Source organism: Pseudomonas saxonica (assembly GCF_007858365.1).
Taxonomy (GTDB): Bacteria; Pseudomonadota; Gammaproteobacteria; order Pseudomonadales; family Pseudomonadaceae; genus Aquipseudomonas; species Aquipseudomonas saxonica.
This window is the reverse complement of the sequence record NZ_VFIO01000012.1, coordinates 1-56,354: the sequence shown is the minus strand read 5'-3', so window position 1 is coordinate 56,354 and position 56,354 is coordinate 1. Positions and strand designations below refer to the sequence as shown.

At 56.2% G+C, this 56,354-nt stretch carries 58 protein-coding genes and 1 pseudogene (1 of these 59 running past the window's edge); 48 read left to right on the top strand and 11 right to left on the bottom strand.

Annotated elements, in window-relative coordinates:
* The 6 genes from tssM to FJD38_RS24875 all read right to left on the bottom strand — a co-directional run.
* Nucleotides 1-2,522, bottom strand: partial view of a type VI secretion system membrane subunit TssM gene (gene tssM / locus FJD38_RS21380; protein ID WP_146387369.1) — the 5' portion only. It extends 1,150 nt beyond the left edge of the window; 2,522 of the gene's 3,672 nt are visible here — the first part of the coding sequence; it begins with the start codon at nucleotides 2,520-2,522; its stop codon lies off the left edge, out of view.
* Nucleotides 2,523-2,534: 12 nt separating this feature from the next.
* Complete coding sequence (tssA, locus tag FJD38_RS21375; protein ID WP_146387367.1) at nucleotides 2,535-3,965, bottom strand: type VI secretion system protein TssA; 1,431 nt, start codon at nucleotides 3,963-3,965, stop codon at nucleotides 2,535-2,537.
* The gene (vasI, locus tag FJD38_RS21370) at nucleotides 3,953-4,624 is read right to left on the bottom strand and encodes a type VI secretion system-associated protein VasI (protein WP_244302784.1); all 672 of its coding nucleotides are present in this window, start codon (nucleotides 4,622-4,624) and stop codon (nucleotides 3,953-3,955) included. The genes tssA and vasI overlap by 13 nt, the downstream gene beginning before the upstream one ends.
* A 257-nt stretch (nucleotides 4,625-4,881) precedes the next feature.
* The gene (locus FJD38_RS21365) at nucleotides 4,882-5,649 is read right to left on the bottom strand and encodes a sulfite exporter TauE/SafE family protein (protein WP_146387365.1); all 768 of its coding nucleotides are present in this window, start codon (nucleotides 5,647-5,649) and stop codon (nucleotides 4,882-4,884) included.
* Nucleotides 5,650-5,720: 71 nt separating this feature from the next.
* A complete protein-coding gene (locus FJD38_RS21360) occupies nucleotides 5,721-6,335 on the bottom strand; it encodes a hypothetical protein (RefSeq protein WP_244302783.1) in 615 nt (204 codons plus the stop codon).
* The gene (locus FJD38_RS24875; protein WP_244302782.1) at nucleotides 6,332-6,691 is read right to left on the bottom strand and encodes a hypothetical protein; all 360 of its coding nucleotides are present in this window, start codon (nucleotides 6,689-6,691) and stop codon (nucleotides 6,332-6,334) included. Before FJD38_RS24875 ends, FJD38_RS21360 begins: the two co-directional genes overlap by 4 nt.
* A 490-nt stretch (nucleotides 6,692-7,181) precedes the next feature.
* Between FJD38_RS24875 and tssB the strand changes: the two genes are divergently transcribed.
* The 28 genes and pseudogenes from tssB (at nucleotide 7,182) to FJD38_RS21225 (ending at nucleotide 31,848) form a co-directional block, all read left to right on the top strand.
* Entirely contained in the window at nucleotides 7,182-7,700 is a 519-nt protein-coding gene (gene tssB / locus FJD38_RS21355) for a type VI secretion system contractile sheath small subunit (RefSeq protein ID WP_146387363.1), read from the top strand.
* A 62-nt stretch (nucleotides 7,701-7,762) separates the two neighbouring features.
* Entirely contained in the window at nucleotides 7,763-9,241 is a 1,479-nt protein-coding gene (gene tssC, locus FJD38_RS21350) for a type VI secretion system contractile sheath large subunit (RefSeq protein ID WP_122785560.1), read from the top strand.
* Nucleotides 9,242-9,658, top strand: a complete 417-nt coding sequence (gene tssE / locus FJD38_RS21345; RefSeq protein ID WP_122785561.1) for a type VI secretion system baseplate subunit TssE — start codon at nucleotides 9,242-9,244, stop codon at nucleotides 9,656-9,658.
* 14 nt (nucleotides 9,659-9,672) lie between these two features.
* On the top strand, nucleotides 9,673-11,439 hold the full coding sequence (gene tssF, locus FJD38_RS21340) for a type VI secretion system baseplate subunit TssF (RefSeq protein WP_146387361.1): 1,767 nt from the start codon (nucleotides 9,673-9,675) through the stop codon (nucleotides 11,437-11,439).
* Nucleotides 11,403-12,437: a type VI secretion system baseplate subunit TssG gene (tssG, locus tag FJD38_RS21335; RefSeq protein ID WP_146387360.1), complete on the top strand. Its 1,035-nt coding sequence runs from the start codon at nucleotides 11,403-11,405 to the stop codon at nucleotides 12,435-12,437. Before tssF ends, tssG begins: the two co-directional genes overlap by 37 nt.
* Entirely contained in the window at nucleotides 12,434-13,819 is a 1,386-nt protein-coding gene (gene tssJ / locus FJD38_RS21330; RefSeq protein WP_146387358.1) for a type VI secretion system lipoprotein TssJ, read from the top strand. The genes tssG and tssJ overlap by 4 nt, the downstream gene beginning before the upstream one ends.
* 37 nt (nucleotides 13,820-13,856) lie before the next feature.
* On the top strand, nucleotides 13,857-15,203 hold the full coding sequence (gene tssK / locus FJD38_RS21325; protein WP_146387356.1) for a type VI secretion system baseplate subunit TssK: 1,347 nt from the start codon (nucleotides 13,857-13,859) through the stop codon (nucleotides 15,201-15,203).
* Nucleotides 15,196-15,936, top strand: a complete 741-nt coding sequence (icmH, locus tag FJD38_RS21320) for a type IVB secretion system protein IcmH/DotU (protein ID WP_122785566.1) — start codon at nucleotides 15,196-15,198, stop codon at nucleotides 15,934-15,936. Before tssK ends, icmH begins: the two co-directional genes overlap by 8 nt.
* Nucleotides 15,937-16,062: 126 nt before the next feature.
* Nucleotides 16,063-16,575 (top strand): Hcp family type VI secretion system effector, encoded by a 513-nt coding sequence (locus FJD38_RS21315; protein ID WP_122785567.1) that lies wholly within the window; start codon nucleotides 16,063-16,065, stop codon nucleotides 16,573-16,575.
* A 103-nt stretch (nucleotides 16,576-16,678) separates the two neighbouring features.
* Complete coding sequence (locus tag FJD38_RS21310; RefSeq protein ID WP_146387354.1) at nucleotides 16,679-16,900, top strand: hypothetical protein; 222 nt, start codon at nucleotides 16,679-16,681, stop codon at nucleotides 16,898-16,900.
* Between the two features lies 1 nt (nucleotide 16,901).
* Complete coding sequence (locus FJD38_RS21305; RefSeq protein ID WP_146387352.1) at nucleotides 16,902-17,258, top strand: DUF4150 domain-containing protein; 357 nt, start codon at nucleotides 16,902-16,904, stop codon at nucleotides 17,256-17,258.
* Nucleotides 17,259-17,261: 3 nt separating this feature from the next.
* Nucleotides 17,262-18,557, top strand: a complete 1,296-nt coding sequence (locus FJD38_RS21300; RefSeq protein WP_146387350.1) for a polymorphic toxin type 15 domain-containing protein — start codon at nucleotides 17,262-17,264, stop codon at nucleotides 18,555-18,557.
* Between the two features lie 9 nt (nucleotides 18,558-18,566).
* Nucleotides 18,567-19,232 (top strand): GAD-like domain-containing protein, encoded by a 666-nt coding sequence (locus FJD38_RS21295; RefSeq protein WP_146387348.1) that lies wholly within the window; start codon nucleotides 18,567-18,569, stop codon nucleotides 19,230-19,232.
* A gap of 129 nt (nucleotides 19,233-19,361) precedes the next feature.
* Nucleotides 19,362-19,652 carry a DUF3396 domain-containing protein gene (locus FJD38_RS21290; RefSeq protein WP_146387346.1) on the top strand — a complete coding sequence of 97 codons (291 nt, stop codon included), beginning with the start codon at nucleotides 19,362-19,364 and terminating at the stop codon, nucleotides 19,650-19,652.
* A gap of 85 nt (nucleotides 19,653-19,737) precedes the next feature.
* Nucleotides 19,738-19,980 (top strand): PAAR domain-containing protein, encoded by a 243-nt coding sequence (locus tag FJD38_RS21285; RefSeq protein WP_240892289.1) that lies wholly within the window; start codon nucleotides 19,738-19,740, stop codon nucleotides 19,978-19,980.
* Between the two features lie 12 nt (nucleotides 19,981-19,992).
* Nucleotides 19,993-22,005 (top strand): type VI secretion system Vgr family protein, encoded by a 2,013-nt coding sequence (locus tag FJD38_RS21280; protein WP_146387344.1) that lies wholly within the window; start codon nucleotides 19,993-19,995, stop codon nucleotides 22,003-22,005.
* Nucleotides 22,006-22,014: 9 nt separating this feature from the next.
* Complete coding sequence (locus FJD38_RS21275; protein ID WP_146387342.1) at nucleotides 22,015-23,361, top strand: DUF2169 family type VI secretion system accessory protein; 1,347 nt, start codon at nucleotides 22,015-22,017, stop codon at nucleotides 23,359-23,361.
* A gap of 1 nt (nucleotide 23,362) precedes the next feature.
* Nucleotides 23,363-23,719, top strand: coding sequence for a DUF4150 domain-containing protein (locus FJD38_RS21270; protein WP_146387340.1), 357 nt, complete (start codon nucleotides 23,363-23,365; stop codon nucleotides 23,717-23,719).
* 3 nt (nucleotides 23,720-23,722) lie between these two features.
* Complete coding sequence (locus FJD38_RS21265; protein ID WP_146387338.1) at nucleotides 23,723-24,877, top strand: hypothetical protein; 1,155 nt, start codon at nucleotides 23,723-23,725, stop codon at nucleotides 24,875-24,877.
* Nucleotides 24,878-24,973: 96 nt separating this feature from the next.
* On the top strand, nucleotides 24,974-25,987 hold the full coding sequence (locus FJD38_RS21260) for a beta propeller repeat protein (RefSeq protein WP_146387336.1): 1,014 nt from the start codon (nucleotides 24,974-24,976) through the stop codon (nucleotides 25,985-25,987).
* Between the two features lie 420 nt (nucleotides 25,988-26,407).
* Nucleotides 26,408-26,650 (top strand): annotated as a pseudogene (locus FJD38_RS25245) (DUF7832 domain-containing protein); the annotation flags it as partial.
* 163 nt (nucleotides 26,651-26,813) lie between these two features.
* The gene (locus FJD38_RS21255; RefSeq protein WP_146387334.1) at nucleotides 26,814-27,476 is read left to right on the top strand and encodes a GAD-like domain-containing protein; all 663 of its coding nucleotides are present in this window, start codon (nucleotides 26,814-26,816) and stop codon (nucleotides 27,474-27,476) included.
* Between the two features lie 232 nt (nucleotides 27,477-27,708).
* Nucleotides 27,709-28,791, top strand: coding sequence for a type VI immunity family protein (locus tag FJD38_RS21250; RefSeq protein WP_146387332.1), 1,083 nt, complete (start codon nucleotides 27,709-27,711; stop codon nucleotides 28,789-28,791).
* A gap of 66 nt (nucleotides 28,792-28,857) precedes the next feature.
* Entirely contained in the window at nucleotides 28,858-29,115 is a 258-nt protein-coding gene (locus FJD38_RS21245; RefSeq protein WP_122785571.1) for a PAAR domain-containing protein, read from the top strand.
* A 25-nt stretch (nucleotides 29,116-29,140) separates the two neighbouring features.
* On the top strand, nucleotides 29,141-29,362 hold the full coding sequence (locus tag FJD38_RS21240) for a hypothetical protein (protein WP_146387330.1): 222 nt from the start codon (nucleotides 29,141-29,143) through the stop codon (nucleotides 29,360-29,362).
* A 42-nt stretch (nucleotides 29,363-29,404) separates the two neighbouring features.
* Nucleotides 29,405-29,719 carry a DUF4150 domain-containing protein gene (locus FJD38_RS21235; protein WP_240892280.1) on the top strand — a complete coding sequence of 105 codons (315 nt, stop codon included), beginning with the start codon at nucleotides 29,405-29,407 and terminating at the stop codon, nucleotides 29,717-29,719.
* 3 nt (nucleotides 29,720-29,722) lie between these two features.
* Nucleotides 29,723-30,919 carry a hypothetical protein gene (locus FJD38_RS21230; RefSeq protein ID WP_146387326.1) on the top strand — a complete coding sequence of 399 codons (1,197 nt, stop codon included), beginning with the start codon at nucleotides 29,723-29,725 and terminating at the stop codon, nucleotides 30,917-30,919.
* Nucleotides 30,920-30,924: 5 nt separating this feature from the next.
* Nucleotides 30,925-31,848, top strand: a complete 924-nt coding sequence (locus FJD38_RS21225; protein WP_146387324.1) for a hypothetical protein — start codon at nucleotides 30,925-30,927, stop codon at nucleotides 31,846-31,848.
* 306 nt (nucleotides 31,849-32,154) lie between these two features.
* On the opposite strand, the gene tnpB is transcribed toward FJD38_RS21225, so the two are convergent.
* Entirely contained in the window at nucleotides 32,155-32,439 is a 285-nt protein-coding gene (tnpB, locus tag FJD38_RS21220; protein ID WP_146387322.1) for an IS66 family insertion sequence element accessory protein TnpB, read from the bottom strand.
* A 612-nt stretch (nucleotides 32,440-33,051) separates the two neighbouring features.
* Here tnpB and FJD38_RS21215 point away from each other — a divergent pair.
* Entirely contained in the window at nucleotides 33,052-34,053 is a 1,002-nt protein-coding gene (locus FJD38_RS21215) for a hypothetical protein (protein WP_146387320.1), read from the top strand.
* Nucleotides 34,054-34,247: 194 nt separating this feature from the next.
* On the opposite strand, the gene FJD38_RS21210 is transcribed toward FJD38_RS21215, so the two are convergent.
* Entirely contained in the window at nucleotides 34,248-35,021 is a 774-nt protein-coding gene (locus tag FJD38_RS21210; RefSeq protein ID WP_146387318.1) for an L-iditol 2-dehydrogenase, read from the bottom strand.
* A gap of 241 nt (nucleotides 35,022-35,262) precedes the next feature.
* Between FJD38_RS21210 and FJD38_RS21205 the strand changes: the two genes are divergently transcribed.
* From FJD38_RS21205 to FJD38_RS21185, 5 genes are all read left to right on the top strand, one after another.
* Entirely contained in the window at nucleotides 35,263-36,204 is a 942-nt protein-coding gene (locus tag FJD38_RS21205; protein WP_146387316.1) for a helix-turn-helix domain-containing protein, read from the top strand.
* Nucleotides 36,205-36,444: 240 nt separating this feature from the next.
* Complete coding sequence (locus tag FJD38_RS21200; protein ID WP_146387315.1) at nucleotides 36,445-37,428, top strand: DUF1852 domain-containing protein; 984 nt, start codon at nucleotides 36,445-36,447, stop codon at nucleotides 37,426-37,428.
* Nucleotides 37,429-37,455: 27 nt separating this feature from the next.
* Entirely contained in the window at nucleotides 37,456-38,496 is a 1,041-nt protein-coding gene (locus tag FJD38_RS21195; protein ID WP_146387313.1) for a methionine synthase, read from the top strand.
* Between the two features lie 9 nt (nucleotides 38,497-38,505).
* A complete protein-coding gene (locus FJD38_RS21190; RefSeq protein ID WP_146387311.1) occupies nucleotides 38,506-39,015 on the top strand; it encodes a flavin reductase family protein in 510 nt (169 codons plus the stop codon).
* A 236-nt stretch (nucleotides 39,016-39,251) separates the two neighbouring features.
* Nucleotides 39,252-39,878: a TetR/AcrR family transcriptional regulator gene (locus tag FJD38_RS21185; protein ID WP_146387309.1), complete on the top strand. Its 627-nt coding sequence runs from the start codon at nucleotides 39,252-39,254 to the stop codon at nucleotides 39,876-39,878.
* A gap of 102 nt (nucleotides 39,879-39,980) precedes the next feature.
* Here the strand turns inward: FJD38_RS21185 and FJD38_RS21180 are convergent, their stop codons facing one another.
* Nucleotides 39,981-42,719 (bottom strand): beta-glucosidase, encoded by a 2,739-nt coding sequence (locus FJD38_RS21180; protein WP_146387307.1) that lies wholly within the window; start codon nucleotides 42,717-42,719, stop codon nucleotides 39,981-39,983.
* A gap of 463 nt (nucleotides 42,720-43,182) precedes the next feature.
* Between FJD38_RS21180 and FJD38_RS21175 the strand changes: the two genes are divergently transcribed.
* The 12 genes from FJD38_RS21175 (at nucleotide 43,183) to gspD (ending at nucleotide 53,408) form a co-directional block, all read left to right on the top strand.
* Nucleotides 43,183-43,410, top strand: coding sequence for a hypothetical protein (locus FJD38_RS21175; protein WP_122785600.1), 228 nt, complete (start codon nucleotides 43,183-43,185; stop codon nucleotides 43,408-43,410).
* Nucleotides 43,411-43,494: 84 nt separating this feature from the next.
* Nucleotides 43,495-45,219, top strand: coding sequence for a type II secretion system ATPase GspE (gene gspE, locus FJD38_RS21170; protein ID WP_146387305.1), 1,725 nt, complete (start codon nucleotides 43,495-43,497; stop codon nucleotides 45,217-45,219).
* 2 nt (nucleotides 45,220-45,221) lie between these two features.
* Nucleotides 45,222-46,424, top strand: a complete 1,203-nt coding sequence (gspF, locus tag FJD38_RS21165; RefSeq protein ID WP_146387303.1) for a type II secretion system inner membrane protein GspF — start codon at nucleotides 45,222-45,224, stop codon at nucleotides 46,422-46,424.
* Nucleotides 46,425-46,434: 10 nt separating this feature from the next.
* Nucleotides 46,435-46,860, top strand: coding sequence for a type II secretion system major pseudopilin GspG (gene gspG / locus FJD38_RS21160; protein WP_146387302.1), 426 nt, complete (start codon nucleotides 46,435-46,437; stop codon nucleotides 46,858-46,860).
* A 1-nt stretch (nucleotide 46,861) separates the two neighbouring features.
* Nucleotides 46,862-47,299 carry a GspH/FimT family pseudopilin gene (locus tag FJD38_RS21155; RefSeq protein ID WP_122785588.1) on the top strand — a complete coding sequence of 146 codons (438 nt, stop codon included), beginning with the start codon at nucleotides 46,862-46,864 and terminating at the stop codon, nucleotides 47,297-47,299.
* A gap of 29 nt (nucleotides 47,300-47,328) precedes the next feature.
* Nucleotides 47,329-47,664 carry a general secretion pathway protein GspI gene (locus FJD38_RS21150; protein WP_122785601.1) on the top strand — a complete coding sequence of 112 codons (336 nt, stop codon included), beginning with the start codon at nucleotides 47,329-47,331 and terminating at the stop codon, nucleotides 47,662-47,664.
* A complete protein-coding gene (locus FJD38_RS21145; RefSeq protein WP_146387300.1) occupies nucleotides 47,661-48,272 on the top strand; it encodes a prepilin-type N-terminal cleavage/methylation domain-containing protein in 612 nt (203 codons plus the stop codon). The genes FJD38_RS21150 and FJD38_RS21145 overlap by 4 nt, the downstream gene beginning before the upstream one ends.
* Nucleotides 48,269-48,991 carry a general secretion pathway protein GspK gene (locus tag FJD38_RS21140; RefSeq protein WP_146387298.1) on the top strand — a complete coding sequence of 241 codons (723 nt, stop codon included), beginning with the start codon at nucleotides 48,269-48,271 and terminating at the stop codon, nucleotides 48,989-48,991. The genes FJD38_RS21145 and FJD38_RS21140 overlap by 4 nt, the downstream gene beginning before the upstream one ends.
* On the top strand, nucleotides 48,988-50,019 hold the full coding sequence (locus FJD38_RS21135) for a PilN domain-containing protein (RefSeq protein ID WP_146387296.1): 1,032 nt from the start codon (nucleotides 48,988-48,990) through the stop codon (nucleotides 50,017-50,019). The genes FJD38_RS21140 and FJD38_RS21135 overlap by 4 nt, the downstream gene beginning before the upstream one ends.
* Nucleotides 50,009-50,647 (top strand): type II secretion system protein GspM, encoded by a 639-nt coding sequence (gspM, locus tag FJD38_RS21130; RefSeq protein WP_146387294.1) that lies wholly within the window; start codon nucleotides 50,009-50,011, stop codon nucleotides 50,645-50,647. The genes FJD38_RS21135 and gspM overlap by 11 nt, the downstream gene beginning before the upstream one ends.
* Nucleotides 50,644-51,156, top strand: coding sequence for a general secretion pathway protein GspN (locus FJD38_RS21125; RefSeq protein WP_146387292.1), 513 nt, complete (start codon nucleotides 50,644-50,646; stop codon nucleotides 51,154-51,156). Before gspM ends, FJD38_RS21125 begins: the two co-directional genes overlap by 4 nt.
* A complete protein-coding gene (gene gspD / locus FJD38_RS21120) occupies nucleotides 51,153-53,408 on the top strand; it encodes a type II secretion system secretin GspD (RefSeq protein ID WP_158637868.1) in 2,256 nt (751 codons plus the stop codon). The genes FJD38_RS21125 and gspD overlap by 4 nt, the downstream gene beginning before the upstream one ends.
* An 18-nt stretch (nucleotides 53,409-53,426) precedes the next feature.
* Here gspD and FJD38_RS21115 read toward each other — a convergent pair whose 3' ends face one another.
* Together FJD38_RS21115 and FJD38_RS21110 are read right to left on the bottom strand one after the other, a co-directional pair.
* A complete protein-coding gene (locus FJD38_RS21115) occupies nucleotides 53,427-53,909 on the bottom strand; it encodes a nucleoside deaminase (protein ID WP_146387290.1) in 483 nt (160 codons plus the stop codon).
* A gap of 18 nt (nucleotides 53,910-53,927) precedes the next feature.
* Complete coding sequence (locus FJD38_RS21110) at nucleotides 53,928-54,587, bottom strand: ankyrin repeat domain-containing protein (RefSeq protein WP_146387289.1); 660 nt, start codon at nucleotides 54,585-54,587, stop codon at nucleotides 53,928-53,930.
* Between the two features lie 109 nt (nucleotides 54,588-54,696).
* Here FJD38_RS21110 and FJD38_RS21105 point away from each other — a divergent pair, with 109 nt between their 5' ends.
* Together FJD38_RS21105 and FJD38_RS21100 are read left to right on the top strand one after the other, a co-directional pair.
* Nucleotides 54,697-55,554 (top strand): LysR family transcriptional regulator, encoded by an 858-nt coding sequence (locus tag FJD38_RS21105; protein ID WP_146387288.1) that lies wholly within the window; start codon nucleotides 54,697-54,699, stop codon nucleotides 55,552-55,554.
* Nucleotides 55,555-55,612: 58 nt separating this feature from the next.
* Nucleotides 55,613-56,173, top strand: coding sequence for a nucleotidyltransferase family protein (locus FJD38_RS21100; RefSeq protein ID WP_122785597.1), 561 nt, complete (start codon nucleotides 55,613-55,615; stop codon nucleotides 56,171-56,173).
* The last annotated feature ends 181 nt before the right edge of the window (nucleotides 56,174-56,354 follow it).

Below are 56,354 nucleotides of genomic sequence, written 5' to 3'. Positions count from 1 at the left end.
TAGATAACCGTGTTGTCACGCAGGGTTTCGAGCAGGCGGCGCATCGGTCCGGCGGGCCCGGTCACCTGTTCCAGCACGGCCACCCCGTGGCTGAGGTCACCAAAATCGGTGACCGCAAACTGATTCAAGGCCCGCCGCCAGCTGTTCACATAGTCGGCGCTGTACAAGGCTTGGATACGTTGGGTCAACACCTCGCGATCAGCGTCGGAGTAGTCCAGCCGTTGACGTTCGCCCAGCACCCATTGATCAATCATGGCGCGGTCAATGATGCCTTCGGTGCCCGGCTCGAAATATTCCTTGAAGCCCTTGGCCGTCAGCAACGGTGTCAACAGCCATTCACGGCCGTCACTGTCTGCATGAGAGGCCAGAGGCCGGTAAACGATGTCGAAGGCCGGGCCGACTTCGCTGCGCAGATCAAGCGGACGATGAAAATGTTCCTCGGCGTCTTGTTTGAGGGTGGCGTAGACGCGTTCGGCCATCGGTCTCTGGCGCAGTATTTGCTGCACCTGAGCAATCCGTTCACGGTGTTGCGGCATATCGGCGTCCGCATATTTCAGGGCGTAGGTCAGATGCCGCATCAGGTCGGCTTGTAATTGGCCCTGGCCCGGGTAGGCACGCTGCCATTGCCGCGCAACCCAGTCTTCAACCAGGTCGGCACGGCGGTTCTGGCGTTCTTCAAGCATGCGATAAACCCGCAGCGCAGCCAGTTGTTGATTGCTGCCCGCAGGGGCGGCATTGATGGCGTCCAGGGCACCGCTGGCCAGAGCCGGCAAGAAGCGCTTGGACAGCAGGTTCAAATACGCTTCGTCAACCCTCGGCCCAATCGCCCGTCCTTGATACAAGCCCATGTTGGCCAGTAATGGCCAAGCTTCCCGGTAATCGCCGTAGACCGAGACCGCGTCACGAATTTGATCCAGCGGCGCCAGCAGGTTGCGGCCTGTGGTATCGAGGTGGGTGTCAATCTCGCGCGCGTTGAACGCCTCACTCCTGACCAAAACAGTCGCGGCCTTATCGCGATTGACAGTGAAATAGAACTGCCACAGTCCCAGCACCAGCAAACACCCAAGCGATGCCACACTGAAACCGGCCATCAGCAGACGGCGCTTGCTGCGGGCCACTTTTATATTGTCGCCAGCAAGCCCTGCCTCCGGGTAAATCACCTGCTGAAAGAGTGTGCGGGCAAAGTAAATGATCGAGCTTTGCGCAGGTTTGACCTCGGCAGGCGGTGGCGGCAATTGATACGGCTGCCCGGCCTCTTTGATAAACGCGTTGCTCAACGTGCCTTGCTGGTAGACCGACGAAAAATACAGTCCGCGCACCAGTACCGGGGTGGTAAAACGGTCGCTGCCGAGCATTTCAGTCATAAACCGAGTCAGCACCGGACGCAAACCCGCCAGTTGACGCATTAACCCCAGCAAGCGCTCACGCTCGGCCAACGAGCGAACTTCTCGCAGGGCATCAAACACCTGCTCGTTCAGGCGCTCGACAAAGTCGGTGTAGACACGCTCCAGTTCGACCAGCCAGGCGTCAAAGTCATCTACCGCGTCCAGGGTGAAGGTAAAGCCGAGCAAGTCTTCACGCCCTGCCCGCGACAAGCGTGAACAGAAAGTTTCAAAGCCTTCGAGTAAATCCAGCTTGCTCAACACCCCGTACACCGGCAGGCGCGTGCCCAGTTGCCCGGTCAGCTCATACAGTCTGGAGCGCAGCACCCTGGCGTGCGTCTTGCGCTGTTCAGGGCTTTGCATCAGCAAGGTTTGCACGTCGATCAACAGCACCACACCGTTCAACGCCCGACGGCTGCGATTACGGGCGAGCCAGTCGATCAGGTGCAGCCATAACCGAAGGTGCGTTCCGGCGGGTAAAGCGGGGTGTAATTTGCCTTTGGCAACGGGCTTTTTCAGCTCACCCGCGCACGCGTCTACGGGCGGCTCTGGCTCGCTGAAAAACTGCCCCGGAGGATCAATCAGCACGGCTTCGTCACCGATCCACCAATCGATGCTGTAGGCCAGTTTCTCGTCCTGTGACGCCTTGCTGGCCCCGGCTCTAGTCACATGGGACAGGGCAAAGCTCTGATTGGAGCGGGTAATCAGGCTGGTTTTGCCTGCGTTTTCCTCCCCCAGCACGAGGTACCAAGGCAGTTGATAGAGTGAGCGCCGACGCTCCATCGCGTTCAGCAAATGGCTCAGGCTGTGATCCAGCGCTCGCTCCTGTGCCTCAACATAAGGCAAACACGGGTCGGCCTCTGTCGCCGCTTCATGCTCATGTTCAAGGTGCAAACGCCGGTAGCGGTTGCGCACTCGCCAGGCCCAGACCAGCAATGGTACAACCACCACCACAACACTGGCCGACACCCGCATCGCCAGCTCGGCCAACGGTTGATGCTCGCGCCAGCGCCAGTGCGGGCCCAGCCACCAGATGCCAATCAGTAGAAACACCACGCCCAGTGCGACCATCACCGGCAACGCCCGGTTGAACTGACGCAACACGGGCAGGCCCCATCGCTTGAGATAATTCCAGATCATTGCCTTCACTCCTTAATCGTCCTTGAGCAACGCACTGCCAGTCCCGTGACGGGCCACCTTCTGGTACAACTCGGGCTCCCAGGCCTGCGCACGGGTATCACGCATTAGCCGGGCCACGCTGGCGTAAAGGTCATCGGCCAGCCACGCCAGCCCGCGGGAGGCCAGCAGGTCGGCAGCAATCACGCTGACATGGCTGCGCTGGCGGGGAGCCTCGTGCGCGGCCTGCAATTGCTGCAAACGCTGCAACACCACCTCTACCCCTTCACGTTCAAGCTGGGTGACTAATTCGTCGCGCAGGCCCGAGTACTCCGGAGCAGAACGGCTGGCCTCGTCGCGCTGGTCGGCGCCGGTTATCCAGGCTTGGGTTTGCGCATCGACGAAGGGTGTGCCGTCGCTGAAGCACAGTTGCATCAAGGCCGGCAGGCGACAGACAAAACGCTCGCAACTGCGGTGAATGGCGAGGGCCACCTCCTCCATCGCCAGGCGCGACGCAACCTGCGCCGCCAGGTAGCTGCCGCGCAGCCAGTACGGCGAGGCTGCCACGCTCTTTTCGATACGCAGTAGCAATGCCGGTTCGAGGCTATTGGCCAACAGTGCTTGCTGATACGCGTCGGCGATGTCGTGCGGCACTGCGCTCAGTTCGGTGCGCCAGTCGCGGACGATGTAAGGCGCCGCCTGCAGGTGCGACCACAGCCCGAAGCGCCGTAGCTGGTAGCCAACAGGGTCATACGGGTCTTGTTCCGTAAGCTGCTCGGCCATCATCAGCAGTGCGCGACGTTGCTCACGCTCATTGCCCGGCAGTGGCGCCTGAGTGCTGAGAAAGCCGGCCGGGTTCAAGGCGCTGACGGGGGAAGGCGTGATCTCGCGCAATGGCGCGGCGACCGGTTCGCAGTACTTGGCCAGTTGCTGTTGCAGCGTCTCGATCTGAGCCGGGTCCAACGTGGCCCGCTCGGCACTGCGCCGCAGGCTGAGCAGCGATTGCTCTGCGATTCCTTTGTAAGCCGGGGCAAAGCTGCTGCGTTCAAGGGTCGGCAGCGCCTGCCCCAACCCCTCCAGCAGGCGCTGAACGCTGGCACGCTTGGCCAGATAGCCGGTAGGTCCGGGTTTAGGGTGGGCGGTGTCCCAATACAACTCGATCATGCCCGCCAACAACGCCAGTGAATCCACCCAATGCCGCCATTGCCGAGTGCGCAACCAGACAACCTGCAAATGGCTGAGAATGCGCAAGTGTTTACATTGCCTGGCCAAATAATGGCGGGACGCTTCATCAATATAGGGCCAGTCAATCGTGGCTTCACGCAAGCCCCCCAGCTTGACCATTTCCTGATCAATGGCCTGATAGGTTTCGTCTTCCATATCGAAATGGCCAACGGGTTGCTCAGGCTCAACGGGGGCCAACACGCACTGCACGGCATCGGCTGGCACATCGATTACCAGCGGCATGCCTGACGCTCCTGTTCAATCAATGCATCCAGACCTTCGGCATCAAACACCAGACCGTCGATGGGCGCGTAGTGAGCGCTTTTGAGCGTGAGTCGTTTGCTGCCCGACATCTCACGCAGAACAGCGATGGCAGGCAATCCCCGACTGAATTCCACCACCAGCCCGGCATCGTCCATCACTTGCCAGGTGGCACGGGAAATGGACTGCTGATCCTTGAGCAATTGCAGATCAATTTTGTTGATCGTTGCCGGCTGATCCAGCACCAGTTGCAAGCGGGTGATGGTGGATTCGCAACTGATGACCAGATAAGGCCGGGGCGCAAAGGCACCCAGCGCCGGTGCCGAGATGACCACGCGTTGCTCGTCTTCGTCTTGTGGCTCCGGCCAATAAGAAATCAAGAATCGGAAGTCTCCCGGCGTGCGGCGAGCTTCGTTGCGTTGCACCAGATCAACTATGGGCAACACCGTTGCCACAAACGGCTGAGCCTGTAGGGGGAGCGTGCGAACGGGGGTTCCGGCCGCGACATCAAAACATTCCAGACGCTTGAGGGATGACGTGATGCTGGTGCAGTCCTGCGTCACGGGCACGGCCTGCGCGGGCAGACTGACCACTGCCCACAGGCAGGCGCCCCACCCTGTTGCTCGCCCATACATTGGCATGCGTACCTCCTGTGTCCACACTGAGGATGAAGGCTGCGGGCAACAAAGTTTCAAGGCTGAACACTTAACTGCCACTCGCCGTTTTTAATAATTAGCGTGAACCAACGAACAATTAAAACGCAAGTGGAAATATCAAACTTTGCAAATGCAAACACCTAAAACATATGACGTGCACACCATACCCTACAAACAGTTGCATTCTTTACTCACCTCTAAACACCCCTAACCCATTCATCATAAACACACCCACTCAGTGTTTATGACAGTATTGAAACACCCATCCTGGCGATAAGGAATACCAGTAAAATCAAAAAGAACACCCGAATGAATCCACTGCCAAAACGTAACGCCAACACCACACCTGTCACCGACCCCAGCATATTGCACACCCCCACTATTGCGCCTACTTGCCATAACACGTGACCTGAAGGAATAAAAAATAACAGGGCAGCACTGAAGGTACCCATGTTCACCAACTTCGCTGAAGCCGATGCATTCAAAAAATCAAAGCCAAAGCATTTCACAAAGACGAACAGCAAGAGGCTGCCACTGCCTGGCCCGAATACCCCATCATAAAAACCGATGATACCGCCAAAAAATACGCCCAGCAGCACCTCTTTTTTCCCATACTTAATCGCCACCTGAAATCGGCCGAGATCTTTTTTACAGAAGGTATAAACCGCCATGACTACCAACACACAAAAAACAACGTACTCCATTACCTCTCGGGGAATAAGCGAAACTGACAACGCTCCAAGAAAAGAACATACAAAAGCCGAAGCAGCCATTGGAACCATTAATTTCCAAACGATGTTTATTCTTTTCACATACCTGAAGACAGACGCCAGATTGCCAGCCAGGACCGCCAACTTATTGGTACCAAAAACAGTTGCCAAACTGTAGTTAGGCAGTGCATGCAATAACGCTGGCAGTTGCACCAGGCCACCGCCACCGACGGCGGCGCCAATCAAACCGCCGCAAAAAGCAAAAAAACCCAGCACAACTATTGCTTGATCGAAATCCATAGAAGCCCCCGCATTGATCCGTTGAAATTACAGATCAAGTCATTATTTCAGAACATCATTGCGAAGGGTTTTTAACCTACTACTTCATACAGCGCACGAAAGGCTATTCCCACACGCTTGTTATAATCAAGCATGACCTCCCCGAGGGCGGCAGTATCGAATTTCAACTCCCATGAAGTCGCATACGCTTGCGCTGCAGCCAAGGCATGCAAGCCGTGCCTGTTCTCTACTTGACCAGCATGCCCAATGACATAACTTTTTGCCTCACGTAAATCTTTACTGCGGTCAGCCAGCAATGGATTCATAGACAGTAATTTTCTTTCGATATACTGCGCCATAAAGTTATATTCCCGGCCATTCCACAGCTCAGAGGAAATAGAGACCATCATCGCTTTAAGCATTGAGCGTTTATACTCATCTGAATGAATGCACGCCTTATGATTTTCAACGCCTACCCTATAGAGATAACTAGAAAACTCGTTACATTCAGCAATCGCATGCTGTTCTTCTGACCAACCATTCCCATTGAAAGCAGCCGTCATAACGCCATACATGCCGTCATGACCTGGGTGACCAAGCCCCATATCATCTCTGGCCACTTCATGCATGTGGGCCATCGCCAAAGAATAGGTGATATTTTTTTCTGGAGAAATAAAGATGGCATCTGCTGACAGACGCATGATCACTTTGGCGGAGACCAAACTTGTCGTTTTATGTGTTTCATTCCAACCGTTAAAAAATTTAAAACATCCCTGTCTACTGTGCGTTTTCTCAAGAAGGCCCTAAATGTAAGCTCAGCATATTTATGCGACTCTTGGGTGATCGCATCAAACAGCACTTCGCGCATTACATTTTGAATACCCGCTCTGTTTTCGACCTTGGCGCATATGGGCCTGGCCCGCGCATTATCGCCAAAAAGACGGCTTGGTATATTTAACCTGCCGACATACTTATGTAGACCTTCAACAAACAACTCACCAAACTGTTGCATCGATGTGTTTTTATCGACCGCACCCTGACCGTCTTCCCATGTGACACTCATTAGTCATTCACTCCAAACAATTTAACACTCTACGGATGCACCCCTTAACTTAGCCACCTCAACCCTAGGAGTAGCGCATGTCTAAACCTTAAATAAAAAAACCTTCGCAAACCTCAGAATATGTAATTAAATATTTCAACCCAATTCAATACCCGCCAAGTGGGCACCAATGAAAGACCATCACATCACATCGCATCACTAAAAACAAAAACCCCATACTCTTATCCTCTTTGCATCCAAGCGTGCCATAAAAGAAAAAACAAACCCAGACAATGAATCAAGGACAATTAAACACAATCACGTTTATTTCCAACCCTGACAGCCTCTCACTTCAGCGCTGCTTTACACAGATAAATACACATCCAAATCCTGATCTTGTCGCAATTTCCTACAGACAAGTAGCACGCAATTAACGGCTACGTCCGACAAGACATTACTGTCCTGATACGCCTTAAATTAAGGACACCTTCCTAAGAAAAGGAATTCCCCCATGTCAAAGTCCCACGGTTCTGTCGCTCCCAAGGAAAGAATCAACATCAAGTACATCCCCGCCACGGGGGATCAACAAGCGGAAGTGGAGTTACCGCTTAAATTACTGATCACCGGTGACTTCAAAGGCCAAGGGGAAGCCACGGCCCTTGAAGATCGGCAACCGGTTCGCATCAATAAAGACACCTTTAATGACGTGCTGGCTCACGCGAACGTTTCACTTGAGATGTCAGTTCCCTGTGTGTTGAAGGACAACACTGACAGCGATTTGAATGTCCAACTGCAATTCAACTCCATTAATGACTTTGGCCCGGATTCAATTGCGCGCCAAGTTCCGCAAATGAACAAACTGCTGGAATTACGCAATGCCCTGGTGGCGCTAAAAGGGCCGATGGGCAATACCCCGGCCTTTCGTAAACAGTTGCAACATTTGCTCGTCGATGAGCAGTCCCGCCAACGGCTGGTTCGCGAGTTGAACCTGACGCTTGAGGCTCCCCAAGACTCACCCGCCGCGTCATAGACGCCAAGGCATTGCCCCCGATCCACGTGAGAAACCGAGCTTATTAAACGGAGAGAACCCTTATGCCCAAGGAAAGCGCCAGCGCCCAGATTCTGCTCAGCGACGAACCTGCATCGTTGCTCGATCAACTATTGGCCAATACGCTGATGAACCCCGCCCAGGAAGGCTACGCGGTCGCGAAGCAAGGGGTGGCGGCGTTTATCAGCGAAATTTTGCACAGCGGTGATCACGACCAGCCCGTGAACAAGTTTCGGGTCGATCAGATGATCACTGAAATTGACCGTGCCCTGAGCCAGCAAATGGATCAAATCCTCCATCAGCCGCAGTTTCAGCAACTGGAATCGGCCTGGCGCGGGCTCAAGTTGTTGGTGGACCGTACGGACTTTCGCGAGAACATCAAACTGGATGTGCTGCACGTCACCAAGGATGAGTTGCTCGAAGACTTCGACAATGCCGGTGATATCACCCGCAGCGGCCTGTACAAGCATGTGTACACCGCCGGTTACGGTCAGTTCGGCGGCGAACCGATTGGAGCGATGATTGGTAACTACACCTTCGGGCCTTCGTCCCCGGACATCAAGTTGCTCAGTTATGTCGCCAGCGTCGGGGCGATGGCCCATGCGCCCTTTGTGATGGCCGCCGGGCCTGAGTTCTTCAACCTCAAAAGCTTTCAGGACTTGCCTTCGATCAAGGAAGTCAGCGACATCTTTGAAGGCCCCGCTCACACCAAATGGCGCAGCCTGCGCGAGATGGAAGACTCCAAATACCTCGCGGCCACCCTGCCACGCTTTCTGCTGCGCACCCCTTACGACGGCCTGGAAAACCCGGTGCGCAGTTTCGGCTACAACGAAGCGATTGACGGCCAGCACGACCATTACCTGTGGGGCAATACCGCCTTTTTGATGGCCACTCGGCTGACTGAAAGCTTCGCCCGTTACCGCTGGTGTCCGAACATTATCGGCCCACAGTCGGGCGGCACTGTAGAAGACCTGCCGGTGCACCTGTACGAATCGCTGGGTCAGTTGCAAGCCAAGATCCCCACCGAAGCGCTGATCTCTGACCGCAAGGAGTACGAACTGGCAGAGGCCGGTTTTATCGCCCTGACCTTGCGCAAGGACAGTGACAACGCCGCGTTCTTCTCAGCCAATTCGATCCAGAAACCCAAGCAGTTTCCCAAGACCCACGAAGGTCAGATCGCGCAGACCAACTACAAGCTCGGCACCCAGTTGCCGTACCTGTTTATCGTCAATCGCTTGGCCCATTACATCAAGGTGCTGCAACGCGAACAGATCGGCAGCTGGAAAGAGCGTCAGGACATGGAGCGCGAGCTGAATATCTGGCTCAAGCAGTACATCGCCGATCAGGACAACCCTTCGGCTGATGTGCGCAGCCGTCGTCCGCTGCGCGCGGCACAGATCAACGTGCAGGACGTGGCCGGCAATCCGGGCTGGTATCAGGTGTCGCTGTCGGTTCGCCCTCATTTCAAGTACATGGGCGCCAACTTCGAGATCTCGCTAGTCGGTCGGCTGGACACCCAATAAATGCGCCGTGACAGCCTGTTTGAACGCCTGGAGCCGGATGCGCCGCGTTATCAACCGGCCTGCGCCTCTGAACAGGCCAGCCAGCGCATCGAGGCTATCAAACGGCATCTGGAACAGTTGCTCAACGCCCGCGAGGGCTGCTCGCAAAGCAGCCCTGAGTTGGGGCTGCGCGACTTCAACGGGGCCAGCCAAGGCAGCAATGAGCTGGTGATTGCCATCAGCGCCGACATACGCCGTTCGATCGAGGCCTTTGAACCGCGGATCAACGTCATTGCCGTGCGTTTTCAACCCGACCCGGATGAGCCACAGCGGCTGAGTTTTCACCTCGATTGTCAGGTGCAGCTCGACCACAGGGATCAACAGGTGCAGATCGACGTAGCCCTGCACGGGCGCGACGGCTACACCCGCGTCACATAGTCAGTAGGGACGCCATGAGCCTGAAGAAACGCTTTGCCGAAGAAATGCGCTACCTGCGCGAGTTGGGCCGCGAATTTGCCGAGGACAACCCGCAACTGGCGCAGTTTCTCGGCGACAAGGCCAATGATCCGGACGTTGAGCGCCTGCTGGAAGGCTTTGCCTTTCTCACTGCCAAGCTAAGCCTGAAGATCGACGATGACCTGTCGGAGCTGACCCGTCCGTTGCTGCACATGCTGTGGCCCAATTACTTGCGCCCGATACCCAGCGCAACCATCGTGCGCTTTGACCCGCTGCCGGATGCCATCAGCCAGCGCCAGGTGATTGGCAAAGGCACGCGTTTGTTTGCCAACCCCGTGGAGGGGGTTTCATGCGAGTTTCGCACCTGCACCGATGTCACGCTGTACCCCTTGCAGGTGCACCACGTCAGCGCTGAGCACAGCCGCGAAACCTCGGTGATGCGCGTCGACCTCAGGGTCTTGACCCAGCAACCGCTCAGCCGCCTGGATTGCGATCAGCTGGATTTCCATCTGGCCGGGGACACCACTACGGCGCAAACGCTGTACCTGTGGATCGCCCATTCCCTCAAAAGCCTGACCCTGTTCGTCAATGACATCCCCTATCAACTGAACCCCAAAGACCTCGCCTTTCCCGGATTCGCCCCGCAGGAAGCCCTGCTGCCCTACCCGCGCAACGCCTTCGATGGGTACCGGATCCTTCAGGAATACTTTGTATTCCCGCAACGTTTCCATTTCTTCAGCCTTACGCGGCTGGCCGATATCTGGCCTGACGTGAGCACCGACCAGCTTCGTTTCGAGTTTCATTTTTCGCGGCCCATGCCCGGCACTGTTCGCTTGCACACCAGCGACCTGCACCTGTTCTGCACACCCGCCGTCAACTTGTTCAGCCATGATGCCGAACCCATCGCGCTGGACGGCCGCCGCGAGGAACAACAGCTCAGACCCGTCGGGCAGCGTCCCGATGCCTATGAGATTTTCAGTGTCGACCGCGTTGCCAGTTGGGCCATGACCGACAAGGAGCGTAATGGTGAGCCACTGCGAAATTTCACGCCCTTTGAGTCTTTTCAGCACGAAATCGAGCATGCGATGGGGCGCACTGCGTTGTACTTTCGCACCCACATTGAAGACTCCCACGGCCGTGAAGGACTGCGGCACCGGATCGCGTTCATACGCGGCGACGAGCGTGAATACCTGGGCCGGTATGAAACCGCGTCCATCGAATTGACATGCAGCAACCGTGACCTGCCCCAGGCCCTGGGTGTCGGTGACCTGTCGCTGTCCACCGAAGCCACGCCCTCCTTTGCCACCTACACCAACCTGCTTGCGCCGACTCGGGCTTACCGCCCGGTACTGGATGCCAGCCTGCACTGGACACTGATTTCCAACCTGTCACTGAACTACCTGTCATTGCTGTCCGCCGAGCCGCTCAAAGCGGTGATTCGCGCCTATGACTTTGCCGCCTTGCACGACCTGCAACAGGCCCGCGCCACGCGCAAACGACTGGATGGCATCGGCGAGGCGCTGACCACGCCCATCGACTGGTTGATGCTGGGCCTGCCGGTGCGCGGCCTGCATACGCGCTTGAAACTGGATCAAAACGCGTTCCTCTGCGAGGGCGAGCTGTACCTGTTTGGCAGCGTGCTTTCACACTTTTTCGCCCTCTACGCCAGCCTCAATTCCTTCCACCAACTGGAAGTGATCAATACCACCAATAACGAGCGCTATGAATGGCCACTGTTGACCGGCAGACAACCCGTGATCTAGCCGACGTACTGCTGGCCGACGCTCGGAACTACTCGTTCCACCGTTTGCTGGAGCATGTATACGCCCTGCACGGTGACGACCTGGAGGCCCGCCCGCTGAGCCCGGCCTGTCGCCGCCGGATTCGCCTGCAAAGCAGTGCGGCGCTGGGGTTTGCCGCGTCCGACCTGAGCCTGGCCGAGCGTCTGCCCGGCACAGCAGATGACGCTGACGACAGCCTGCGGTACCGCGTGCAGACCCACTTTTTGGGATTGCAGGGCGCTGATTCGCCCTTGCCCGCTTATTACCTGGATCGCATGGCCTACGAGCAGGCTCAGGGCCTTGGTATTCGTTCGCCGTTTCTGGATTTCTTCAATCACCGCCTGCTGACCTTGCTGCATCAGAGCTGGCGTAAATATCGCTACTACGTGCGTTTCCAGCCTGAAGCCCGCGACCATTTTTCGCGGTATGTGTTTTCCCTGATCGGCCTCAACGACAACGACCTGCGCGGCGCCACAGCGTTGCCTTGGGGAAGGCTGTTGAGCTTTGCCGGGCTGATCGCCAGCCGCAGCCGCTCGCCGTCCGTGGTTGCCGGCATTGTGGCGCACTGTTTTGACCTGAGCGGCGTGTACATCCGCGAATTCGAAGTGCGCTCGGTCAGCATACCCGGCCCCCAACGCCTGCAACTGGGGCAAGCGAATGGCGTGCTGGGCACAAACTTCGTGGTCGGCGACCGTGCCCGCACCCGTGCCAGCCACTTCACGCTGGTGATTCCCGACCTGCCTCAAGCCCGCTTCCGTGAATTTCTGCCCAGTGGCGAACAGTTCCCCCGCCTGCGTCAACTGATGGATTTTCTGGCCCGCGATGTGCCGGCCTACACCCTCGAACTGGGCCTGCGCGAGCAAGACGTACCGCCGTTTAACCTGCGCCGCGCAGGCGGCACCCACTTGGGCTGGACCAGTTTTATAGAGTGCAAGGAACAGCGTCACCCCGCCGTGGTACGGATCAGGGGGCGCGCATGAACCTGACGCTGGTCATCAGCAATCCAGCGCAGCTGCTGCACGGCTGCCAGCCCACCCGGAGGTTTGATGCCCACGGCGGCAGCATCGGCAGCGTGGCGTGCGACTGGCTGCTTCGTGACCGCCGCCAGTGGGTTTACCCCCAGCATTGCCGGATTCACTGGCGGGGCACCCGCGCCTGCGTCACGGATCAATGCGGCCACACCTACGCCAACGGCCATGCCTTGCCCTTGGGGAGAGACACCACGATTCACCTCAACGAAGGGGACTTTTTAGACATCGGGGAGTATCGAATCGCCGTGCACCTGCATGCCCCTGCGCTCGATGACGGCGACGGGCGCCACCTGAGCCAGCGTTCACTCAATGAGCTGTTGACCGGTCGCCGGGACGAGCTGGAGGACTGGAACCAACAGGCGCGGCCCTTTAGCCCACCCGCCGCCCCTGCCCCCATGATCTGCCCAGAATTCGAACGCCTGAGTCGCCCCTTCGACGTGGCGCAGGAACAGGACCCGTTAAGGGCGCTGCAAGCGATTGCCCCTTCTTCCCTGCTTGAGCTTGCCTGCCGTGTTCAGGCCAGCACCCGCTCGCACAACAGCCGCGTGGCAGGCCACTTCAGGTTCGCCCTGCTCCTACTGGGCTGTCTGACTCTGGGCGGCTGTACCCTACTCGGCAAATTGGGCCAGGTCATCTGGAACCCTTCCATACCCGTGGGCGGGCCCGATGATCAGCCCAGCCAGTACTCGCTGAGCCTGTATGCCAGCCCTGACGTCAACCCGCGCATGACGCTGGCCGGGGCAGATCCAGCTGACCCGCCCATCATCCGTGAGCCTTACAGCGTCAACGTTCAAGCCGAGAGTGCTCAGGCGCTGACTGAAAAACTGCAATCGGTACTTGATCACCTCTACCCCACAGTTGCCGCTCAATCGCCGGTCACCGTCGAGCCTGAGCCATCGTTGCCGGTGTCCCCCGTTGAATTCTCACCCTTCGCCCATTACCAGGTGGCAGGTGTGAGCGTGTCCGCCCCCGAAAACACCCCGGCCCCGCGCGCTGTCGCCAGCCCGATTGCCTTCACGGTGCTGCAACTGAGCGACGACGGCCTGCTGCAAAACGCCACGCTGTCCGCCTTGCTGGATGACCTGAAAAAGACCTTGGGCAGCACCTTTATCGGCGCCGACGATTACCTGTTGCAACCGGGTCAATTCAAATTTATCGACCTCAAGGCCCTCGACCCGGACACCCGATTTATCGCGGTGATCGCCAACTATTACGACGCCGACAACGCCCAGTGGAAACAGACACTGCGGGTACAGCCGACAGGCCGTCATTACGCGCTGCTGATGCATCTGGACAGCGCACAGATAGAGCTCAAAGGGGAAACCCGATGACCCCTTGTTCACACCTTTTTATTGAGAGAGTCCACGGATGAGTTCACGCCACCCGGTCATCTGGCACGAGGGGTTATTTGTCAAACCCCAGCACTTCCAGCAACAGGCGCGCGCTGCAGAGGCTGCGGTACAGCATCGTCTGCACAGCCTCAACGACGCCCTCTATGGGTTCAGTGAGCTGCAACTGAACAGTGAGTATTTGAGCTTCGGCAAGGTGGCCCTGACCCGGGCGCGGGGCATCATGCCCGACGGCAGCGTGTTTGATATTCCCAATGATCTGGCGCCACCCGCACCGCTTGACCTGGACGCTCACAGCGCAGCCAATCAAATCGTCTACCTGACCTTGCCGCTCAAATCCGAAGACGTGCTGGAAATACGCTGGCCCGAGCATCACGCCAACAGCCGCTATGTGGCCCGACGCAATGACGTGCGCGACACCCACAGTGAAGACGGCGATGTGGTGAACATGTACGTGGCGGTGCCCAACCTCAGCCTGATGCTCGAACGTGAAGATCGCAGTGCCTTTACCAGTATTGCGCTGGGCCGGATTGTCGACAGGCGCCCGGATGGCAGCCTGGTGATGGACGAACATTTCTACCCCACCAGCGTGTCCTTAGAAGCCGTGCCCGTGTTGCAAAGCTATCTGGGTGAAGTGACCGGGCAGTTGCGCGAACGGGCCAAAAATCTGGCTGCACGCATCGGGTCATCGGGGCAGTCAGGGGTGGCCGATGTCACTGATTTCAACCTGCTGCAAACCCTCAACCGGCTGTTCCCGCTGTTCCAGCACCTGGCGCGTCAACGTCATGTTCACCCTGAGCAGTTGTATATCGCCTTCGCCCAGGCGTGCGGTGAATTGGTGACCTTTACCGATGAGGGCCACCTGCCGCAAGAGTACCCGGCCTACCAGCACGACAATCTGCGTGAGTGCTTCAAACCGCTGGAGCACACCCTGCGCCGCGCACTGGGCACAGTGTTGCAACCACGCGCCGTGTCGCTGCCCATTGTCGATCAGCAATATGGCGTGCTCAGCGCACTGTTGGGCGACAAGCGACTGCTGGACACGGCAGACTTCATTCTCGCCGTGCGCGCCCGCCTGCCCCTGGAAACCTTGCGTGAACAGTTGCCCCGGCAAATCAAGATCAGCTCCACCGAAACCCTCTCTGAGTTGGTCAGCCTGCAATTGCCGGGCATCGCATTGATTCCGTTGCCCGTGGCACCGCGCCAGTTGCCCTTCCATGCAGGCTTCAGCTACTTCGAACTCGACCGTCAGCACCCTGTCTGGCAAAGCCTGAGTCAGGGCAGCGGGTTCGGCTTCCATATCGCAGGCGACTTCCCGGAGCTTGAGTTGCAGTTCTGGGCGATCCGGAGTGAACACCATGACTGAAGTCCAGCTCACTGCCCCGTTGTTGGCTGACACCGAATTCGACCTGCGCGGGCTGGCCTGGAATCCCTTGTGCGACCCGGCCATGCCCTTGATCGGGCTGGTAATCCGCCTGCGCAACCTGCATCAGCACGACGATGTCAGCGCGCTCTATCAGAGCGTGCACAACCAAATCACCACCATCCTGGAAGAGCTCAAACCGCTGGATTATGACCCCGGCGTCCTCAAGGCTTACTCGTACAGCTTGTGCCTTTTGCTGGATGAAGTGGTCATGAGCACCCCTTGGGGCCGGCACTCGCAATGGAGCCAGCGCTCTCTGCTCAGCGCCTTTCACCATGAAACCTGGGGCGGCGAAAAGTTTTTCACCCTGCTTACCCGCATGGCCACCGACGTTGCCCACTACCAGCATGTTTTGGAGTTCATGTACTTGTGCCTGTGTGCGGGCCTGAAAGGCAAATACGGCAATCAGGTCAGAGGCGACGAGGACATACAACGGGTGATCAGCCACCTGCACGGGCTGCTGCGCCCGCTGCGGGGTGAAACGCCCACACAGCTGACCGAGCCATTGGCCCACGTCGCCCCAAGCAACTACCGAATCAAGCGCGCCTGGCCGTTGTGGACGCCGTGGGCCGTGGCTGGCGGGGTGTTGATCGTCGCGTACACGGTCTATGCCGTGCGCCTGCATGACGTCACCCGCCAAGTGCTGGTGTCGCTGGACCACCTGTTGACCCTGTAACCGATTTTCGGCGCGTTCGCAGTGAGCGCCCGAAGCCTGGCCCTGCGGGGCCGAAACCCACGCTGTCAGTACGACGGCGGCGACCCTTCGCGGCGTCGTTCAAATCATCGCGACAAGGAGCTTGTCATGCCAACACCCGCCTACATCAGCATCCACGGCCAAACCCAAGGCCATATCACCCAAGGCGCCTTCACCTCTGACTCGGTGGGCAACGTCTATGTGGAGGGCCACGAAGACGAAATCCTGGTACAGGAAGTGGACCATCAAATCACCACCCCAACCGACCCTCAAAGCGGCCAGCCCACTGGCCAGCGGGTACACAAACCGCTGATTTTCACCTGCGCCCTGAACAAAGCCTCACCCATGCTCTATCAGGCGCTGGCCACCGGAGAAATGTTGCCCACGGTTGAGGTCAAGTGGTTCCGCACCTCGGTCGATGGCAAGCAGGAGCACTTCTTCACCACCAAGCTCGAAGACGCCACCGTCGTCGACATCCACACCGTCTTGCCGCATGCCCAGGACAGCAGTAACGCCAACTACACCCAGTTGATCAAGACCAGCCTGGCATACCGCAAAGTCAGCTGGAGCCACGTAGTGGCGGGCACCGAAGCCTCTGACGACTGGCGCAAACCGGCTTAACCGACGCCAGCCCTGCCCGCTGCGGCCGGCAGTTTTTCATACCCGCTCCCAGCGGCCCGTTGTAATAACGGGTCGTACGGACAGCTGCGTTCAAGGAGTGCCCATGCCCCGTCAAAGCGAGCTGCGTTTTACCTTTGAACCGTTGCAAGGCGATGTTTTCGAGGTGGTCGAATTTACCCTCGAAGAGGGCCTCTCGCAGCCTTTCAAAATTCGCAGGGAGGATGAATGGAAGGCACCCCTGTGCACCACACCCAACATCGACAACCCGCTAATTGCCACCATGTTCGACCCGCAGGGCGACCACAGTGCTTGCTGGGTGCACTGACATGGCCGACAACGTCATCGCCCGTAAACAACACCAGTGGACCGTGGTCAGCCTCGTCCCGGACGTCTGCAAGACCCCAATGGGCGCCGCCATCCCGCCGGTGCCCTACCCCGTCACCGCCCAACTGAAAACCGCGACGGGCGTGGCCAAGTCCGTGCGCGTCAACGGCTACCCGGTGGTGGTCTACGACATGAGCCTGGTGCCGACCACACAGGGCGATCAGGCCGGTGCGGCCAAGGGCATTAAAAGCAACACCGTGGGCGGCAAATGCTACCCGTTGGAAAAGAGCAGCAGCGTGCAGGCCGAAGGCAAATTGATCGTGCGCCATGACGACAAATTCTGGATGAACGGGATTTAGCGCATGACAGAACCGCTTGAAATCAACATCAGCAAATCCTTCGTGGAGTATGGCGGCAAACAGTGGGCGACCTATGAAAGTGGCGGCGGCGTTACCGTGCAGATCTGGAAAGGTCAGCAACTGGAACAACAACAGAACCTGAGTTACGCCGACTACGCCCTATTCCGGGAAAAAGCCCCAGAGATTGGTCTGCGCGCCTACCCCGACCCGGCACTGAGGCCCAAAGGTGGCACCTCAGCCAATGGCAATACGCTGGGCCGAGTCGTGGGACAAACAGCCCCTACGGCCGTGCCTGCGCAACAGGGCAATCCGCCGATTGAGGTTGAATCCGAAGAAGAAGGCATCACCGGGGAACAGGTGTTGGATGGCATCCAGCTCGGCCTTGACGTGGTGGGGCTAATCCCCGTCGTCGGGGAAGTGGCGGATATTGCAAGCGCGGCGGTCAGTGTTGTGCGCGGAGATTATGTCGGGGCTGGCTTGTCTCTGTTATCGGCGATTCCGTTTTTGGGCTATGCGGGCACCGCTGGCAAGGCCGCCCGCTACGGTGCGAAGATGGCCGAGGCGTCGGGTAAGGCGGGTAAGGAGGCTGTCGATAAAGCCGCGAAAGAGGCCGCAGACAAGGCGGTAAAAGAGTCTGCGGAGAAGAAGGCTAGAGAAGAAGCGGCACGTAAGCAGAAGCAAGGAGCGAAGGTCAAACCCAAAAAATTGCCGAAGAAAAAGCCAGAGTGTTTCGAACCGAGGAACTCTAAAAAATATAAAAATATGAGTGAGGCCGAACAAAAGAAATACCTGCGCGAATATGCCCGACAACTCAAGCGTCAGGAAGATGCCATAAACAACATGTCGGCCAAAGACTTTGCCAATGCACGACGTAAATTCAATGAAACCAAAGAAAAATCGCCTAACAACGAAGGGAGAAATCCCAAGGCCGCCGCAGCTCAAGATGCGTATCGGAACGAGCGAGCTAGTGAGGTCAAAGACAGTATTTATGAAGGCTATCTAAGGAGGAATCCAAAAATAGATCCAAGGATTGCTGAATCAGACGCAGCCGCTCGCGCCAAGGGAATAATGGAATCTTTAGCCGCGCTGCACGAACCGGACATGGTCGCAGGGGGTTGGCATGAACCCAAACCAGCAGCCTTGGGTAATAAAGGCGTAAATAGCGCCATTGGCGGAAGCTGGAGTCAAAAAGGACGCGTAACATTATTGGACGATGCTGCCAAAAAAGCAGTCGCACGCGGTGACGCATCAGACATGATGAATGTGGAATTAACAATCTGCCCGCCTGGAAAAAAATAGGAAAATGACATGACGACAGACCCTCATTTTGAGTATTTCATCGAAAAATTTGGAGAGGCTACACACAGCCTGCCTGTTCCCAACTCCATCCTTGCACAATGGAAAGACAAGCTTCCTCCTATATTGCTCACTCTATGGAGTGAAGAGGGATGGGCAGGTTACGCAAACGGTCTTTTATGGTTGGTTAATCCCGATGATTTCGAGGACATCAAAGACGCTTGGCTTGAGGGGACACCGCTACCCTGTATAGATAACTTCCACGTCATTGCCCGCAGTGCGTTTGGAAGTCTCTATTTATGTGGCGAGAAAACAGGGAGAAGCGTGACGATTTCTTGTCCTCATAACGAGATACTTGCGCTGAAAAAAAAGTTAAAACCTAAACCCTTGCAAGAACAGGATTTTTCAATTCAATCGTTCTTTGGTTCTCGTGACCCTGAGGACTTTGATTTCAAAGACACCAAAGGAAAATTCCTATTTGATCGTGCCATGAAAAAATATGGCCCATTGGAAGCTGATGAAATGTACGGGTTCGAGCCTGCACTCGTCATGGGTGGGGACGCTACATTGGATAACCTTCAGCGCGTTAAGCTGGATCCGTACCTGCTTATCCTGCGTCAGTTTGACGATCCGAAACTTCCCTTTTCCAAGCTGGATTTCGACACTCTAATCAAATAAGGGAAAGGCTACAGTAAAGCTTTCTCAAAAAATCACTATCGAGGGCTGTATTCCGTCTGACTGAACTTCCAGCAGCAGAACGTATAACAGCTCCTCGACGTCGTATTTAAGGGTAAGTCCTGCACAAACGTGCGTCACTATCACAATGCACAGATAAGCGTTAATGCAGTCATTAAACCGTTGCGGGTGAGTAATATCAGTTCACTGAATTACGGCTCAATTGCAGGTGAAGTCAGACTCAACGAGCGCACCAGCAGCCTATGGATGCGCCGCTTTGATCTTCCTGAAGGCAGCCCGAAACTTCCTCCTACATCCCTTTACCGCTGTATATCAGCAGAGGAACAACAACGAATTAATACCGACAACAAGATTCTTGACGACATTTCAAACAAACCTCATGACGAAAAGTTTAAGTTTTAAACAGAGCTATCAATCCGATTAAACATAAAAATAGAAGATAACGCTTGGGGCTCACTCTCGCTAAACATCTTTTAGAGGACGTTTTATGCCTGCAATTGTAATGCTCGGCCACGACCACACGTGTCCGCGATGTGGCCCCACCACTGTTACCAGTGGTGCAGAAGCCTTCGCTATCAGTAACCGCGCCGTTGCCTGTGTCGGTGATTCCTTGGGCTGCGGCGCCACCATCACCAGCGGTTCAGTTTCGCTAACCATCGAACCACTGACCAAGGTGGATCTCTGGAAAACGGCGATGCCAGTTGGCTTGTCGATTAACGTTTGCACATAACAAGGACTACCCATGCCCCGTCAAAGCGAGCTGCGTTTTACCTTTGAACCCCTGCAAGGGGATGCCTTCGAGGTGGTCGAATTTACCCTCGAAGAAGGCCTCTCGCAGCCTTTCACATTGAGCCTGGAATTGGCCAGCCATGACCCGGCGGTGGACTTCAACCGCGTGCTCGACCTGGCGGCGCTGTTCACCCTGTGGCGCGGCGACACGCCGGTGCGCCATGTGCACGGTCTGGTCAGCCTGTTCACGCAGGGCGACACCGGCTTTCGCCGCACCCGTTACCGCGCCGTGGTCGAGCCCGCCCTTGCCCGTGCGGGATTGCGCTCGAACTGGCGCATCTTTCAGCAAAAAACCGTGCCTGAAATCATCACCGCAGTGCTCGCCCAGCAATCATCGAGCGACCTCAAAACCTTGCTGTGTTTCGATCATCACCCCCGTGAGTATTGCGTGCAGGCGGGTGAAACCGACATTGATTTCATCGCCCGCCTGGCCGCAGAAGAAGGCCTGATTTACACCTTTGAACACCGTCCTGACGGTCACACCCTGATCCTCACTGACCGTATCGGCGAACTGGGCACGCTCATGCCTGCCTCTGAGTGCTCGGTGCTCTACCAGCCCATGGGCGGTGGTGACAGCCCGCAACCGGCACTGCACCGCTTTAGCTACACCGAGCAGGTGCGCACGGCGCGTCAGGTGCAACGCGACTACACCTTCACGCACCCGCGCTACAACCAGCAGCACAGCGCCGATGGCGGCCTGAGCCTGAACAACCAGCACAAGGATTACGAGCGCTACGACTACCCCGGCCGCTATAAACGCGATGCCGTCGGCAAGCCGTTCACCCAGACCCGCCTGAGTGCTCTGCGCAGCGATGCGCGCATGGCCCATCTCGAAGGCGATGACGGGCGCCTGCAACCGGGGCTGGCCTTCGACCTCTGCGAACACCCGCGTGCCGACTTCAACGATCGCTGGCGCAGCATTGCCCTGCAACACAGCGGCAAGCAGTACAGCAGCTTGCTGGAAGACGCCGCGGGCAGCGAGCACGGCACCGAGTATCAGGTGCAGGCCAGTGCCATTCGTGGGGAGGACGAATGGAAAGCCCCCCTGTGCGCCAGACCCCGCATCGACGGCCCGCAAATTGCGACGGTGGTCGGCCCGCCGGGCGAAGAAATCTATTGCGATGAATGGGGCCGGGTCAAAGTCAGCTTTCCGTGGGACCGCGACAGCCCGCAAGACGACCACAGCTCATGCTGGATCCGCGTGGCCCAAGGCTGGGCGGGCTCCTTGTGGGGCGCGATGGCCGTGCCCCGTGTGGGCCAGGAACTGATCATCAGCTACCTCGATGGCGACCCTGACCAGCCGATCGCCACCGGGCGCACCTATCGCGAAACCAACCTGCCGCCGTACGAACTGCCCAAGCACAAGACCCGCATGACCATCAAAAGCCGCACCCACAAGGGCAAGGGCTTTAACGAATTGCGCTTTGAGGATGAGCTGGGGCAGGAAGAGGTTTATATCCATGCCGAAAAAGACAAGAACGTTCATATCAAAAATGACAACACGACGTTTGTGGGCCATGACCGCAGCGAGCGGGTGGAGCACAACGAAACCATCTCCATCGGTGACCACCGCGTGGAGGACGTGGGTAAAAACGAAAACATCCAGATCGGCGCTAACCGCAGCGTCCACATCGGCGCCAACAAGACCGAAACCATCGTCCTGACCAAGGCTGAAACCATCGGGCTGGGCAAGGCGCTGAGCATCGGCGCTGGTTATCAAGTCAGTGTCGGCGCCGCCATGAACACCAGCGTGGGGCTGAGCCAGAGCGAACAGGTCGGTCTGCACAAATCCGTGGTGGTGGGCAAGCGTTTCACCATCGAGGCGGGTGATGAATTCAGCGTCGCGGTGGGCAAATCCAGCTTGACGCTGAAGTCCGACGGCACGGTGCTGATCAACGGCTGCACCTTCGATTTCAGTGCCAGCGGCCCGGTGCAAATCAACGGCAAAGACGTTGACATCAACTGAGGAGGCGTCATGCAATTTCGAAATCTGACGCCCTTCGATGCGTTGAGGTTTAGCGCCCTGGGTGTGGACGATCAGGAGTATCCGGTGCTGGCCATGAAGGTCGGCTACAGGTTGATGCCCATCGAGGGTCAGCCGGGCAGGTTCCGCGCCGAGGTGATGGACGACACGCCCGTGCCGTTGTGCATGGCCGACAGGTATTACGGCGAAGACGGTTCCTCCAGCGTCTGCGAAGAAAGCGACCTGGCGCCGTTCAAACCGCGCTGCGACGTGATTGTGGTCGGTCGCGCGTATGCGCCGCTGGGCTTTGCGGCCCCGTCGTGGCAAGCCGGCCTGCGCCTAAGCGTGCCCGTGGCGCCATTACAACTGGACGTGCCGCTGCCCGAGCCGCTAAGCCCCGGCGAACCATTGAACCAGTACCAGCTTCAGGACTGGCAAGCCCGACGCATGGCCGCAGCCCAAGCCCTGGCTAATGCACCGACCCGCCGCAATCTGCTGGACAAGCAGCTGCGCTTTACCGGGCCACGCCAGTTCAAACACAGCCTGTTCGGCGGCTGGCAACTGACCGAACCGCAGCCTGCGCTCAGCGTTCCGCTGCGTTGGGAATGTGCTTTCGGGGGCAGCAGCGTGGTGCGCAATCCCGAGCATTTGCTAAAGCCGGACAGTCCCGAATACCTGCTCAACGAGGTCTGCTACAGCAACCCGCTGGGCTGTGGCTGGATCGAAAAACGTCAGGAGTCCTTGGGCTATACACTGGATGCACCCCTGAGAGTGTTGCCCGCGCCGCAGATCGAAGCCATCGACACACCCGTCCTGCATCTGGACAAAGCCAAACATCCCGACGGGCAGCTCGACGCCACCGACATGCTGCGAGTTACCAGTACGTATAAGTATCAACCTGCCGGGTTTGGCGTGGTGGGTCGGGCCTGGGCGCCGCGTCTGGCGCTGGCAGGCACCTACGATGAGGCGTGGAAAACAGCGCGCTGGCCCGGTTTGCCACTGGATTTTGATTTCAGCTACTGGAACGGCGCGCCTGCCGATCAACAAATCGAATTCCCTCCACCCAACCTGCGCATCGAACTGTTCAACCTGACAGACCCGAGCCTCACCCCAGATGGGCAACTGTGTGTGGAAATGCCCGGCCATCGCCCGTTTGTCCTGCTGCGCCTGAACAACGGCGCCCTGCTACCACTCCCCCTGCTCACCGACACCCTGCGCATCGACACCGACGCCATGACCCTGGTGCTGACCCACCGCATCAGCCTGCCCGACGGGCTGGACATACGGGTGCTTGAAGCGCGCTTTGAGACCGACCCCACTGCACCGCTGCTCAAGCGCACCTCGCAGGCGGTGCACTGACATGGCCGACAACGTCATCGCCCGCAAACAAGACCAGTGGACCGTGATCAGCCTCGTCCCGGACGTCTGCAAAACGCCGATGGGCGCCGCGCTCCCGCCGGTGCCCTACCCCGTGACCGCCCAACTGAAAACCGCCACCTGCGTGGCCAAGTCTGTGCGCGTCAACGGCAACCCGGTGGTGGTCTACGACATGAGTCTGGTGCCGACCACACAGGGCGATCAGGCCGGTGCGGCCAAGGGCATCAAAAGCAACACCGTGGGCGGCAAATGCTACCCGCTGGAAAAAAGCAGCAGCGTAAGGGCCGAAGGCAAATTGATCGTGCGCCATGACGACAAGTTCTGGATGAACGGGGTTTAGCGCATGGCAGAACCGCTTGAAATCAACATCAGCAAATCCTTCGTGGAGTATGGCGGCAAACAGTGCGCGACCTTTGAGAGTGGCGGCGGCGTCACCGTGCAGATCTGGAAAGGTCAGCAACTGGAACAGCAGCAGAACCTGAGTTACGCCGACTACGCCCTGTTCCGGGAACAAGCCCCAGAGATTGGTCTGCGCGCCTACCCCGACCCAGCCCTGAGGCCCAAAGGTGGCACCTCAGCCAATGGCAATACGCTGGGCCGAGTCGTGGGGCAAACAGCCCCGACGGCTGTTCCTGCGGAACAAGCCAATCCGCCGATTGAGGTTGAAGGCGACACGGAGCAAAGTTGGTGGGGAAGCGCAAGCCCCTGGGTGCACGGGGGCCTTGACGTGCTGGGCTTTGTGCCCGGACTGGGCGCATTACCTGACGTTATCAATGCCGGAATTTATGCTGCGGAAGGCGATGCGGCCAATGCCCGCCTGTCAGCACTGGCGGCGATCCCCTTCGCAGGCGATGCGCTAAAAGGTGGAGTGCTGGTAGGTAAGGGCATTCATAAAGCAGGAGCACATGCGGGGAAAGAAATTGCAGAGACCACAACCAATACTGTTGGAAAGAAAACAGTAGAGCCACCGCCCCCAAAAGAAACAAGTGGTGGTAAATCCAAAGGCCAGAACAGAAACTGTCGTTTAAGGGCGTATGGGAAGGGCAAAAATTGCCCAATGGGTAAAACGGCGCATCATGTTGTCCCTGATCGCGTATTCAAGACAGAAAAAGGGGTACGTATCGCAGGGGGGGTTTCTCACTCGAATGGCTATTGCCTCTGTGTCGATGGAGCCACTCCCAGACGTAAAGGGGCCAAGGCGAACGAACATGGACTCATCCATAAAATCTACGACACTAATGAAAAACTGTTGGGCAGCAAGGGAAATCCTCCAGGAACGGCAACGCTGGCGGAACTGGAGATTCTGGGGGTGATGGCAGCTGCAGCGGTCACCGGGTGTAACCCCGTAGTCATGCTTGCGGAGCTTCATGCTTATCATGCAAGCAGAGGCATGGCCGCTGATGATTTATTTCGGGCAGACCCAAATGGAAGATGGATCAAGCATGTGGACATTACAACACTGGGTAGTCACACCACGAAAGGATCAGGCGGGCTATAAGCAGTCAAATAATCTGACCCGCGCTGTATACAAAAATTGGCAGCTGTTAGTTCTCGCAAACATTGCACCCACTTGTTTGATACTGGAATGTGACAAATGAATAATGCAAAAAACACATCAATTACCTTCGGAGCAAGTTGTGCGATAAATGATGACATGCTCTATGTCAGTTCATTTATTGATGCTCTACCACACGATACTGACTACACGCGCATGTTTGTGCTAAACCTGAAACTTCCAGGCGCATGGTTTTATCACGATATACCTGACAAAACAGTAACATCCGTCGCCATGCGGCATGCATCAAGTGAAGTGCCTAGAGCTACCTATGCATTATGTAGCGACGGCACGATAGAAATTTATAACTCAACGGCTGTCATTACTGAAACAATACCCATTCACAAGAATGCGGGAGGGATGAGTAGCATCACCCATATAGATGACAAGGTATATGCCTGCGGTGCCGGGAATCAAATATATTGCCGAGATTCAGATACCTGGATTGAAACAGCTCAGAACCTAAGAGAGCTAGCACAGAACATAGTGAATTCGATAATCGAAAAAATATCTTCTAAACAAGAAATAAACATAATTGAACTCACCGGCACTGCGCGCACATTAACCTCGCTTGAGTGCATTAAAGGCACCCATGATGACAATGTTTATGCCTGTGGCACAAATGGCACAGTCCTTCATTGGGACGGCCTTGAGTGGCAAACAGTACATAGCGGCACCCGGCAGCACTTACATGATATCCATTGTGTCACTGCAGACGACATTATTATGTGCGGACATAATGGCGTAGTCATTCGAGGCAATCATCGTATTGGCTTCAAACGCTTGCTCATTGAGAAAACCGACGTCAATTTTTGGTCTGTGCGGCTCTTTAATCAAACGTTGTACCTAGGTTCAACTTCCGGACTTTTTAACGTCCACGAGAAAAATTTAGTTAAGACCCGATTCGACTCATTGGCATTGCCCAGCCACATTAGCATCGAATCCATGGATGCCACCGATCAAACACTTTGGGTCGTTACCACTACCTTTGTTCTGCGGCTCAACTCTAATGCGTGGGAATTAATTGAACACCCCGACAATGTCCCGCTTTAACACATGATTAATGGAAACTATCTCCCACAAGCTGGCGGGCATCCCCCGTCCGCTGCAATACCCAATAAAGAATTGCCCGTCTACATAATTTTCACTGATTAGAAATAATTGTCCCTTTCCAGAACGGGACCTGTCAAATTTAATGACATCGCACCGAAACTTAGAAGACCATGAACATGGTCTCAGCATTCACCACAATCAACAGGCAGAAAAATGGACGACTTACTAAAGCCATTTCTTGAAGACGGAAAAAAATCCTTGAAACACAACCCTTTGACTTTTTCCCGATATCAAATGAGGCTAGCGAGGGCAGCGGAATTTTGCCATTTTTTTATTTAAGGTGGGCGACTGCCCACGATTTACTTTTGAACCAAAATGAACTAATCATAGTCATGAGCAACCAAGACTCACTCGAATCAAAAATCAAAAATCAAAAATATTAGAAAAATACTTGGCGACCAATTATTACCGTCCCACTTCAATCCAAATGGAAATGCGTTTACGCAAGATTATTATCGCCCAGGATGGAAATATTTCTACATAACAGACTTTGGAAAAACATTCGATGACTATGATAATTTAGACGATGTCACTGACACCAACTATAAAAAAACAGGGGCGGTGCTAGAAGACCGTTTTTTTAATTGGTCATCAAAAAGTTAGTCCCCCACCACGAAGGACAATAAAAGAACAGGGTGTACAGCAACATGCCACCTAACCAATACATACAAATTTACGCGGACAAGGAATTCGCCCACGGTGACGGTTCAGAAACCATGAATATGGAATTGACCATCTGCCCTCCTGGCACGAAAGGAAAATAAAGATGAAAGACCCTCATTTCGAATACTTCATCGAGAAATTTGGCGAGGCTACTTACAGAATGCCTGTTCCAGAAATCACCCTTGCACAATGGGCAGACAAGCTTCCTCCCATCCTGCTGACTTATTGGCGTGAAGAAGGCTGGGCGGGATATGCAAACGGTCGAGTGTGGACAGTGAATCCTGATGAATATGAGGACATCAAAGATGCTTGGCTTGAGGAGACGTCGTTTGCCAACATAGACAAATTCCACGTCATTGCCCGCGATGCCTTTGGCTACCTCTACTTGTGCGGCGAAACAACAGGCGCAAGCGTTACCATTACCTGTATCCACAATGAAATACTTGCACTGAAAAACCAACTAAAACCCAACTCCTTGCCAGACCTTGATCCTTCCATCCAAGCACTATTTGGTTCCGCCAAGTTGGAAGACTTCGACTACAAAGACACCAAAGGAAAATACCTTTTTGATCGTGCCATGAAAAAATATGGCCCGTTAAAGCCTGATGAAATGTATGGTTTCGAGCCTGCACTCGTCATGGGTGGGGACGCTACATTGGATAACCTTCGGCGCGTTAAGCTGGATCCGTACCTACATATCCTGCGTCAGTTCGACAATCCGGAACTTCCCTTGTCTCAGCTTGATTTCGACACTCTAGTCAAATAAGGAAAAGGCAGCAGCAAAGAGTTACTCAGAAACTCGCTATCGAGGGCTGTATTTCGCGCGACTGAACTTTCAGCAGCAGAATGTATAACAGCCCCTCGACGTCGTAATTCAGGGTAGCCTCTGAACAAATGTGTGCAACTGTCACTCTGCGCAAAATGGAATCAGCGCCAACAGCATCAACTTACCACTGTACAGAACTATGTGTTTTGGGAAGGTTTGCCGGAGACAAGCAATGAATGAAGATCTGTTTTTCAAGGATTTAGACGCTCATCGGTGGGATTTAACCGTCTTCGATGAGGAGAGCGTTGAAAAGCAACCCGTTCTAAGAGTAGGTTTAGTGGCGACTTTCTACCTTGTGGATGCCTATCTGCCTGTAAGGAGAAAGCATATCGCTGAAGCGTTTGAGCTGTATTGCAACCATTATGGTGACAAACTTACATGGGGGTATATGGGCAGTGAGGAGGTCATAACTCAAGAATTTTGCCCGAGCACAATGCGTCATTGCCTTTCCTACATTCAATCTGATGGGTACTCTGATTCGGCTTCATTTATGTGGTCATCTCAACAGGGCTTTGAACATCCTGGGGAGTATATGTTTGAGGCCCTGCTTCCTGTTGAATGGTTCGAACGGATCCACAACGCTCTCTCAGTGATAAGATTTTATCTTCCACTAGAGGAAATCAAAGATAACGGGGCAGGAGGCATCGATAAACTTATATTTGACATGTGCAATATTCTACGCCCCCTGCATGGATCAGCAGGGTTAGGGATACAAAATTCTTATGAATTACAAAACTACCAACATATCGAGTACGACCTCTTGGAAAACTATAGAGGTTTAGATTTAACTCTATTAATTGCCAATGAGAGCTGGCGCACTGGCTACACAAACCTCAACTGGTACACCTATATAGCCCATCACTGGGTACGCAAGCTGGGCACAACCGAAGACTTGCTCAAACAACTCGATGATGTGCGTATTGGTATCTTGCCGTACGAATGGGGCACGATTTTTCGTGCCGGTGATTGGCCTGCCTTGGGAAAAGCAGATATCGATCCACGTCCAGAACTCTATGTGATGGTCAATGAAGTAATCAAACCGTTGCGGGTGAGCAATATCGGTTCACTGCATTACGGCTCAATTGCGGGGGAAGTTAGATTCAACGAGCGCACCAGCAACTTATGGATGCGCCGCTTTGATCTCCCAAAAGGCAGCCCGAAACACCAGCCCACACCGCTGTACCGTCGACTATCTGCAGAGGAGCAACAACGATTAAATACTGACAACAAGATCCTTGACGATTTTCTAAAGTAACCCAAGACGAGAAATTAAAAATTTTCGCAGTTCCTCCACTTGAGCAGCATGTTTAGAGGACGTTTTATGCCGGCAATCGTATTGCTCGGGCACGACCACGTTTGTCCGTTATGTGGCCCCACCACTGTTACTAGTGGTGCTGAAGCTTTCACCGTCAATAACCGCGCCGTTGCCTGTGTCGGTGATTCCTTGGGCTGCGGCGCCACCATCACCAGCGGTTCAGTCTCGCTAACCATCGAGGGCAAAGGTGTTGCCCGCATCGCAGACACCACTGACCACGGTGGCTCTCTGGAAAACGGCGATGCCAGTTGGCTAGTCGATTAACGCTTGCACATAACAAGGAGTGCCCATGCCTCGTCAAAGCGATCTGCGTTTTACCTTTGAACCCCTGCAAGGGGATGCCTTCGAGGTGGTCGAATTTACCCTCGAAGAGGGCCTCTCGCAGCCTTTCAAAATTCGCGGGGAGGACGAATGGAAAGCGCCCCTGTGCGCCAAACCCCGCATCGACGTCCCGCTAATTGCCACCATGTTCGACCCGCAGGGCGACCACAGTGCTTGCTGGGTGCACTGACAGGCCGACAACGTCATCGCCCGTAAACAACACCAGTGGACCGTGGTCAGCCTCGTCCCGGACGTCTGCAAAACGCCGATGGGCGCCGCGCTCCCGCCGGTGCCCTACCCCGTGACCGCCCAACTGAAAACCGCCACCTGCGTGGCCAAGTCTGTGCGCGTCAACGGCAACCCGGTGGTGGTCTACGACATGAGTCTGGTGCCGACCACACAGGGCGATCAGGCCGGTGCGGCCAAGGGCATCAAAAGCAACACCGTGGGCGGCAAATGCTACCCGCTGGAAAAAAGCAGCAGCGTAAGGGCCGAAGGCAAATTGATCGTGCGCCATGACGACAAGTTCTGGATGAACGGGGTTTAGCGCATGGCAGAAGCCCTCAACCTACCGCCGCTGCACATACACGCGGTTCGCGTTCCCGTCCGCCGCTCCCCTGACAGCATCGCCGGCCCCGATGAAATGATGCTGCAACAAGGCGAGAACGGCGGCGTGCAAGTCGACATTTTCGGACGCGATGCCCAAGGCAACGCACTGCACGACAGCAAGGAGATGCAAGAAGACGAATACGAAGCCTTGCGAGCGGGCTACCTGCGGGCCGAACTCGCAACCATGCCACCGTTCAGTTCATTCAAAAGCGGCAATACCGTCGGACGTGTGGTGGGGGAATCCGCCCCGGCCGCTGTTGCGGCCACAGAGGCCAATCCGCCGATAGAGGCCGAAACGGAAGAAGAAGGCATCACCGGGGAACAGGTGCTGGATGGCATCCAGCTGGGTTTGGATGTGGTGGGGCTGATACCTGTGGTCGGGGAAGTGGCGGATATTGCCAGCGCGGCGATCAGCATTGTGCGCGGGGATTATGTCGGGGCTGGCTTGTCGCTGTTGTCAGCGTTTCCGTTTGTGGGCTATGCGGGCACCGCTGGCAAGGCCGCCCGATACGGTGCGAAGATAGCCGAGGCGTCGGGTAAAGCGGGTAAGGAGGCTGTTGATAAAGCTGCGAAAGAAGCCGCAGACAAGGCGGCAAAAGAGGCAGCGGAGAAGAAGACTAGAGAAGAAGCGGCACGTAAGCGCGAACTTGAAACTAAAGATGGAGAAACTGGGGGAAATGTAAAACCTAGAAAAAACAGCAGAGAAAAAGGAAAGTGCGGTGAATGGTTGGCGTCAATGGATTTGATAAATGATGGTTTCGACGAGGTCATCAGTGTAGAGAACAATTCCGGGCATGGAGTAGACCTTATTGGCCGAAATAGTAGAACAGGAGAGGTCAAAGTTTGGGAAGTAAAAACTACCGATGGCACTGTTCCCGGTCAACTCAGCAATGCTCAGAGAGGCTTAGGTGGTGAGAGTTTCACAAATGATCGGCTCGCGAAGGCGGCCCGAGGAAGTGGTAATTACGGAAAAGTCCCGGCAGCAATGCGCAACGCTCGAAAAGCGCAAGGTTGGCTGCAAGATGCAAAAAAGAATAAACTCCCACCAACCTATGAAAAATATGATGTATTTGTGGACGACCTTGAAAAAGGATGTAGTAAACATCCAAGCAGATCTTCTAAAGCTACCACATGGTGACGGCAATGAGTATTGCGGATAGAAAAACCAATCCAGCAGCAACAATTAAAAAACTTGATAAAAAAATCAAAATATGGATATCGAATTGGGTCAGCTCCCCAACTCCAAGAGCGCTTTTCCTAGATGAGCCCATGAATGCATTTACTGATTATTTGAAAGGCCAAGATATTTCGCATACTCTCGGTGATCAATCGGAAAACTTGGCAACTTGGCACCTTATCAATTATCAAAATACTGCACTTAATGGTGATCCCGACTACGAAGAGCTTGCACGTGCCTCTTTCCATTACGGTCAAATGTTGGAGCTTAAAAAATTACTGGCTGATAGTGATAGCGGAGCATCTATGCTACTTGCTGTATCAGCCCTATCATTTTCAATGGCAGCAATCTCTGGCTGGAAGGATGAATGTTCCTCACGCTTCAACATATTAAAAACAGGCTTAGATACATCATTACTGCAACTCCGGAGAAATGAAAAACATGAGGCCGGAAAATTATTTCGTCACTTTTGGTTTTTACTAGAGCTCTTTGCAACCAGTATCGGACAAAAAATTGATACATCATTATACTCGTACCCAACAACACTCTCACCCTATGACCAAGCGCTTCAGAGCTGGGACACTTCAGACCAGACTGTTTTGCAAGAAGTAATCTCACAAATGGCCAATTTCCACCTAGCACAAACTCTCTCCTCCGAAGAGGATGATGTACTAGAGTTTGATTATGAGGAACGCATGCTTTTCCCTTATGAAATTCTTGCATTTCTTAGAATCAGAGAATGGGCTAACCTTAAAAACCCCGTGACTTTTGATCACCCATTGATGCAACACCCTCTCGCCCAACTTCCTCCGGTGCTTAACATACCAAATATTCAGTTATTCAAAGACGTCATTGATACATTTAATAAAGATTTATTTCACGAGAATTGAAGCATATGCACACGACGCATGGCCTAAGAGCGCGTCTGAAGCCTTTGTCACTTAGGGCAATGTCCGCTTAAACGCACTTGCTTTACAACTCGTTAGACCGTAGCGGGATACGGGTGTGTCGGTACTGAGCTAGAAGGCATAAATAATGATTGTCACGGGCAACCAATTGAAAGGTTTCACTGTCATCACTCGAAAAGAACTGAATACTGACTTCAATGCCATCACTGAACTAAACGGATATATCTATATCGCTACCAAGGATGGCTTTTACACAATGGTGGAAAGGGAAATAGCCTATATCGCCCATCATTGGGTAAGTAAACTGGGTACGATTGAAGACTTTCTGAGAACTCGATGATGTGGGTATTGGTATCTTGCCGTATGAGTGGGGAACGATTTTTCCGCGAGCCAGATTCCCAGCCCATCGTGCACCAGCACTTTCATGCGAGTGGCGCGACGATTGGCAAACAAATAAGCGCAGTGCCGCTGCGCCGCACCGAACACGGCCACCACCCGCGCCAGAGCGGACTCGGTGCCGGCCCTCATGTGCATGGGCTCGGTGGCGAACCAGATCGCGTCGAAGCGGATCATCGTGTCACACCGCGAAGAAACCGGGCACACCCTGTTGGGTCACCAGCCGGCCATGTCACGATCAGGGTCCATTGTTCGTACAGTATCTCGTTGTTGACCGATTCTTCAGGTTTTACCTGAGCCGCAGGTGGACGTTGTAAGGGTACTTCGCTTGAATCCTTGGGTGTGAGCGCCTGGATTCTACCGGTGGCTGGCTCTCTGCCTCACGTTTCAAGTGTTGCAGTTATTCCAAAGCGCTCTATGAGCCTATAAACCAGGCTGCGCTATCTCAAGTTTATTGATCTGTGTCGGAAATGGTCTGGAAGACCAACGGGAAAACGGTAACCAAGATATCAGCTAAGCTGTGTAGTAATGTGGCCGCAGTTAGTTTTGCCACCCGTGAATATACAGTGTTAGGGATGCCCTAGCTAACATGGCTTTAACTGGTAGAGGTTCCAACTCGCTCAGGGATGGTTGTACCTGGAAAATATAATGGTCTTATATTCAAAAAATCAGCTGAACCACTCAGGTGAACATAAGCAGCGCCCTGACGATCGAGCAGCCTTTAAGGCTAGCGATGGGGCAACGCCGCCTAAGTCTCTGATGGAGTTCAATCAATAAAAGGGTTGTTCTATGTACAAACATCCTAGTGAAAGAAATCATCAGCGTAGAGGTTCATTACCTGATAGAGATGATTCCAAGCATCCAATAAATCAGCAGGTTTCGCCTGCCACAGCTTCGCGACAGCCCGTTTTCCTGTCCTCTTTGATCGGAAGGCAGCAGCAGGTTGCCCAGCAGAATCAGAGTTCGACCATAGCTTCCAGCTCCGGCTATTCAGGCGATTCAATTAATCCGCAGAAATCTCATATTTATCATATTGTTGATACGCGAAGCGAAAACGCTCTTGTGGGTAAGGCCACGATCAATTTTGATATGCCAAAGATTAGTCCTGGCAAAGACATAAAGGATTCTGAAGGGCGTACTTATAAAGGAACAGTTGATTACTACCTGAGCCACTCATCACCAGGAAATATGTATACAGGCGCATTAAATATTAAAACAGGACAGATAGATTTATACCCGATTTCTATTGACAGGGGTGACATGATAGATTTTGGCTGGGGACAAAAAGAATTTTTAAATAAAACCCATGACTCCGGAAACGCAATAATGCACCCGGGCCAGGGTAGCAATGTTCCCGTTGCTCACTTACAACTGTTATCAAAGTTAAACGCAAGCGATATAAGTGACGACTATATAGGTTTTACTTTTTGCGACACCAGACATATAAGAAAGCATGCTAATTTCCATACCAACTCCCAGGCAAGCATGCTATATGGTGCATCCCGAAGCTTAAATTTAAAGCATGTTAATATATTGAAAAACGATAGCGCCGCTGTTTCAGGCGCAAACAATCTGGACGCCCACAAAAGAAACGAATCGATATTTACGTACCACTTACCTATTGAAATCAAGAGAGATATTCTGACCGGAATAAAAGCTATTATGGGTAATAGTGAGGGCTGGCAGATAGAAATTGACAAGGAATTATCCAGGGCGGATATGAAGGTAGATTATTATCATGAACAAAAGAATAAGCAAAACAAACCTAAGCCCTTTATATTGTATACCTGAATTCATAGAATACGTGCAACGCTTGAAAAACACATTGCTGGGCTGGACCCGTACCTGCATATCCTGGGTCAATTCGACAATCCGAAACTTCCCTTTTCCAGCAGTGATTTTGACAATCTCATGAAATAGACAGGGCCGGGAGCAGCGGGCAATTGTACTTCTGCCGCCCGCACCGCCCGCCCACACGGCCACCCTCAGCTCATCCAGTTGCCCCCGTCGACATTGTAGGTCTGGGCTACCACGTACTCGCTGTCGGGGGACGCCAGAAATATGGCCATTCCGGTCAAATCATCAGCAGTGCCCATTCGACCAAAAGGCACCTCTTGCCCCACGCTTTTTTTCTTCTCGCCCAATGGGCGGTTCTCGTAGCGGGCAAACAGTGCATCTACGCCGTCCCAGTGTTCGCCGTCGACGACACCGGGGGCAATCGCGTTGACGTTGATGCCGTGCTTGATCAGGTCTAGGCCCGCAGATTGGGTCAGGCTGATCACCGCTGCTTTGGTGGCGCAATACACCCCCACCAGCGCTTCGCCCCGGCGACCGGCCTGGCTGGCCATGTTGATGATTTTGCCGCCATGCCCCTGGCTAATCATCTGTTTGGCGGCCGCCTGCAAGGTAAACAGGGTGCCCGCGACGTTGATCGCAAACAGACGCTCAAAACTGTCCCGGCTGATGCCGACAATCGGAGCCAGGTCAAACAGGGCCGCATTGTTGATCAAAATATCCAGTTTGCCCGTCTGCGCGATGACGGCGCCCAGCGCATCGTCGATGGAGCGCTGGCTGGTGACATCCATTTCGACCGCGAAAGCCTGCGGCCCCAACTCCAGGGCCGTGGCGTGGGCGCGCTCAAGGTTGATGTCGGCGATGGCCACCGTAGCCCCCTCGCGAATGTAGGCTTGAGCAAAGGTGCGGCCGATGCCTCGGGCAGAACCTGTTATCAACGCGCTTTTACCTTCCAGTCGTTTCATGGGTTATTCATCCGTTTTTATTAGAGGGCAATGCCCGTGGGCATCAAGGCTGGGGATGATTTCAACAGGTTAAAAATTACCCGACAAATGCACAGCGGATGCCCGGCTGATACTTTTTTAATCGGGTAGCCCTGGGTTAAAAAAATATCCGCCCTGCGCAATGGATGATCTAGCCGCCGCCGACCACAAACGCGTATGTTGCTGCGACTCATCGCACACATAACGATAAAAAGGGCAAGCTATGTCTGATCACCGAGCCGCCCTGTTTGAACAGCGGCCCGCCGAACTGGAGGTCATTCTCCCTGAGCCTCATCAGTGTTTTCGCTGGTATGAGCATGACTACCCGTATGCGCTGGCACGCTGGAACCATCATCCCGAGTTTGAAATTCATCTGATTCGCCAAGGCAGCGGCAAGTTGGTGGCGGGCGATTACATCGGTGCGTTTGCGGCGGGGCATGTCGCGCTGATTGGCCCCGACCTGCCCCATGACTGGATTGGCGACGTGGCACCCGGTGAGCACTTGGCCGGGCGTGATGTGGTGTTGCAGTTTGATGGTGCTGCGATTTTGGCCTTGCGCGGCACACTACCGGAACTGGGTGGCTTGCAGGATTTGTTTGAGCGGGCCCGCCGCGGCCTGACGTTTACCGGTTCAACCGCGGTAGAGGCCGCCCACCTGCTCGAAGCCATCGGTTTGGCTGAGGGCCTGGAACGGCTGATTCTGTTTCTGCAAGTGATCAATGTCTTTATCAAGGCACCCGCGCAAGAGGTGCATTTTCTGGCCAGCGCCTGCTACAGCCCCACCCTCAATGCGCACAGTTCAGAGCGCATAAACAAGGCGTTTGACTATTTGCTGGCTGAACTCACAGGTGATATTAGGGTGTCCGTCATTGCTCGCCAGTTGAAGATGAGCGAACCGGGGTTTTCGCGTTTTTTCAAACGAATTACCGGCCACGGTTTCATCGACCTTATGCGCAAGTTGAGGGTTCAGCGTGCGTGTCGGCTGCTCATGCAAACCGAACTGTCGGTGGCCACCATTTGCTTTGAAGTGGGCTATGAAAATATCTCGAACTTCAACCGTCATTTTCGTCTTGAAATGAGCCAAACGCCGAGCGAGTACCGGCGCGCGACCGGCATGTCGCTGTTTAATCGCAGCGCCGAAACCCGGCCTTTGATACGGGTGTAAGGGAAATCCGGAGTACAGAGACTGTCCAAAGACGCTGCACCACTGACCGCGCCCGATCATGAACAGCGCTAACGATTCAGTGAAATCAATTCATTGTATTCATCTCAATGCCTCAGCCTAAACTAGGCCCTAACAAACACTCTCAAGACAACTGAGTGAACCGCCGAGAATCTGAAATGCAGCTGGACACTTCCCGTCCGCCATCAGATTTAACCTCAGTCATCAAGGCACCGAATCAAGATGAAGAATCACTTTACCTTTACCATTAAGAGCATTCCATTCAACGAACATTATCAGCCGTCTGAAAACACCCGCACGACCACTAACTTTGCCAACTTGGCCCGAGGCCAGAGTCGCCAGGAGAACCTGCGCAACACCCTCAACATGATAAATAATCGTTTCAATGCCTTGGCCCATTGGGACAACCCCACCGGCGATCGCTACTCAGTTGAAATCGATATTATTTCAGCCGAAATGAACATTGATACACCGGGCACTGGCTCTGCCATACCCCTGATTGAAATTCTAAAAACACAGATCATTGATCATAAAACCAATGAGCGTATCGACGGCATAGTGGGGAACAATTTTTCCTCTTATGTACGCGATTATGATTTCAGCGTGCTGTTGCAGGCGCACAATAAAGACAGCGCCGAGTTCAGCTTGCCCGAGACCTTTGGTGACCTGCACGGGCAGTTGTTCAAGTGCTTCGTAAATTCAAGCAGTTACACCGACAACTTTCATAAGCCGCCTGTCATCTGCCTGAGCGTTTCGAGCAACAAGACCTACCATCAGACTGAAAACCAACACCCGGTACTGGGTGTTGAATACCAGCAGGATGAACACTCCTTGACGGATGATTACTTCAAAAAAATGGGGTTAAGCGTTCGTTACTTCATGCCGCCACAAAGTGTTGCGCCGTTGGCTTTTTATTTCTCCGGCGATTTACTGCGCGATTACACGGCGCTTGAACTGATCAGCACCATTAGCACGATGGACACGTTCCAAAAGATCTACCGTGCAGAAATCTATAATGCCAATTCGGCCGCAGGAAAATCCTATCAGCCAAGTTTGAAGCACCAGGATTATTCACTGACTCGAATTGTTTATGATCGAGAAGAACGTAGCCAACTGGCGATTGAACAGGGCAAGTTCGTGGAGGAGCACTTCATCAAGCCCCACCATGCCCTGCTGGAGCAGTGGTCCTCGCAGTACGCCCTTTGACTGTCAAGAAATACAAGGCTAACTTTCATGAAAAAATTACTACCCACTTCAACTGCTGGCAGCTTGCCTAAACCGTCCTGGCTTGCACAACCCGAGACACTGTGGTCGCCCTGGAAACTGCAAGAAGAAACATTGGCTGAAGGCAAACAGGATGCTTTGCTTTTGTCATTGCAAGCACAACAACAGGCGGGCATCGATATTGTCAGTGACGGTGAACAGACTCGCCAACACTTTGTCACGACCTTTATTGAACACCTCAACGGCGTTGATTTTGAAAAACGCGAGACGGTCAGAATTCGTGACCGTTACGATGCCAGCGTACCGACGGTCGTGGGGGCCGTAAGTCGGCAAAAATCCGTGTTTGTCGAAGATGCCAAGTTTTTACGTCAGCACACAGGCCAACCTATTAAATGGGCGCTGCCTGGCCCCATGACGATGATCGATACCCTGCATGACGCTCATTATAAAAGCCGCGAAAAACTGGCTTGGGAATTTGCCAAGATTCTCAATGAAGAAGCCCATGAATTAGAAGCTGCCGGCGTGGATATTATCCAGTTCGACGAGCCCGCTTTTAATGTGTTCTTTGATGAGGTGAATGAGTGGGGGGTGGCCACTTTAGAACGGGCCATTGAAGGCCTGAAATGTGAAACGGCGGTGCATATTTGCTATGGCTATGGCATCAAGGCCAATACCGACTGGAAAAAAACACTGGGGTCAGAATGGCGTCAATATGAAGAAGCGTTCCCCAAGCTGCAAAAATCCAGCATCGACATCATTTCACTGGAGTGCCATAACTCGCATGTCCCTATGGAACTCATGGAACTGATTCGCGGTAAAAAAGTAATGGTGGGGGCAATCGATGTGGCGTCTCACAGTATTGAAACACCCGAGCAAGTCGCCAACACCCTGCGACAAGCCCTGAAGTTCGTCGATGCCGACAAACTGTATCCCTGCACCAACTGTGGTATGGCGCCTCTCCCTCGCCAAATCGCAAGAGGCAAGTTACAGGCATTGACTGCAGGTGCGGACATCGTCCGAAGAGAACTTCAAACGAGTGCCCCCTATTAAGGCTTGTTCATGTCTCTTACCTGCATGGCTATCGATCCATTGAGTTTTCGCGAAGCCCTGGGGCACTACGCCTCAGGTATTACGGTGATCACCTCTTGCGTTGAAGGCGAACCGATAGGCTTCACTTGCCAGTCGTTCTATAGCGTGTCGATGAATCCGCCGCTGGTGTCGTTCAGTGTCATGGCCCGTTCGGCCAGCTATCCCCGGATACGCCAGGCAGGTCGATTCGCCGTCAATATCCTGTCCGCTGAACAAGTCAGTATTTCCAACCAGTTCGCTCTTCGGGGCACGGACAAATGGCACGGTGTCGAGTGGCAGGCATCACCACTGGGCAATCCGCTGATTGCCGGCAGCCTGCACTGGCTGGATTGCGAAATTCACGCCGAATACGTCGCGGGTGATCACTTGATCGTGATGGGTGAAGTGAAAGCGTTAAACCTGCAAGTAGCAGCGTCGACGCAGCCGTTGCTGTATTACAAAGGGCAATACTGCAACCTCGCGGCCAGCAGTGCCGTTTGAGCGCTGATCTGCGAGGCCCTCTTCGTGCAGAAACCCCAGCCAGTGCCTTAACCTGACCGAGTGGAACGGTTGGGGCCATTGGCCTGCACCTGGGGCTGGCCATTTTCGCTTGATTAAAATCAGTTGCACCGTTACACAAGTGACCTGTCGAGGTATGGGGCCGCACGCCTATACAATGTGCACCTGCTCGAATCGCTGCAAGACCTGAAACGAAGGGAAGCGCCAGGAAATCACTTATGCCCGAAAATACATCAGACACTGCCCCCCGAACACGCCGAGCGCCCAAAGGCGAGAAACGTCGCGAAGAACTGCTGGATGCCGCACTGGTCATGTTCTCAATCAAGGGGTATGCCGGGGCGTCGATTGCCGGGATTGCCGAACACGTCGGCATCTCGGTCGCCGGTGTGCTTCATCATTTCCCCAACAAAGTCTCACTGCTGATGGCGGTGCTGACCCGGCGCGACGAAATTAACCAGAGAGCCTCCGACGCGGCACAGACTGAGCCGACGCTCGATGGTTTTATTGAAGGGTTGCAGCAGATCAATCGATCGAACGCGACAGCGCCGGGTGTGATTCGGGCGTTCAGTATTCTCAATGCCGAGAGCCTGGTGGACACCCATCCGGCCTGGGAGTGGTATCAGTCGCGCTACCAGGCTATCCATGAGCGGATGCGCGCCCGCCTCGACCATCTGGTGGTAGCGGGTGAAGTGCGCGGGGATGTGGATCTGGATGCAACGATTGCCCACGTGCTGGCCATGATGGACGGCTTGCAGTTGCAGTGGCTGCGGTTTCCGGAAAAAGTCGACCTGATCTCGCGCTTTGAAAGCTTTATGGCTTCGGTCAAGCGGGACATTAAAGCCTGAAGCCCCGAGGTGATCCTTTATCGCTGGATCACCCCGGGGCTTCGGCTCATTTCAGTGGCAACAAAACCGAGGGCTGGCTTTCACGCCCTGGCGCCCCTACGGTCAGTAGTCAGCGTTGCCTTCGTAATCGGCATCACCGTTATTGTCATTGACGTTCTCGCTCTGGTCGAAAACACCGCCGGTCGTGACGGCTGGCAGCGTGACTTTGACCGAGTTCAAGGCCGAACGGGGCAACGGGTTGCTGGTGGTGGTAGACAGTTCCTGACGGAATGAGTTGACCAGCTTGGCGTGCAAACGAATGTCATCCGATGCGGCACCCAGGCTGATGTTAAAGGTGTCGGCATCGACCACCCACTGCTTGCTCTTGTCGTCGAAGTAAGCCAGCGAACGATCATTCAGTTCGATGGTGACGTGACGGGTTTCACCCGGTTTCAGGAAGACTTTCTTGTAACCCTTGAGTTCTTTGACCGCGCGTTCAACGGTAGGGTTCTGCTGACCGACATACAGCTCAGCCACTTCGGAGCCGGCGCGCTGGCCGCTGTTGGTCAGGTCGAAGGAGACCTTGATCGGCGTATTGCCCACCGCAACACCCGGCGTCACCGAGATGTTGTTGTAGGTGAAGTGGGTATACGACAGGCCGTGGCCGAAAGCGAACAACGGCTTGGTGCCGGTTTTGTCGTAACCGCGATAGCCCAGCATGGTCAGGTCGTTCTTGTAGCTGATTTCTTTCAGGGTGCGGGTGTTGTCGAAGTTCGGGAAGTCCGCGTACAACGGGTTGTCTTCGATGTTGCGTTCGATGCTGATCGGCAACTTGCCAGACGGGTTGACCTTGCCGAATAGAATTTCAGCCAATGCCTGACCGCCGTTTTGCCCCGGATAGAACGCATGCAGCGCAGCCGGCACCTGATCGATCCAGTCGCTCATCTTCAAGCCGGTACCGCCGTGCAGAGTGACGATGGTGTTGGGGTTGGCCTTGGCGATGTTACGAATCAGCTCGTTCTGGTACTCAGGCAAGTCGAAGCTGTGGTCGAAACCTTCACCTTCGTATTCGTTGCTGTTACCCACGGCAACCACTACAGCGTCGTATTTGGACAGGTCCTGGGGTGCGGCCAGCGAAGCCCAGGCCATTTGTACGCCTACCAGTCCGCCCATGGTGGACAGGAAACCGTCGCGACGCGAGTACTCAAGCTTCACGTCATAAGACTTGCCGGCTTGCAGCTTGATCTTGCCCGACACCGGAATGGTCGGCGGGATGCTCTTGTTGGTGATGTTTTCGCCATCGCCATTGTCGATGATCTTTTCACCATTGACCCACAAACGCACGGCACCGTCAGCGCGCACCTTGAACACCTGCTCGCCGCTGGTGACCGGTGTCATCTGGCCGCTCCAACGAATCGAGGTGTTGGCCGTATCGCCGTTGCTAGGCAGATCGTCGGTGGACCAGTCCATGTTGACGTAGCTGTCGATGCGCGTCGCCGTCGGGTCACCGGACCAGTTGGCATTGGCAAAGTACTCGGTTTTCATGCCGGCTACAGCGTTGCCCTTGCTGTCGTGGGTCGTCCACTGCGACGCGGTCGGGTCCAGCGACAGGCCATCAAGAAACTCGACTTTGGCGCCGGGAGCCATTTGCTGCAAACCGCTCAGCTCACTGATGTAACGGGTGGCGTCAACGTGGGCACTGCCGAAGCCGGTGGGCGGCGCGTACTTGGCCAGATCACCGACCACTGCGATGCGTTTGACCTTGGCCTTGTCCAGCGGCAATACGTCGTTGTGGTTCTTGAGCAGCACGATGCCTTCACGGGCGATGTTCAGCGCAACTTTGTTACTGGTAGCGCTGTTCATGTTGTGCGTGGTCAGCGGTGCGAACTTGTCGAACTGGTACAGGTAGATGTTCTTGAGGATGCGGCGAACCTTGTCATCAACGGTTGCCATGTCCAGCTCGCCACTGTCCAGATACGGCTTGAGCACCGAGCTGTTCATCTGGCCACCCATCATGTCCAGGTCGGAGCCTGCCTGAGCCGCCGGCAGACCGTGGACAATGGCGTTGTAGTCGCTTTGTACCAGACCTTTGTAACCCCACTCTTTTTTCAGGATCTGGGCGATCAGGTGTTTGTTTTCGCACGCGTACTCGCCATTCACCTTCTGGAACGCACACATCATCATTGCCACAGTGCTGTTCTTGGTGGCCGATTCAAATGGCGGCAAGGTCAACTCGCGCAGCACACGCTCAGGCATCACCTGATTAAGGATGAAGCGATTGGTTTCCTGGTCGTTGGCCGCATAGTGCTTGGCTTCAGCCCAGACACGGCGCTGCTGGATACCGTTGATGACCGCAGGCCCAAGGCTGGCTCCCAGGAACGGGTCTTCACCGGAGAGGTATTCAAACGCACGACCGCTCCACGGCATGCGATAGAGGTTCATGCCCGGCCCCGTGACGAACTGATAGCCGCCGGTGGCGGTGTCGTAACCCAGCGCACGGCCAAAGTCGATGGCGCGACGCGGGTTGAAGGTGGCTGCCAGGTTTTGGCCGGACGGATAGACCACACCCGAGTCGTTACCTTCGCTGGTGTAGCGAATCCCGGCGCCGCCGTCGGCACCATGAATCTGCGGCACGCCGTATTGCGTCAGTGGTTTAACGTCCCAGCCACCGATCCCGCCGATGTAGGCCAACTTCTCTTCCTGGGTCATCTTGGCCAGGGTTTTTTCGGCGGCCTTGTCAGCACGAACTTCCTTGGCGGCCAATTGCTCTTGAGTCGTGGTCGACGCCGCGTTGGCGTGCCCGACTGCAAGAGCCAACAAAGCCAGTGCCGAATGAGCACCTAAAGTTCTACGGGTTCGCATCAGAATAACGCTCCATATATCGCCGCGCGCAATTGCCGCAGTTGACAGGCCAAACCTCTTTATTCAAGGCAATAGTTCGCCTATACCGAGGCTTCAAACAGAAACAGCGGACAAAGAAAAATGACGCACCTGCAAGCAATGAACTTGGGCGACAGACTAAATAAAAACAAAGTTACTGGCACAGTGCCAGTTAATAGCGCGGTAGACCCCCGCTCCATTTAAATTAAGGCAGTTGTTTTTAGTTGAAGTCAAACAAAAATATACATTTGGTAAAATATTGAAATTTTTTGATACATTTGCTGAACTCTTCCTAAACCAACATGTCTGTAGGTTTAGTGAATTTGTCGACGACCCTTGCAACCCTCTGAATTCGGGCACCTGAGAAGGAATCGCCTTGGACGGAGCCGTTGCACAGCAAAGTTGCCATCATTTCAACACTGCCACCCGCACGGAGATATTTAATATGAAATTGCCACTACTTGGTGCTGTCGCTGCCATGACATTCGCAATAGCCACTACGGCAATGGCTGCAGAATCGAATACGACAGATACCGCATCAGGCGCACCTGACTCCACCGTAATGACTCAGACCAAAAAGGAAAAAGTCGATAACAAGGCACATAAACAAGTTAAAGCGGACGAAAACAAACGCGGTCGCCCGACAGCAAAATCCGACACTCGCAACAACTAACGTTATTCGCACTTAATTATTACCCACGAATGACAAGGGTCTTGATTTAGTCCCTTGTTGTTCGTCGTTATTTGAAGTCACTTCGTGCCCACATCTTTGATTCCCGTCCACCTCGAACACCTGAGTGAGCACTCGGCTCATGCCTTGTGTGCCTGGTTATTGGCCCATGCAGGCCTCAAGACCGGTGACCTGGACCGGGCACGCCGTCTGGCACAAGAATCTGCGGGCAGTTCATTGACTGAGCTGCTGACACGCCTGGGGCTGGTGTCCGAACTGGACGTAGCCCGGGCATGGGCCTCGACCCTTGGCGCACCGCTGCTGATGGCGGACGCCGTACCGCTGCCCGTCGATGCGCTGCCAAGCCTCAGTGAGCGTTTTATGCGTCATCACCGACTGCTGCCGATCGGCACCCATGCTGACGGTGTGCATGTGTTGACGGCCAACCCCGGCAACGCCTATGCGTTACAAGCCGTGCGCTACGCCTGCCAGACGCCGGTGTATGTGTCGGTAGGGCTGGCCAGCGACGTGGACGTGCTGATCGAACGATTCTACGGTCAGGGCCGCTCGGCCATGGGCTCGCTGATCGAGACGCTGGACGAGCATAGCGGCGCCGAAGATGACATCGAACATCTCAAAGACCTGGCCTCGGAAGCGCCGGTGATCCGTCTGGTCAACCTGATCCTGCAACGCGCAGTCGAACAGCGCGCCTCCGACATCCACATTGAGCCCTTCGAAAGCCAACTCAAAGTGCGTTACCGCATTGACGGTGTGCTGCACGAATCCGAGGCGCCGCCCTCCAGCTCTTCGGCCGCCATTATTTCGCGCCTGAAAATTCTGGCCCGGCTGGACATTGCCGAGCGCCGCTTGCCTCAGGACGGCCGGATCATGTTGCGCATTCAAGGCAAGGAGCTGGACCTGAGGGTCAGTACGGTGCCCACCAGTTTCGGCGAGTCAGTGGTGATGCGCCTGCTCGACCGTCAGACCGTCAGTTTCGACTTTCCCAGCCTGGGCATGGACGGCGAGCGCTTGCAGAACTTTCTCGACGTGCTGGAAAACCCCCACGGCATTCTGCTGGTCACCGGCCCCACCGGCTCGGGCAAGACCACCACCCTGTATACCGCGCTGTCACGCCTCAATACCGCCGAACGCAAGATCATTACGGTCGAAGATCCGGTGGAGTATCAGCTCGAAGGCATCAACCAGATTCAGGTCAAGCCTTCCATTGGCCTCGACTTCGCCGGTGCACTGCGCTCCATTGTGCGTCAAGACCCGGACGTGATCATGATCGGTGAAATGCGCGACCTGGAAACCTGCCGCATCGCCATTCAGTCTTCGCTCACCGGCCACCTTGTACTCTCCACCCTGCACACCAACAGCGCAGCTGCGAGTATCACGCGGCTGCTCGACATGGGGGTCGAAAGCTACCTGATCGCCTCAACGGTCAAAGGCATTCTGGCCCAGCGACTGGTGCGCAGGCTCGATCCCGCCACGCGCATCGCTTTCGAAGCACCCGCCGAACTGGTGGCGGCCCATGGGCTGGAGCGCTTTACCGATCAACGTCCAATCATGCTCTACCAACCCGCCAGCGATCAGGCCAACGGCGGTTATCACGGGCGCAGTGCGATCACTGAACTGTTGGTGATGAACGAAGAACTGCGCAGCCTGCTAATGCGTCAGGCCGATGCCTCAACCCTCGAACAGGCCGCCCGCCGCGGCGGCTTGCGTACGCTCTACGAAGAAGGGTTGCGGCAGGCCGTGGCCGGTGTCACGTCACTCGAAGAGGTGCTGCGTGTGACACGCGGCGATTGATCATGGCGCATTTCAAATACCGCGCACTGGACGCCGATGGCGTTGCGCAAAACGGCACACTGCAAGCCGCTGACCAAAGCGCAGCGGCGGCCACCCTGCAAAAACGCGGACTGTTGCTGCTCAGCCTGCAAAACAGTGCCAGCAGCGGGCCGGGCATTGTTATGCGGCGCAGTGCCCTGAGCGGTGCGGCGCTGGTCAGTTTTACCCAGCAGTTGGCCACGCTGATCGGTGCCGGCCAGCCACTGGAGCGGGCGCTGGGCACGCTGTTGCGACAGAACCATGATGCAAAGCGTCAGGCCCTGCTGGAACGCGTGCGCGAGCAAGTCAAAGCGGGCAAGCCTTTGAGTCAGGCGCTGGAAGAGGAGCACGGGCAGTTTTCCAGCCTCTACATCAGCATGGTGCGTGCCGGTGAAGCCGGGGGTTCGCTGGAGAACACCCTGCGTCAGCTCAGCGACTACCTGGAACGCAGCCAGAAACTGCGCGGCGAAGTCATCAATGCACTGATTTATCCGATCTTTTTGGTGGTCGGCGTCCTCGGCTCGCTGGCGTTGCTGCTGGCCTATGTTGTGCCGCAGTTTGTGCCGATCTTTCGCGACCTGGGCGTGCCCATTCCGCTGATCACGCAGGCCATATTGTGGCTCGGCGAATTTTTGAGTGCCTACGGCCTGCTACTGCTGGGGGCCAGTGTGGCGTCGATCTGGGGCATTGCAGTGTTGAGGCGTGACCCACAACGGCGTCAGCGACACGACCGCCGCATATTGACGCTAAAGGTCATCGGCCCGTTGTTGCAACGTGTCGAAGCCGCCCGACTGGCCCGCACCCTGGGAACCTTGCTGAACAACGGCGTGCCCCTGCTTCAGGCCATGAGCATTGTTCGCCAAGTGTGTGGCAACCATGCGCTGCGTGCTCAGGTCGAACATGCCACCGACTGGGTCAAGGCTGGCGGCACCCTGGCTCAGGCTTTCGGTGAGCAACCGCTGTTGCCCGAGCTGGCTCTGCAAATGATTGAGGTCGGCGAACAGGCCGGCAACCTCGACAGCATGCTGCTCAAAGTCGCCGACGTTTTCGATGTCGAGGCCAAGCGTGGCATCGACCGCATGCTTGCAGCACTCGTACCCAGTTTGACCGTGATCATGGCCGTCATGGTGGCGGTGATCATGCTGGCCATCATGCTCCCGCTGATGAGCCTGACCAGTAATATTTGAGGAAACCCCTATGACTCGATTCAAACCCGCCCAACGCCGTCGTCAGGGCGGATTCACCCTGCTGGAAATGCTCGCGGTGATTGTACTGCTGGGGATTGTGGCCACCATTGTGGTGCGTCAGGTCGGCGGTAACGTCGACAAAGGCAAGTACGGCGCCGGCAAGGCTCAACTGGCCAGCCTCGGCATGAAAGTCGAAAGCTACGGCCTGGATGTCGGCACGCCCCCGGCCAATTTGCAGCAGCTGATCACCAAGCCTGCCAACAGCAGCGGTTGGGCCGGGCCGTACGCCAAACCGAGCGACCTCAAGGACCCGTTCGGCCATCCATTCGGCTACCGATACCCCGGTGAGCACGGCAGCTTCGACCTGATATTCTTCGGTCAAGATGGTCAACCCGGCGGCGATGGCTACAAGGCCGACCTGGGTAACTGGGAATAACATGCGCCCCCTGCCCCGCACGCGCGGCTTTACCCTGTTCGAGTTGCTGGTGGTGATTGCCCTGATCGGCATCAGCATCGCGCTGGTGGGCTTAGGCGTGGGCAAAGGCCTGCACAGCGCCCATGAGCGCCGCGCGTTGAGCGAGGTGGTTCATGCGCTGCGCGCGGCACGGGTTCAGGCCATCGTGACGGGGCAGCCGGCGCAGACTCGTTTTGATCTGAACAGCGGCCGCTTTCAGGGGCCCCTGCAAAAAGTCCGGCAGTTGCCCGCAGACATGCACGTGCAACTGCACACCGCAGAAGGGCTCGGTTCGGCGTTTGAGTTTTACCCGGATGGCGGCTCCAGCGGCGGCAATCTGTTGCTGACACGCGACGCCCAACAGTGGCGGGTCGATATAAATTGGCTTACCGGCAGCGTTCAGTTGCGTGCGCTCAAGTGAACGGCCAGCGAGGTTTTACCTTGTTGGAGATGCTTGCCGCCCTCGCCGTGCTGGCGGTGTGCAGCAGTGTTTTGGTGGCCGCGTTCGGGCAGAGCGCCCGCGCCCTGCAACAGGCACAACGCAGTGATCGGCTGAGCTTGACAGCGCGCTCACTGATGGCCGAAGCCAACGTGGGCCGCTTGCAGGCGGGCGTCACGGAAGGACGCTGGTCGGGGGTGACGTGGCGGCTGAATGTCAGTGCGCTAGCGGCAGGCAATGCCCCGCTTACGGCCTGGCGACTCGAGCTTGAGCTCAGCGACGGCACTCGGCACGCGCACTACAGCACGCTGCAAGTGCGCAGTGCCGGTTCGGGGGTGAACCCATGAAGCGTGCTGCGCAAGGTTTTACGTTGCTCGAAGTGCTGGTGGTGTTGAGCCTGCTTGGCATTTTGCTGGCCCTGATTGCAGGGGCGATCACCGGCGCCAATCGAGCGATGGTCAAGGCCGAACGCTACAGCACGCGACTGGATGAGGTGCGCTCCACGCAGAACTTTCTGCACACCGCCATCGGCCAGACGTTACCGCTGGCAGCCTCCGGCCCCGATGCTACGCAGGCGCCGGTGTTCGTCGGCGAGCGACACAGCGTGCATTTTTACGCGCCGCTCTCGGCCCATCTGGGCGGCGGTTTGTATCGCTACAGCGTGACGCTGGCGGCGGGTCAACGGTTGCAGGTGATTGTGCAACGTCTGCGCAATCAGGCTTTGCTGCCTGCGCAAGAACCGCAGGTGCTGCTGCATCAAGTGCACAGCGTGAACTTCAGCTATCGCGGCATCTCGCCCAAAGGTGAGGCCACCGACTGGCTGGACCACTGGCCCTGGCCCGCACGCTTGCCGATCAGTGTGCGCGTCGATGTACAGCTGGCAGGGCCGGTGACGTGGCCGTTGCAAAGTATCGACCTGCGCCTTGATCTGGCATCTGAGGCTCGAACGTTATGAAGCGCCAGCGCGGTGTGGCGCTGTTGTTGGTGCTATGGGTGCTGGCGCTGCTGAGCACCTTGCTGGCCGGACTGGTGGGCTGGGTGCATCTGCAAAATCGGCAAGCCTTATGGCAGCGCCAACAGACCCAGGCACTGCTGGCGGCCGAAGCGGGCATCGGGATGGCAGTGCTGGCGCAACTGGACCGCGACCCCGTGCGCCACTGGCGTGCAGACGGTCAACCGCATGCGCTGCAGTTTGACGAAGCCTCGTTGGCGGTCAGCCTGACCAGCGAAGCGGGAAAGCTGGACATTAACGCAGCTCCCGTCGACTCGTTGGCACGGCTGGTAGTGGCCTGCGGCGGCTCGGCCGAGCAATCCGCGCAACTGTCGCAAGCCCTGAACCAGCGCCGTAGAGGCGAGCGGGCACCCCTGCGCACGATTGAGGAAGTGCGCGAACTGGCGGGCATGGATCAGCACCGCTACACCTGCGCCAGTGCGCACCTGACCCTGTGGAGCGGACTGCCCGCACCGGATGCGCGCCTGGCTTCGCCCTGGTTACGCCGTGCTCTGAAACTGCCTCAAAGCAGCGGTACGACCACGCAGGCTGGCCCCGTCATCACCCTGCAAAGCCGGGCAACATTACCCGGCGGCTTTAGCAAAACGCTCAGCGTCACGCTGTTACTGAACCCATCGAAGGAGGGTGTGAGGCCTTACCGGGTCCTGCGCTGGCAAGAATGAAGCACTTACTTTCAAAGCGACTCGCCCCGCTCCAGGCTGACCTAAATGGCCAATGGCGGGACAGCCGTGCCCGACAGTTATGGCTGGCATGGCTGAACGAACTGCACGCCCTGTTACCTGCGGCTGCGCGAGCGCGATTATTCAAGCAGGCAAACGAGCGATTGATCCACTGGCCATTGACCGGGCCGATTGATGTGCATGAAAACGAGCGGCTGATTCTGGTCTTGCCAGTGAACATGCTGCTGACCCAGACGCTGTTGCTGCCCACCGCGGCCTTGCGGGATCTGCACAGCGTCATTGGCTTTGAGCTGGATAAATACACGCCCTTCCCTCGCGATCAGATGCACTACGTCGCCCGTGTCACCGGTAAGCTCGGGGCACAGGCGCAGGTGCTGCTCGTCGCGATTTTGCGCGAACGGCTGCAACCGGTGATCGACGCCTGCACGGCACAAGGGCTGGCGTTGCATGCTGTCGACGGGCTCGATGGCGATGGCCGGCTATTGGGCGTTGACGTGTTGCCCACTGAACAGAAACCACCGCGCCGCCGACACGCTCGATTACCCCGCTGTCTGGCGCTGGCGTGCTGCCTGTTGCTGATCAGTTGCATGGCGCTCTGGCTGAATGCACGCACACGCATGGTCGAAGCCATGCAGCAGCGTGTCGAGGAACAACGCGAAGAGGTGCAGGCGGTGCAAAATCTGCGCCGCGAATTGAGCAATACCCAGGGCGCCGCACAGTATCTGGCCCGCAACAAAGCCGCGCAGCCAACCCTGTCCAGTGTATTGGTCGACCTCACCGGCTGCCTCGGTGCCGACACCTGGGTCGAACAACTGGAAATCGCTGACGGCGGTGGCGTCTCCCTTTCCGGGCAAAGCGCCAAGGCCAGCGCATTGATCACCCGTATGAAGGACTGCAAGACCCTCGATGACGTGCAGTTCCAGGGCATCATCCAGCCCGATGCCGACACCGGCAAAGAGCGGTTTTCCCTGCGCGCGCAACTGCGCAAGGAGGCCACTGATGCGCCGTGAATTAACCCCGCGCGAGCGCCGTGGTGCGGCCTTGATCGTGCTGACCTTGTTGCTTTGGGCCGCCTGGTGGCTGCTGGTGCAAAGCTGGTTTCTCGACCCGTTGAATGACCTTGAGGAACAGGCCGACACCCTGCGTGCGCAACAGCAACGCTATGCCGGGATCGTGCAACAACGCACCGGCCTGCAACAACAGTTGCAGGCCGCGCGCCGCGACCCGTCCAGCCGCTCCAGCCTGCTGCCCGGCGAAGACCCCAGTGCAGTGGCCGCCGACCTGATGCAATACAGCCTCGACCGGGTCAAGGCACACGCCAACCAGGGCCCGGGGTGTCAGGTTACGCAGCGCATGCCCATCACACCGGAGCACGACAGCGCCGAACCGTATCGTCAGGTAAAAGTCAGTCTGACCCTGGACTGCGCGATGGAACCCTTGGCCAACCTGCTGCACGACTTTGAATACGGGCAACCCTTTCTGTTCGTCGATAATCTGAGCCTGCGTCGCGCCACGTCAGCCCCCACCAGTGGCGGCGCTGGACGCTTGCAAGTGCATCTGCTGCTGCGCGGTTATCTGCAACTGGCACCGACGCAGCCAGAACGCCGCCCTGTCACGACCGGGAAGCCTAAAGCATGAGGTTCGACCGTCTTCCTCTCGTGCTACTGATCAGTACAGCCCTGCTCACCGCCACGGCCCTCAGCCTGTTGATGGGGGCGGGCCAGACCGTTGACTGGCTGCCGGCTGGAACCCCACGCCAATCCGCACCGGTCAAGCTACCCCAAGCCCTTCGGCCCCTGCCTTCGCAAGCGCTGGCACTGACCTGGCAACAGTCAATGTTCAGCCCCCAGCGCAGGCCCGATCTGATCACCGGCAAAGGCCAGGGCTCGCTCGACGGAATCCGCCTCACGGGCGTGATCATCACCGGGCAAGCGCAGTGGGTACTGTTGCGCATGCCGGGCAAACACACCCTGAAACTGGCCGTCGGCAGCACGCTCGATAATGGCTGGACGCTGACCGGCGCCTCGCCACAACACGCCACCTTCAGTCATCAGGGCCAGACGCGCGAACTGCGCCTGCCCCTGCTGCGCCTTCCGCCCCCCTCGAAAGCGCCCCTAATTACCCTTCCAGACGTACCCACACCATGAACAATCGCTACCTAGAGTTTCCCCGTTTGCGCAGCCCCCTGCTGTGCCTGGCCACCGCAGTTGCACTGGCCGGTTGCGCCACCACACCGGAGCATTTTGAAAACGACCCGGCGCTGATGCAGGAAGCACTCCAGGGCACCGGGTCGCAGCGTGCGCCCTTGAGCGAACCTGATCGTCTGCCACCGCAGACCGGTGCGAGCGCCAAGGCCTCACCGCGCCAGCAGATCAAAACAGGCAACCAGACATTTGTCCGCCCTCCCGCCCCGGCGGCATCCTCCTCAACTGCAAACACTCCCGCTGACGCAAGCGGCGACATTGTTTTCAACTTCACCAATCAGCCGATCGAAGCCGTGATCAACAGTGTGATGGGCGATTTGTTGCACGAAAACTACAGCATCAATCAGGGCGTCAAAGGCGAGGTCAGTTTCTCGACGTCCAAGCCGGTGAACAAGCAACAGGCGCTGTCGATTCTGGAAACCCTGCTGTCATGGACCGACAACGCAATGATCCGTCAGGGCAGCCGATACGTGATCCTGCCCGCCAATCAGGCGGTGGCGGGCAAACTGGTGCCCGAGATGCCCGTGGCACGCCCCTCCACTGGCCTGTCGGCGCGGCTGTTCCCGTTGCATTACATCTCGGCCACCGAGATGCAGAAACTGCTCAAGCCTTTCGCCCGCGACAACGCCTTTTTGCTGGTCGATCCGGCGCGCAACGTGCTCAGCCTCGCCGGCACACCCGATGAGCTGGCCAACTATCAGGACACCATCGACACCTTCGATGTTGACTGGCTCAAGGGCATGTCTATTGGCGTGTATGGCTTGCAACGGGCCAGCGTGGGTGAGCTGATGCCGCAACTGCAAAAAATCTTCGGTCCTGACAGCGGCATGCCGTTGGCGGGCATGGTGCGTTTTCTGCCCATAGAACGAACCAATTCGGTGGTGGCCATCTCATCGCAACCGCGCTACCTGAGCGAAGTGGGTGACTGGATTCATACCATCGATGAGGGTGGCGGCAATGAGCCGCAAATGTACGTGTACGACGTTCGCAACATGAAGGCCGCTGATCTGGCCAAATACCTGCGCCAGATCTATGGCAACGGCCAGATCAAGGATGAGAGCGCGGCCAAGGTCGCGCCCGGCTTGCGCACCCGTTCCCTGTCCTCTCTCTCGGGTGGCGCCAGCAGCACAAGCGGCATGGGCCTTAACGCCAGTAACGACAGCCAGGGTGAACTGCAACAGAGCGAGGATGACAGCGAAAGTGAGGTGGTCGACGATAACGCCGGGGGCATGGAAGGCACCAGCATTGAGACTGCAACTAGCGAATCGGGCGCCAGCCAACGCCTGGATAACAGCACGCGCATTACGGCGCAGGTCAGCAGCAACCAGTTGCTGATACGCACACGCCCCGCGCAATGGGCCGAGATCGAAGCGGCCGTCAAACGCCTGGACAATGCGCCGATGCAGGTGCAGATCGAAACACGGATTCTCGAAGTCAACCTCAGCGGCGAGCTTGACCTGGGCGTGCAGTGGTATCTGGGTCGTCTGGCCGGCAACTCCGCCAGCACCACCGTGGCCAATGCCTCCGGCAGTCAGGGGGCGCTGGGTGGCGGCGGTGCGGGGTTGGGTGCAACCGACTCGTTGTTCTATTCCTTCGTCAGCAGCAACTTGCAAGTGGCGCTGCATGCGCTGGAAACCAACGGCCGAACACAAGTGCTGTCTGCACCGTCGCTGGTGGTCATGAACAACCAACAGGCGCAGATTCAGGTCGGTGACAATATTCCCATCAGCCAGACCACGGTCAATACCAACGTCTCTGACACCACACTGAGCAGCGTTGAATACGTGCAGACCGGGGTCATTCTGGATGTCATGCCGCGCATCAATCCGGGTGGCCTTGTGTACATGGACATCAAGCAGCAGGTCAGTGACGCCAACACCAGCACCACGTCCGACAACAACGGCAACCCGCGTATTTCCACCCGTTCGGTATCCACTCAAGTGGCGGTCCAAAGCGGCCAGACGGTATTGCTCGGGGGGCTGATCAAACAGGACAACAGCGACACGGCGTCAACGGTGCCGTACCTGGGGCGCATTCCGGGGTTGCGCTGGTTGTTCGGCACAACCAGCAAAAGCAAAAAACGCACGGAGCTGATCGTTTTGATCACCCCGCGCGTGGTCACCAGCAACAGCCAGGCGCGACAGGTGACGGATGATTACCGCCAACAGTTGCAACTGATCAAGCCGACGCAATAAAGCACGTCCAGCGCCTGATTATTCGCAACCCGTGTCTCGGGCCTGCTGCACTTGACGAGCCTGCCAGTCGCGATAAATCCCGACCATGGCAGGCCGGCCAAGGTGTTGCACTGGCAACGCCTGATCGCCCAAGGGCAGCGCCATCTGCCGGTAAATCGCAGCGGTAGATAACCCGAAAGGTTCGCCCTGCTCATTGCTGGCGGCATACACCACCCGTGAAATACCGCACAAGTACATTGCGCTTAAACACATGGGGCATGGCTGGCCACTGGCGTAGATCACGCAGCCGTCCAGACGCGCTCCCAGTTGCTGGCTGGCACTGCGTATCGCCAGCATTTCAGCGTGCGCGGTGGGGTCCTGGCTCAGATGAATGCTATTGACGGCTTCAACCTGGACCTGATCGTTTTTCACCAGCACGGCGCCAAAGGGCCGTCCCCCCTCAGCCACATTCCTGGCCGCCAATTCCACGGCCCGGTTCAAGTAATACTCATCGTTATGCATACAAACTCCCGTCATCAATCAGTGTGCACCAGCGTTGCGCAACATGAGGGCAATCTCGTTCTGACCGCGTTTTTGCGCCTGTTGCAACGGGCTCACGCCGTTGCTGTCGGGCAGGTCAAGGTCGGCCCCGGCGTCGATCAACTGGCTGACAATGTGCTGATGGTCTGCCCCGCCGTCAGACAGCACGATGGCCTCCATCATGCAGGTCCAGCCCAGTCGATTGACATGGTTCAGGTCAACCCCGGCGGCAATCAGCAGGCGTACGGTTTCAACATGACCGCGCTCACATGCCGGGATCAGCGCCGTGCCCCCATAGCGGTTAGTGCTCTTGAGGTCGGCTCCATGGGCCAGAACCTGTTGAAGAATTTCATTGTGCCCGCTGGCACCTGCCAACAAGTAAGGACTGTCGTGGATGAGGTTCTTCTGGTTAACGTTGGCACCGGCCGCGATCAGTGCCTGAGCGATGTCAATCTGATTGGCGCGGGTGGCCAGCAGCAGTGCACTGCTGCCATCCAGTGTGCGGACGTTGACGTCGGCACCTTCGCTGATCAATTGCTGCACCCTGCCCAGCTCACCGTCTTTTACAGCCGTGAGCAGAGGCTTGTCGCTTGCCATGACCACCCCCGCCATCAACAGTCCGGCCGTCAGCAACGCTTTTTTACCGACTACCCCCGCCATGGTCTCTGCCTCTTATCAACGAATTGAAAAGCCAGTATGGTCAGCCCCACTAGCATTCTGAAATTAAATATAAACATGCCTTCCAGTGGCTATGCGAATGGCGGTACCCATGTTCGATCCTATTCTGCTACGCAGCTTTATTGCGGTCGTGGACTGCGCCAACTTCACCCGCGCGGCGCAGCGCTTGCACCTCACCCAGTCCACGGTGAGCCAGCAAATACGCCGTCTGGAAGACAGCCTTGGGTGCAAATTGCTTGACCGCGAACAGCGTCGGGTCATGCCCACCCCCGAGGGCGAACGCCTGCTGGCGTATGCGCGACGCATCCTGGCGCTACAAGAAGAAGCCCGCGACGTGCTATCCAATCTGAAAAGTGAAGGGGTATTACGTCTGGGCGTGCCTGAAGACTTTGCTGCTGAACGCCTGATGCCTATCCTCGCGCAATTCGGTCTGGAGCATCCGGGCGTACGACTTGAAGTCACCAGCGGTTTGGGCCCGGATCTGATGCGTCTGTATCGTCAGGGGGAATTCGACCTGTTGCTGGTCAAACAGATGGGCCCGGGCACAGATTGCCTGGGATGCTGGCCAGAGCGCATGTGTTGGGTGGATAGCCGTTCAACCCCCGCGTTGCGACGTGAGCCCTTGCCTCTGGTGGCCTTTCCCGTAGACGGTTTGTACCGCAATGAAATGCTTCATCATTTGGAAATGGGTGGCTGGAACTGGCGCATCAGTTACTCAAGTGCCAGCTTGGCCAGCGTTTGTGCTGCCGTGGCCGCCGGGTTGGGTATCAGTTTGCTGCCAGAGCGAGTCATCAATGCGCAGCATAAAGTGCTGGAAGCGGACAGTGGCCTGCCAGATATTCAGGGCGTATTTTTGGCGCTCTACGGCCTGCAGGGACTCAGCCATGCGGGTAACCTGCTGAAACTGCAACTTGTGACACTTTGCGAAACACTGGCTGCCAGGGGTTAGTCCAATGGCCCCATCGTCAAGCCTGAACATTTCAAAAAATCATCAACAAGGTCTTCCCATGATCACGCCCCACTCGCCTGTCGTCCTAATCCTTGCCGCGGGCCGTTCAACGCGGTTTATCGCGTCGGGTGGCACACTGAACAAGCTGCAGACACCGTTGTGCGGGCTCACCGTACTTGATCATGTCATTCGCGCGGCCCAAGCGTCTGGTTTGCCGTGGCATGTAGTGACCAAGGCCGATGGCGAGGGCATGGGCGACTCCATCGCTGCCGGTGTGCGGGCCACGCCCGACGCGGGTGGCTGGCTGATTTTGCCCGGCGACTTGCCGTTGATTAGCGCCATGAGTCTGCGCAGCGTCGCTGAAGGTCTTGGTTCGGCGCTTGTTGTGGTGCCCACCTGGAATGGGCAAAAGGGCCATCCGGTGGCCTTCGGCGCGGAGTGTTTCAACGAGTTGGCGCAACTCTCTGGTGAGCGTGGGGCGGCACGTATTGTTGAGGCTCATCGAGCCAATAATCAGGTGCTTAGGGTTGCGGTGGCGGATAGAGGCACCGTGCTGGATGTCGATACTGTGGACGACTTGCAGTATGTCCAGTCACTGATGGGAACAGATGGGCAGTAGGTCTAGCTTCTTGCTTTTAGCTTTTAGCTTTTAGCTTCAAAACAATCTCACTGCTGCCACCGAAACAGTGGGGACGACACTGGGGCCCATCACAGGAGGCTGAACGCAGGTGCTGTTATGGGGGTGGCGAGGCAGGACGCCGAGCCAGCCGCGATCGGGCCAAGGATGGCCCGTCGCGGCG

What these genes read in the sequence shown, in the direction of transcription:
- tssA (WP_146387367.1), bottom strand. Translation starts at nt 3,965, where the DNA reads ATGCCGCTGGTAATCGATGTGCCAGCCGATGCCGTGCAGTGCGTGTTG.
- vasI (WP_244302784.1), bottom strand. Translation starts at nt 4,624, where the DNA reads ATGCCAATGTATGGGCGAGCAACAGGGTGGGGCGCCTGCCTGTGGGCA.
- FJD38_RS21365 (WP_146387365.1), bottom strand. Translation starts at nt 5,649, where the DNA reads ATGGATTTCGATCAAGCAATAGTTGTGCTGGGTTTTTTTGCTTTTTGC.
- FJD38_RS24875 (WP_244302782.1), bottom strand. Translation starts at nt 6,691, where the DNA reads ATGAGTGTCACATGGGAAGACGGTCAGGGTGCGGTCGATAAAAACACA.
- tssB (WP_146387363.1), top strand. Translation starts at nt 7,182, where the DNA reads ATGTCAAAGTCCCACGGTTCTGTCGCTCCCAAGGAAAGAATCAACATC.
- tssC (WP_122785560.1), top strand. Translation starts at nt 7,763, where the DNA reads ATGCCCAAGGAAAGCGCCAGCGCCCAGATTCTGCTCAGCGACGAACCT.
- tssE (WP_122785561.1), top strand. Translation starts at nt 9,242, where the DNA reads ATGCGCCGTGACAGCCTGTTTGAACGCCTGGAGCCGGATGCGCCGCGT.
- tssF (WP_146387361.1), top strand. Translation starts at nt 9,673, where the DNA reads ATGAGCCTGAAGAAACGCTTTGCCGAAGAAATGCGCTACCTGCGCGAG.
- tssG (WP_146387360.1), top strand. Translation starts at nt 11,403, where the DNA reads ATGGCCACTGTTGACCGGCAGACAACCCGTGATCTAGCCGACGTACTG.
- tssJ (WP_146387358.1), top strand. Translation starts at nt 12,434, where the DNA reads ATGAACCTGACGCTGGTCATCAGCAATCCAGCGCAGCTGCTGCACGGC.
- tssK (WP_146387356.1), top strand. Translation starts at nt 13,857, where the DNA reads ATGAGTTCACGCCACCCGGTCATCTGGCACGAGGGGTTATTTGTCAAA.
- icmH (WP_122785566.1), top strand. Translation starts at nt 15,196, where the DNA reads ATGACTGAAGTCCAGCTCACTGCCCCGTTGTTGGCTGACACCGAATTC.
- FJD38_RS21315 (WP_122785567.1), top strand. Translation starts at nt 16,063, where the DNA reads ATGCCAACACCCGCCTACATCAGCATCCACGGCCAAACCCAAGGCCAT.
- FJD38_RS21310 (WP_146387354.1), top strand. Translation starts at nt 16,679, where the DNA reads ATGCCCCGTCAAAGCGAGCTGCGTTTTACCTTTGAACCGTTGCAAGGC.
- FJD38_RS21305 (WP_146387352.1), top strand. Translation starts at nt 16,902, where the DNA reads ATGGCCGACAACGTCATCGCCCGTAAACAACACCAGTGGACCGTGGTC.
- FJD38_RS21300 (WP_146387350.1), top strand. Translation starts at nt 17,262, where the DNA reads ATGACAGAACCGCTTGAAATCAACATCAGCAAATCCTTCGTGGAGTAT.
- FJD38_RS21295 (WP_146387348.1), top strand. Translation starts at nt 18,567, where the DNA reads ATGACGACAGACCCTCATTTTGAGTATTTCATCGAAAAATTTGGAGAG.
- FJD38_RS21285 (WP_240892289.1), top strand. Translation starts at nt 19,738, where the DNA reads ATGCCTGCAATTGTAATGCTCGGCCACGACCACACGTGTCCGCGATGT.
- FJD38_RS21280 (WP_146387344.1), top strand. Translation starts at nt 19,993, where the DNA reads ATGCCCCGTCAAAGCGAGCTGCGTTTTACCTTTGAACCCCTGCAAGGG.
- FJD38_RS21275 (WP_146387342.1), top strand. Translation starts at nt 22,015, where the DNA reads ATGCAATTTCGAAATCTGACGCCCTTCGATGCGTTGAGGTTTAGCGCC.
- FJD38_RS21270 (WP_146387340.1), top strand. Translation starts at nt 23,363, where the DNA reads ATGGCCGACAACGTCATCGCCCGCAAACAAGACCAGTGGACCGTGATC.
- FJD38_RS21265 (WP_146387338.1), top strand. Translation starts at nt 23,723, where the DNA reads ATGGCAGAACCGCTTGAAATCAACATCAGCAAATCCTTCGTGGAGTAT.
- FJD38_RS21260 (WP_146387336.1), top strand. Translation starts at nt 24,974, where the DNA reads ATGAATAATGCAAAAAACACATCAATTACCTTCGGAGCAAGTTGTGCG.
- FJD38_RS21255 (WP_146387334.1), top strand. Translation starts at nt 26,814, where the DNA reads ATGAAAGACCCTCATTTCGAATACTTCATCGAGAAATTTGGCGAGGCT.
- FJD38_RS21250 (WP_146387332.1), top strand. Translation starts at nt 27,709, where the DNA reads ATGAATGAAGATCTGTTTTTCAAGGATTTAGACGCTCATCGGTGGGAT.
- FJD38_RS21245 (WP_122785571.1), top strand. Translation starts at nt 28,858, where the DNA reads ATGCCGGCAATCGTATTGCTCGGGCACGACCACGTTTGTCCGTTATGT.
- FJD38_RS21240 (WP_146387330.1), top strand. Translation starts at nt 29,141, where the DNA reads ATGCCTCGTCAAAGCGATCTGCGTTTTACCTTTGAACCCCTGCAAGGG.
- FJD38_RS21230 (WP_146387326.1), top strand. Translation starts at nt 29,723, where the DNA reads ATGGCAGAAGCCCTCAACCTACCGCCGCTGCACATACACGCGGTTCGC.
- FJD38_RS21225 (WP_146387324.1), top strand. Translation starts at nt 30,925, where the DNA reads ATGAGTATTGCGGATAGAAAAACCAATCCAGCAGCAACAATTAAAAAA.
- tnpB (WP_146387322.1), bottom strand. Translation starts at nt 32,439, where the DNA reads ATGATCCGCTTCGACGCGATCTGGTTCGCCACCGAGCCCATGCACATG.
- FJD38_RS21215 (WP_146387320.1), top strand. Translation starts at nt 33,052, where the DNA reads ATGTACAAACATCCTAGTGAAAGAAATCATCAGCGTAGAGGTTCATTA.
- FJD38_RS21210 (WP_146387318.1), bottom strand. Translation starts at nt 35,021, where the DNA reads ATGAAACGACTGGAAGGTAAAAGCGCGTTGATAACAGGTTCTGCCCGA.
- FJD38_RS21205 (WP_146387316.1), top strand. Translation starts at nt 35,263, where the DNA reads ATGTCTGATCACCGAGCCGCCCTGTTTGAACAGCGGCCCGCCGAACTG.
- FJD38_RS21200 (WP_146387315.1), top strand. Translation starts at nt 36,445, where the DNA reads ATGAAGAATCACTTTACCTTTACCATTAAGAGCATTCCATTCAACGAA.
- FJD38_RS21195 (WP_146387313.1), top strand. Translation starts at nt 37,456, where the DNA reads ATGAAAAAATTACTACCCACTTCAACTGCTGGCAGCTTGCCTAAACCG.
- FJD38_RS21190 (WP_146387311.1), top strand. Translation starts at nt 38,506, where the DNA reads ATGTCTCTTACCTGCATGGCTATCGATCCATTGAGTTTTCGCGAAGCC.
- FJD38_RS21185 (WP_146387309.1), top strand. Translation starts at nt 39,252, where the DNA reads ATGCCCGAAAATACATCAGACACTGCCCCCCGAACACGCCGAGCGCCC.
- FJD38_RS21180 (WP_146387307.1), bottom strand. Translation starts at nt 42,719, where the DNA reads ATGCGAACCCGTAGAACTTTAGGTGCTCATTCGGCACTGGCTTTGTTG.
- FJD38_RS21175 (WP_122785600.1), top strand. Translation starts at nt 43,183, where the DNA reads ATGAAATTGCCACTACTTGGTGCTGTCGCTGCCATGACATTCGCAATA.
- gspF (WP_146387303.1), top strand. Translation starts at nt 45,222, where the DNA reads ATGGCGCATTTCAAATACCGCGCACTGGACGCCGATGGCGTTGCGCAA.
- gspG (WP_146387302.1), top strand. Translation starts at nt 46,435, where the DNA reads ATGACTCGATTCAAACCCGCCCAACGCCGTCGTCAGGGCGGATTCACC.
- FJD38_RS21155 (WP_122785588.1), top strand. Translation starts at nt 46,862, where the DNA reads ATGCGCCCCCTGCCCCGCACGCGCGGCTTTACCCTGTTCGAGTTGCTG.
- FJD38_RS21150 (WP_122785601.1), top strand. Translation starts at nt 47,329, where the DNA reads ATGCTTGCCGCCCTCGCCGTGCTGGCGGTGTGCAGCAGTGTTTTGGTG.
- FJD38_RS21145 (WP_146387300.1), top strand. Translation starts at nt 47,661, where the DNA reads ATGAAGCGTGCTGCGCAAGGTTTTACGTTGCTCGAAGTGCTGGTGGTG.
- FJD38_RS21140 (WP_146387298.1), top strand. Translation starts at nt 48,269, where the DNA reads ATGAAGCGCCAGCGCGGTGTGGCGCTGTTGTTGGTGCTATGGGTGCTG.
- FJD38_RS21135 (WP_146387296.1), top strand. Translation starts at nt 48,988, where the DNA reads ATGAAGCACTTACTTTCAAAGCGACTCGCCCCGCTCCAGGCTGACCTA.
- gspM (WP_146387294.1), top strand. Translation starts at nt 50,009, where the DNA reads ATGCGCCGTGAATTAACCCCGCGCGAGCGCCGTGGTGCGGCCTTGATC.
- FJD38_RS21125 (WP_146387292.1), top strand. Translation starts at nt 50,644, where the DNA reads ATGAGGTTCGACCGTCTTCCTCTCGTGCTACTGATCAGTACAGCCCTG.
- gspD (WP_158637868.1), top strand. Translation starts at nt 51,153, where the DNA reads ATGAACAATCGCTACCTAGAGTTTCCCCGTTTGCGCAGCCCCCTGCTG.
- FJD38_RS21115 (WP_146387290.1), bottom strand. Translation starts at nt 53,909, where the DNA reads ATGCATAACGATGAGTATTACTTGAACCGGGCCGTGGAATTGGCGGCC.
- FJD38_RS21110 (WP_146387289.1), bottom strand. Translation starts at nt 54,587, where the DNA reads ATGGCGGGGGTAGTCGGTAAAAAAGCGTTGCTGACGGCCGGACTGTTG.
- FJD38_RS21105 (WP_146387288.1), top strand. Translation starts at nt 54,697, where the DNA reads ATGTTCGATCCTATTCTGCTACGCAGCTTTATTGCGGTCGTGGACTGC.
- FJD38_RS21100 (WP_122785597.1), top strand. Translation starts at nt 55,613, where the DNA reads ATGATCACGCCCCACTCGCCTGTCGTCCTAATCCTTGCCGCGGGCCGT.